Consider the following 55,755-nt stretch of genomic DNA (forward strand, 5'->3'; position numbering starts at 1 on the left):
AGGTACACGGCCTGGTTGTCCTTGATCGCCTCGATGGCGATGGGGCCGCGTTCGGACTTGCCGATCATGCCGAGCAGGCCGGTGCTTTCGAGGATCTGCCGGGTGAACTTGTCCATCCGCGTGGCGGTGGTGGGGCCCGCCGGGCCGACCACTTCGTCGCCGACCGGATCGACCGGGCCGACGTAATAGATGAAGCGGCCCTTGAGGTCGACCGGCAGGGTTTCACCCTTGTTGAGCATCTCGACCATGCGCTTGTGCGCGGCGTCGCGGCCGGTGAGCATCTTGCCGTTGAGCAGCACGGTTTCGCCCGGCTTCCAGCTCTGCACGTCTTCCGGGGTGAGGGTGTCGAGGTCGACGCGGCGCGCACTCGGGCCGGCTTCCCAGACGATTTCCGGGTAGGCGCCCAGCGGCGGCGGGGTCAGCTCGGCCGGGCCAGTGCCGTCCAGCACGAAGTGGGCGTGGCGGGTGGCGGCGCAGTTGGGGATCATGCACACCGGCAGGCTGGCGGCGTGGGTCGGGTAGTCCATGATCTTGACGTCGAGCACCGTGGTCAGGCCGCCCAGGCCCTGGGCGCCGATGCCCAGTTGGTTGACCTTGTCGAACAGCTCCAGGCGCAGTTCCTCGATGCGGTTCTGTGGGCCGCGGGCCTTGAGTTCGTGGATGTCGATGGACTCCATCAGCACTTCCTTGGCCATCAGCGCGGCCTTCTCGGCGGTGCCGCCGATGCCGATGCCGAGCATGCCCGGCGGGCACCAGCCAGCGCCCATTTCCGGCACGGTCTTGAGCACCCAGTCGACGATCGAGTCGGAGGGGTTGAGCATGGCCATCTTCGATTTGTTCTCCGAGCCGCCGCCCTTGGCCGCCACGTCCACTTCGACCTTGTCGCCGGGGACGATGCTGTAGTGGATCACCGCCGGGGTGTTGTCCTTGGTGTTCTTCCTGCTACCTGCCGGGTCGGCCAGGATCGAGGCGCGCAGGACGTTTTCCGGCAGGTTGTAGGCGCGCCGTACGCCTTCGTTGATCATGTCGTCGACGCTCATGCTGGCGCCGTCCCAGCGCACGTTCATGCCGACGCGAACGAACGCGGTGACGATGCCGGTGTCCTGGCAAATCGGCCGGTGGCCGGTGGCGCACATGCGCGAGTTGATCAGGATCTGCGCCATGGAGTCGCGCGCGGCCGGGGACTCTTCCTTGAGGTAGGCCTCATGCATGGCCTGGATGAAGTCCACGGGGTGGTAGTAGGAGATGAACTGCAGGGCGTCGGCGACGCTCTGGATCAGGTCGTCTTGCTTGATCACGGTCATGCTGGGCGCTCCTTTTGTGAAGGTAGGAGTTGTAAAGCTAGGAGTAGGGCAAAAACTTCGAGGGCGACGAACCACGAGTCGACGCGCGCGTGCAGTAAAAAAGGCGCGGCAGTATAACGCGCGGCCGCTCGGGCGGACAGCCGCCGAAGGTCGACCTTGGTCGCTGATCGCCCGTTGAACGCGCTAGGCATTTGTGAACCACGGGCGTAGAGTGGCGGCTGAATGCCAGTATGGGATGGAGCCCATAACCCCCATGAGCCTAAGCCGTCAGCGGGTCACTCAGCGTACTCTGCAACGCCTGCTGCTGAAGCGCTTCGGCATGGCGGCGGTGACTTACGGCCTGACGGGGCTGCTGTGCTGGGTCGCGATATTCAACGACCTGTGGCGTGCCTCTATAGCGACTGCGCTGATACTCACCGGGTTGGCGCTGCTCACCCAGTCGGTGTTCCTCGGCCTGTTTCTCTCGGGGCAGAATCTGCGTTTTCGTGACCCCAGCCTGACCTTGGCCCAGGTGCTGGTGGCCCTGGCCTGGTTGACGGTTTTGCTGGCCATGTTTGCCAATGGGCGCGGCGCCTTGTTGGTGGTCTACGTGCTGATCCTGTTGTTCGGGGTGTTCCAGTTGCCACCAAAAGTCTTTGCGCGTTGCGCGGCAGGGGCTTTTTTCGGCTTCGCCGGGCTCAACCTGTACGAGGCCTATCGGTACCCGCTGGCCGATCCCGGCCCGGCCATCTTGCAGGTCAGCGTGCTGGGCGGCGTGATGTTCTGGATGAGCCTGTTTGCCAGCTATGTGCAGGCTATGCGTCAGCGCATGCGCCAACGCCGCTTCGCTTTGCAGGCGCACCGGGACACCTTGCGCGGGATGATGCGCCAGCTCGAAGACCTGGCTGCGACGGATGAGTTGACCGGGTTGTTCAACCGCCGCCATTTTCTGCGTTTTGCCAATCGCGAGCTAGAAAGCCTGGGCGCCGACTGTCAGCACGGCCTGGCGCTAATCGATCTGGATCACTTCAAGCGGATTAACGATGTCCACGGCCACGCCGCGGGTGACCGTGTGCTGCAGACCTTTGCCAGCGTGGCACAAGCCTGTCTGCGCGATGGCGATATCATTGCCCGATACGGCGGTGAGGAGTTCGTGCTGTTGCTGCCCAACACCCAGCCCGATCGGTTCACGGCCTGTTGCGAGCGCTTGCGCGAGGCCTTCAATCAGGCTGAACCCTTGGGCATTAAGGTGGATACTCTGAGTTTGTCCATCGGAATGACCTTGTTGACCATGCACGACGATCTGGATGAGGCGCTGCAGCGCGCCGATCAGGCACTCTACCGGGCCAAACGCAGCGGGCGTAACCGTTGTGCGGCGGCCTGGGAGGATGTCGATGCCTGAACTCCGGGTGGGTGAGCAGCGGTTTACCGTTGCCCCTGCCAGCAACCTGCTCGATGCCCTGCTGCAGGGCGGAGTTGCCGTGCCTTATAGTTGCCGCTCGGGCAGTTGCCATACCTGCCTGGTGCGTTGCCTGCGCGGTGAGCCGCTGGATGGCAAACCCGAGGCGCTCGACCCGCAGCGTCGCGAGCAGGGCTGGCGGTTGGCCTGCCAGTGCCGGGTCGTCGATGACCTGCAGGTCGAGCTGTTCGACCCCGTGCGCGATGGCCGCCCCGCGCATATCGATGCCTGCGACTGGCTCGGCCCGGATGTGTTGCGCCTGCGCCTGACGCCTCAACAACCGCTGCGTTACCGGGCCGGCCAGCATCTGGTGCTCTGGGCCGACAGCGCGATTGCCCGGCCTTATTCGTTGGCCAGCCTGCCCGGCGAAGACCCCTGGCTGGAGTTCCATCTGGACTGTCGTCGCTGCGGCGCCTTCAGCGATGCGGCGCGGACGTTCAAACCGGGCGATGCCCTGCGTCTGGGTGAGCTGCGCGGCGGTGCCTTGCACTACGACCCGGATTGGCAGACGCGCCCGCTCTGGCTGCTGGCCGCCGGCACCGGGCTGGCACCGCTGTACGGGGTGCTACGCGAGGCGCTGCGCCAGGATCACCAGGGCAGCATCCGGCTCATTCACCTGGCCCATGATCGAAGCGGGCACTATCTGGCCGAGCCCCTGGCGCAACTGGCGGCGGAGCATCCGCAGCTGCAGGTCGAGCTGCTCAGTGCGGCCGAGTTGCCAGCGGCTTTGGCCGAACTGCGCCTTGTCTCGCGGCAAACCCTCGCCTTACTCTGCGGCCACCCCGACAGTGTCGAAGCCTTTGCCCGGCGCCTGTATTTGGCAGGCGTGCCGCGTAATCAGATGTTTGCCGACCTGTTCTTGCCGCACGCCCGCTAGCAGCCTTTACGGCGATCCCGGAGTATGAGTGATGAGCGAACACCTGCTGGTTGAGCGCGAAGAAGGTCTGCTGACCCTGCGCCTGAATCGTTTGCCCAAGAAAAATGCCCTGACCCGGGCGATGTACAGCGGCCTGGCCGAAGCACTCAACCAGGCCGGTCAGGACAGCAGCGTGCGTGCCGTGCTGATCACCGGTGGCGAGACGTGCTTCACCAGCGGCAACGATGTGGCCGATTTCATCCAGGCGCCGCCCGTAGGTCTGCACAGTGAAGTGTTCCAGTTCATGCAGGCCTTGTTCGAGTTCGGCAAGCCGGTGGTGGCGGCGGTCAGCGGCCCGGCGGTGGGCATCGGCACGACCCTGTTGTTGCATTGCGACCTGGTCTACGTCAGCCGTGAGGCGACCCTGAGAATGCCCTTCGTCAACCTGGGCCTGTGCCCCGAATACGGCTCCAGCCTGATCCTGCCGCGCCTGCTCGGCCATGCGCGGGCGGCCGAGTTGTTGCTGCTGGGGCAAAGCTTCACGGGCGAGCAGGCGGCCGCCTGGGGTATCGCCAATCAGGCGCTAGCCGATGGTGCTGCGACCCTGGCCAAGGCCCGCGAGATGGCCCTGCGCTTCCAGCAATTGCCGCCCGCGGCGGTGGCCGACAGCAAACGCCTGATGCGTGCGCCGGGGCGTGCGGAGTTGCGCCGGGTGATCGAGGAGGAGGGGGCGCTGTTCGGCCAGCGCCTGCGTTCGGCGGAGGCCATCGAAGCGCTGACGGCCTTTATGCAACGGCGCACGCCGGACTTCTCCAAGTTCGGCTGACTGCGAATTGGTAGGCAGCAGCCAGTAGCCCGGATTGCATCCGGGCTACTGTAAGGCCATGTGCTACACCAGCGCTTCACCGACATGCAGGATTTTCATGCCGTTGGTGCCGCCGATAGTGTGATAGCTGTCGCCCTTGGTCAGGATCACCCAGTCGCCCGGCTGGACCACGCCGCGCCCCAGCAGTTCGTCCACCGCCGCCTGGCTGACCTGCTCCGGTGGCAGGGCGGCCGGGTCGAACGGCACGGTGTAGACGCCACGGAACAGGGCGGCGCGCGCCTGGGTGGCGCGGTGCGGGGAGAAGGCGTAGATCGGCACCGAGGAGCGGATGCGCGACATGATCAGCGGGGTGTACCCGCTTTCGGTCAGGGCGATGATGGCTTTGACGCCCGGGAAGTGGTTGGCGGTGTACATGGCGGCCAAGGCGATGCTTTCGTCGCAGCGTTCGAAGGTCGTGCCCATGCGATGGCTGGAGGCTTTGCTGGTGGGGTGTTTTTCCGCACCGACGCAGATGCGCGCCATGGCCTGCACCGCTTCCAGCGGGTAGGCGCCGGCGGCGCTTTCCGCCGAGAGCATCACCGCGTCCGTGTAGTCGAGTACGGCGTTGGCGACGTCGGAGACTTCGGCGCGGGTCGGCATCGGGTTGTGGATCATCGACTCCATCATCTGGGTCGCGGTGATCACCGCCTTGTTATGCCGGCGCGCGTGCAGAATGATCTTCTTCTGAATGCCGCACAGCTCGGCGTCGCCGATTTCCACGCCGAGGTCGCCACGGGCGACCATCACCGCGTCGCTGGCGCGGATCAGGCCGTCGAGGGTTTCGTCGTCGGCCACGGCCTCGGCCCGTTCGATCTTGGCCACCAGCCAGGCGCTGCCGCCGGCCTCGTCGCGCAGTTGGCGGGCGTAGTGCATATCCGAGGCGTCGCGCGGGAAGGACACGGCCAGGTAATCCAGATCCATCTCGGCGGCGAGCTTGATATCGGCCTTGTCTTTTTCGGTCAGCGCCGGCGCGGTCAGGCCGCCACCGCGACGGTTGATGCCTTTATGATCGGACAGCGGGCCGCCGATCAGTACCGAGCAGTGCAGGGCGTCGGCAGTCGCCGTGTCCACGCGCATCACCACCCGGCCGTCGTCGAGCAGCAGTTCGTCGCCGACGCCGCAGTCCTTGACCAGATCCGGGTAGTCGATGCCGACGATGTCCTGGGTGCCTTCGGTCAGCGGATGGCTGGTGGAAAAGCTGAAGTGGTCGCCGACTTTCAGCTCGATGCGCTTGCCGGCGAACTTGGCGATACGGATCTTCGGTCCTTGCAGGTCGCCGAGCAGGGCGACATGCCGGCCATGCTTGGCGGCCAGTTCGCGCACCAGCTTGGCGCGGGCCTTGTGCTCGTCCGGGCTGCCGTGGGAGAAGTTCAGGCGGGCCACATCCAGGCCCGCGATGATCAGTTGTTCGAGAACTTCGGGCGAGTTGCTGGAAGGGCCAAGGGTGGCGACGATTTTAGTGCGACGAAAGGTCATGCACAGGCTCCTGAGTTGCGATTGAGCGCGAGGCTACTACGCCGCAACCCTGTAGTCATTGTTGCGCTGCACTACCTTTCTGCTCGGGTTTGAGAACCAATAAATCGCAGTCCGCGCTCTGCAGAATGCGTTCGGCGGTATGCCCGATCAGGGCCGTATCCAGGTGGCCGCGAGCGATGGCGCCCATCAGCAGCAGGTCGATATGCTGTTCGCCAACAAAACGAGGCAGCACTTCTTCGGCAAAGCCTTCGATCAAGTGGGTGTCGGGCAGGGCGATCGGGTATTGCCCGAGCAACTGCTCGAAGGCTTCCCGGTGCTGGGTGGCGCAGCGAACGACATAGTCCTCGTAATTGGCCACCAGTTCGGCATCGAACACGAGGGTGCGCGGCAAGGGCGCATAACTGTGCAGGTAGTGAGCCTGCATGCCCAGTTGACGGCTCAGTTCGCTGGCGGCACGTATCAGTTGATGATCGAGCGCCGCCGGTTTGTCGGCACTGTGCAGTGGATCGAGCGCCGCACACAGGCGGTGGCCCTGCCACTCGGCACGGTGCACCAGCCATAGCGGCGCTGGGCAGTGGCGGATCAACTGCCAGCAACTGTTGGTCAGCAGCAGGCGGCGCAGCAGGCTGTCATGCACGGTGGATTTGAGCACCAGATCCGGGGCCAGTTCGGCCGTTTTCTCCAGTACCAACTTGTGCAGCGGCTTGCCCCAGCGCACGTCCAGATGCACCTCCAGCCCCTCGGCCTGTAGCGGTGCAGCCAACTCCTCCAGCCATGCCATGCCACGTTCGAGCAGGGCGGCCCGTCCCCGGCTTTGCATGGCCGTATCGAACAGGTGACCGGCTTCGAGGGTGGCGTTGTATTCGACCAGCAACAGGTGCAGGTGCGCACGGGTCTTGCGCGCCAGCCATAGCGCCCGCTCGAGTGCCGGCTGGCATGCCTGTTGAGGATCGATGACAACCAGTAGCTGTTGCAAATTCATGGCCCTAGACCTCGCTGTGGGTTACCCGCGCATTGCAGCGCATCGGGGCGGTATTGGGCTTGATCTGTATCAGCTTAGTGGATTCTGCGGGCGGTCAGTGGGCTAGCCCGCAGCGAGGCGCGCGCGTGTCGGCAGGATCCTGCAGGTTTTCGCTTGTCAGTCGATACACTGTGCAGTGGAGGAGAGACCCATGCGAACCCTGTCGATTCTGATCCTGGCGCTGAGCGCCGTCGGTTGTACCCGTTGGTCGCTCGACCACCATTTGAACAGCGCCTATCGTGCTTATGAGCGGGGCGATTGCCAGCAAGTCATGCTGGAGTTGTCCCAGGCCGAACGTAAAAGCCGTTCGCGCGGCTATCTGCAGCCGGAAATCTCTCTGCTGCGTGGCCAGTGCCTGGAGCGGCAAAATCTGTTCGTCGACGCCGCGCAGACCTATGAGTTCATCATCAGCCGTTACCCCGTCAGCGAATACGCGTTCCGCGCTCGTGCACGCCTGGAAACCTTGCAGCAGCTGGGGCATTACCCTCCGGCAAAAGCGGCCAAGGCGGCTTCCATGGCGCTCTGATAGCGGGTCACGGTGTTTGGCGACTTGGCGTGGTAGGGGTAAGCTGATGGATCATTCAGGGAGGGAAAATCATGCGCTTGTTGCTCTGTCTGCTGTTGCTGCCGGGATTGGCGGCAGCAGAGGTTTATCGCTGGGTCGATGCCAATGGCCAGGTACATTTCGCACAGCGTCCTGTTGCGCCCGGAGCCGAACAGGTCGAGGTCAAGCCCCAGGTGATCGAGCGCGACGAGGCGACGCGCGCGCGCGAGGAGCGTACCGCGCGCTTCTATGAGGCGCGCCGCGCCGAGCAGGCGCAGGCTTCGGTTGCCTCGGCCGGGCGTAAAGCCCAGCGTGTGAAGGAGTGCAGCGAGCTGCGCAGCAGGTTGGCGCAGATCGCGGAAGGGCGGCGCTATTTCCACGCCGAGGCGAACGGCGAACGAACCTATTACAGCGATGAACAGCTTGATACCGCCCGTCGCCAGCTACGTGAACGCGTGTCCCAACACTGTTCCTGAAACTGGTTAAAGCGCAGTAGTGCGGCCATACTTAAACGGCCATTCGTAGCGACTTGCCATTATGCCTATGCAGCGCCGAATAGAACGTCAGCAGTTGCCGTGCTACCTGAAGGTGTTCAACCGCATTACCGATAAGCCAATGGGTTCTATCGGCAATGTGTCGTTGGACGGCCTGATGCTGATCAGTCAACTGCCGTTGCTGGTGGGGGCGCGGTTCGACATGCGCTTGAAGATTCCGGGACAGAATACGCAACGCTTTATCGATTTCTCGGCCACCTGCCAGTGGTGTCGCGAGGATGTCACGCCCGGCAGTTTCGACTCGGGTTTCGCGCTGCTGGCGCCACCCGCCGAGTTCGTCGAGATGGTCGATGCGCTACGTCAATACTTCAGCTTCTATCCCCTGGCCGCCTCCGCCTAGCTTCTGTATTGCAAGCATAAAAAAACCGCCTCGCAAGGCGGTTTTTTCAGCATTGCAGTCGACTCAAGCCATTACCGGCTCGTTCAGTTGCAGCAGCTCGTCGGAGCGTGCCTGCACCTCGCGGTAGCGTTCGGCGTCGCTGGCAAGCACCTTGGCCATGGCGGGGAAGATCTCGTTCAGTTTGCTGCGCCATTGTTCGGATTCAACCTGCTTGGGGAAGCAACGCCGAATCAGGTCGAGCATGATCGACACGGTTACCGAAGCGCCCGGTGAGGCGCCGAGCAGGGCGGCGATGGTGCCATCCTGAGCCGCGACCAGTTCGGTGCCGAACTGCAGGATGCCACCGTGCTTGGCGTCTTTCTTGATGATCTGCACGCGCTGACCGGCCATTTCCAGGCGCCAGTCCTCGGCTTTCACCTGCGGGTAGAAACCGCGCAGGGTGTTCAGGCGCTTCTCGTCGGATTGCATCACTTCCTTGATCAGGTAGCGGGTCAGATCGAAGTTGTCGCGTGCCACTGCGAGCATCGGGCCGATATTGCCGGGGCGTATCGACAGCGGTAGATCGAGCACGGAGCCGTGGCGCAGGAATTTGGTCGAGAAGCCGGCGTAGGGTCCGAACAGCAAGGATTTCTTGCCGTCGACCACGCGGGTGTCCAGGTGCGGCACCGACATCGGCGGCGAACCCACTTCGGCCTGACTGTAGACCTTGGCCTCGTGCTGTTTGACCACGTCGGGGTTGTCGCAGCGCAACCACTGGCCGCTCACCGGGAATCCGCCGAAACCTTTGCCTTCGGGAATGCCGGACATCTGCAGCAGTGGCAGGGCGGCGCCGCCGGCACCGAGGAAGACGAACTTGGCCTGGATCGTGCGATTACCGCCGCTCTGCAGATCCTTGATGTTGACGCGCCAGCCTTGCTCGTTGCGCTTGAGGCCGGTGACCTTCTGGCTGCATTTGACCTTTGCGTTGGACTGTGTGCCCAGGTGGTCGAGCAGATGCTTGGTTAGGGTGCCGAAGTTGACGTCGGTGCCTGCCATGACCCGGGTCGCGGCGATCGCTTCCTTGGGATCGCGCCCCGGCAACATCAGTGGCATCCACTTGGCCATGGTGGCGCGGTCTTCGGTGTACTCCATGTCGGCGAAGGCGTGGTGCCTGGTGAGCGCCTTGAAGCGGGTCTTGAGGAAGTCGATGCCCTCCTGGCCGCGCACAAAGCTCAGGTGCGGTACCGGGGTGATAAAGGACTTGGGTGAGCCGAAGGTGCCTTTCTCGACTAAATAGGCCCAGAACTGCTTGGATTCTTCGAACTGGGTGTTGATGGTCACCGATTTTTCGATATCGATCGAGCCATCCGCCGCCTGCGGCGTGTAGTTCAGCTCGCACAGCCCGGCATGACCGGTACCGGCATTGTTCCAGGGATTGGAGCTTTCGATCGCCCCGGACTCCATCAGTTCGATGACTTCCAGTTTGAGGGTCGGATCAAGTTCTTTCAGTAGCACGGCCAAGGTCGCGCTCATGATGCCGGCGCCAACCAGCACCGCATCTACCGTTTCGTAATCGTTTTGCGCCATTACCACGTCTCCTAAAAATGCAGCACCCAATTGACGGCCGGAGGCCTAAGCGTGAAACAACGCCTATCAGCGGTCGCTGAGATGTCCTGGGATGAGGCGGGAGGGGGGAGCGGAGCATTTGTCAGCCGCAAGATCGTTCATTTTCGCCACACTCTTGTGAAGTTGTTGAAACCGTTTTTTTCACGCTCTTTTGGAGCCGTGAACCTCAAAAAAGCTCGTTTGCCCAGGCCTGCCTTTTTGCCCGCGCAGAGCTCCCCTTGCATGACTGCAAGACGTTCTGCGCTCTGGGTAAAAGGCGAGCCGCAAGGGCTGCACGAAGTGGGCGACTCTCTGGGGCGTGGCCGATGGCTAATGCATCAGCGGTACGGCGAGGCCCGATCAGGAGGCGTCCTTATAATCGGGGCGCGATTATAAGGCGAATGGAGAAAAATTGATCGCATCAAGTGACTTTTCTTCTTGTCTGCGCTCAGGCCGCCGAATGAGCCGCGGTTGGGGCGATGCGTGCGTTGTCGGGAAGCGTTTGATGCAGCCAGTCGAGCCGTTGCTGATTCACCTCGATCCACTCCAGGCCTTGTGGCGCCTGGGCTGACTGGCGAAAGGCGCGACACCGGCCGTGGCCGTCGAGCAAGGCAAATGTGCGGATGTGGCGGCGTGGGGCGAGCCAGGAGCGAAGCGAAAACATGACATGGACTCAGGCGGTTGACGACTAAAGTCTTATGCCAGCCAGGCATGACAAGGCCGTGACAATAGCCTGACAAGGCTCGGGTATTGAGCGTGCTCTGTTAGACCCCGATGCGGCTGGTTATACTGCAGGGCGATTTCGCACCCCCCCCCATGGAGAGATGAGCATGCTGCACCGCCTGTTGTTTGGTCTGATCGCTGTCGTCAGCCTTTCCTTGGTCGGCTGTGCCCACAGCCCGCAACAACTCAGCCCGCAACCCAAGGTCAACGCCCCGCTGGCCGCCGTTGGCCAAGGCCAGCCGGTGGTGGTAAGGGTTGCCGACGGTCGTCCGTCGCCGGTGCTCGGCACGCGTGGCGGCTTGTACCCGGAAACCAGCGCGATCGTCGTCACCGGCCAGGACATCCTGCCAAAACTGCAAGCGCAGGCAGAAGCGGCAGTGCGACTGCTGGGTTTCACCCCGACCCCGAATGCCTACAACGCGCCGCAACTGACCCTGACCCTGGCCGAGCTGAAGTACCAGTCGCCGAAAGAAGGGCTGTACGTCACCGAGTCCGATATCACCGCGACCTTCCGTGTCGACGTGCAGAACAGCTCGCGCCGTTACAACGGTCGCTATGGCGCCTCGTTGAACCAGCGCTTCGGCATGGCGCCGAACCAGGAAACCAATACCAAACTGGTCAGCGACGTGTTGAGCGATGCACTGACCCGTGCGTTCAAGGATCCGACTATTGGGCAAATGCTTAGCCAATAATCGCTAGCAGGCCGTTAGCGTAATGCTGTTCGGCCAAGACTCGAACCCTCGGGTCTTGGCTGCCAGCGATAAAACGGATAAGTCGGATAACTTGAGAGTCAGAGAAAATACCGCTTTGCCCGCAAGGGATAGGCGGTATTTTTCCTTGCCTGAACAACAGCCATGCGACTCATGACCGAGGATGGCTGCAGCCTATCAATCAGAAACGCTGGGCTGGCCGCATTCTGCGGTTTGCACCGCAAGCAAAAACGGCATCGCAATCGTGGCCGGTTTTTTTCGGGGGAGGTTCAGGCCGCCTCGACGTAAAACTCCGGCAGGCTGAATCCGGTGTGTTGGTCAACGTCTGGCAGGTCATAGTGTTCGTGACCGCCGAGGGCGCAATAGACCAGCCAGTGGCGATCCTGAACGTTGAAGGACAGCTCGTTGACTACAGCGTCCACCTCGTCGTAGGAGTCGATCGAGTAGTCACGGTCAAGCGGTTGTGGAATGAGCATGGCAATTCCTCTGCGGGCAGGTTGGCTACGCTCCCGTGCAGCGATGACGGTGACGTAACAGAAGAGGATTCAAAGCTTAGGCCAGGAATATGACGTTTTTTAGACGGCTTTGAGATAGACCCTGCGTTCGTCGGAAACGAAATTTCTAAAAGGATCGCTCCAGTAAACTGCGCCCGGTATTTCGGATCGTCCGGTGGGTCGCGACGGTGTGAGGTGCGACTGCTGGAAGTGCTTGAGGGCGGAGAGTCGGCGGCTGCCCTTGAAAAGTCGAGTGTTGCCTTCTCCTAACGATCAGTGCAGTCGCTGCATGTTGCCCGCGAACTCCGACGTTTCCCTTTTTTCGGCGCCTCGGTTGGGGTTGTGCGCCAATTCGATGTGGAGGTTGTTGATGTCGTCGCAGGCACTCTGGTCTGTTTGTCTTGCCCATCCCGCGCAGTCGTTGAATGCCCTTGCCCTGTTCTTCGGGCTGGCCGGGGGCTGGTTGCTGCTGGCCACCCGAGTGCGCGAGCAGCGTGCCGTGGCACGTTTGGTCGCTGGTAGTGACGCGCAGGATATGGCCGAGGAGCTGTGCGCGGTCGACGAACCGGCCCAGCGGCTGAACCGGTTTTTCTATCGTTTCGGCTTCGCCAGCCTGGGGGCGGCACTCGCGCTGTCCTGGATCAGCACCCGGCTCTGAGTTGCCGCTGACAATTGGTTTAAATGCAAGCGGCCTGCTAGGGGCTGGCGCTTGCATTTACGCCGGGCACGCTTACAGCGGCAAGCCGGCTTTTACTCGGTATTGATTGCGCACCGGATTGGCGTATTGCAGCACCAGATAAGGCTGCTGCTCGACCGGGCAGCGAGCCAGGCGTTTTTTCCACTCGGCTTCGGCGCGCGCCAGTTCCTCGGCGGGGAACAGCTGTGCGGCGCTTGGCACTTCGAGTGCCGGATCGCGCTCGTTCCACATGGCATACGCCAGGTAATGCACGGGGAATAGCCGGTAACCGCTGAGAATCTGTCTGTCCATCTCGGCGGCCAACTGCTTGCTGTCTTCCAGGCCGCTGCTTACCGGCGCGCTGAAGTGCACGTGCACGCGACCTTTATAGCCGGTAATGCCGAGGGCGATGCTCTGGTCGTCTTCGCCCGGGGCTTTGCTGTAGCTGCCGCTGTTGGCGCGAGTGAACAGCTCGCGGGCCTTGGCCTGGTCGCAGGGGTCGTATTCATAGCTGATCGACACCGGGGTCAGCTTCAGCGCCGCAATCACCTCGGCAAAGGGCTCGCTCTTGCGGCTCATGTGGAACATCTTGAGGATCGCCGAGTCGGTGCGGTCGTTGCCATCCTTGGCGCGACCCTCGGCCTGGGCGATCCAGATCGACTCGCAATCGTTGCGGATCGAGTGATTGATATAGGCCGACAGCAGTTGGTAGGCCGCGAGTTTCTCGCGCCGCCCGCTCAGTGAGCGATGCACGATAAAGCTCTTGTTCAGGCGCATCAGGTCGCTAACGAAAGGCTTTTGCAGCAGGTTGTCGCCGATCGCGATGCGCGGGGTCGGCAGGCCTGCGTGGTACACCGCGTAATTGACGAAGGCCGGATCCATGACGATGTCGCGGTGGTTGGCGAGCAGCAGGTAAGCGCTGCCAGCCTTGAGTTGCTCGACGCCGGAATAGGTCACGCCGTCGGTGGCGCGCTCGATGCTTTGGTCGACATAGGTCTCCACTTTGTCTTGCAGCGCCGCCACCGAGGCAACCGTGCGAAACTCAAGACGCAGTCGATAGGCTATAAGTGGTTTAAGCAGCCAACCCAGTGCGCCGGCCAAGCGGGGGAAGCGGTATTGGGTGAGGATGTCGAGAAACTCGTCGTCTGCCAGCAGGCGCGCCAGAACAGCGGGTACTTCGGAGTCGGCGTAAGGTCGGATGGCATCGAATTCGCCCATCATGCTCTCTTGTCGTGGTTAGCTGTGGTTCACAGAAGGTGGAGGAAGGTGATCCCGTGTCCGGGGCCAGCGATAGACCGGCGATTATACCTACAAGTCACATGGAGGCTGCGATGCTGGAAAACCAGGGGTATCAATGCCCGTACTGTGGCGAGTCGGTCGAAGCCCTGCTCGACCTCTCGGCCGGCGATCAACGGTACATCGAGGATTGCCCGGTGTGTTGCCGGCCCATTGTCTTCGATCTGCACACCGACGGCATTGACTGGACGCTCGATGTGCGTGGAGAAAACGACTGATGCAGCGCATCTATGAGCCGCAGGACTTGCTGGAAGGCGAGTTGCTGCTGGGTATGCTGGCCAGCGAGGGCATCGAGGCCCACCTGACTGGCCAGCACCTGCTCGGCGGGGTCGGCGAGCTACCGGTCAGTGGCCTGCTCGGCCTGATGGTCGACGATGTTCAGGCCGGGCGCGCGCAGCAGCTGATCGCCACGTACAATGCCGCGCAACCGCTGGCCAATGATGAGCCGGAGAATTTTCAGGGCGTGCTGCTCTGCTAGCAGGCGCAACTTGCCCAGGCCAAGCGCCGGCGGGGCAGGGAAGCCCGCCGAACGCTCGAGCCTGCGTGTGGCCCATTGAATAACCTGCGCGACCGGGCTCACCGCCTAGCCGCTATCGAGTTGCCCCATGTGTGGACGTTATGCCTTGTTTCGTTGGTCGCCAGTGTTCGCGGCCTTGCCCGGTTTTCCTGCGGATCAGCAGCCGCAATGGAATATTGCGCCCGGCGCCCAGATCCTGCTGCTGCGTGCTGTCGCGGGTGAGCGTCAGTTGGCTCGTGCCCGCTGGGGGCTGACGCCGCCATGGTTGACCGACCTGTCGAAAACCCCGGCCCAGGCACGGGCGGAAACTCTGGCCGAGCAGCCGATGTTCCGCGATGCCTTGCGTCTGCGTCGCGGCTTGTTGCCGGCCAATGGGTTTTACGAGTGGCGCGGCTCGGCGCGCAAACGGCCGTATTGGCTGACCAGCGAAGACAGTCCGCTGTACTTCGCGGCGTTGTGGGAGGCTTATCCGGTCGAAGGCCATGTCTATCTCAGCGCGGCGGTGGTGACCCAGCCTGCCGCCAATCAGCGTCGCCCGCTGATTCTCGATGCCGCCGCCCAGGCGCTCTGGCTGGCGGCAGACACGCCGCTGGACGAGCTTCGCGCGCTATTGACCAAGCCTCAGCCGCTGTTGCGCGAGCGGGTTCTGGCCAATCTGGTCAACGACCCCAAACTGAATGCCCCCGAGTGCCTGACGCCGGCGTAGCTGGCGTCAGTGGCGCGCGGGGATAAGCGGATGGCTACCCGGCGGCTCAAATCCTGAACTGATTGATTAGCCGGCGCTGTTGCTCGGCCAATTGAGTCAGTTCGGCGCTGGCCTGGCTGGCTTCGTCGGCACCGCTGGCTACTTCGTTGGCGACCTGGCCGATGTTGCTGACGTTGCGATTGATGTCTTCGGCCACTGCGCTCTGCTGTTCGGCGGCACTGGCGATCTGGCTGTTCATGTCGTTGATCACCGCTACCGCCTGAGTGATCGATTCCAGCGCCTTGGCCGCTTCGCTGGCCTGCTGCACGCTGACATCGGTCTTGTTCTGGCTGTCTTCCATGACCTGCACGGCTTCACGGGTTCTGCTCTGTAGCTGCTGAATCATTTTCTGAATTTCTTCGGTGGCCTGCTGGGTTTTTTGCGCCAGGTTGCGTACTTCGTCGGCCACCACGGCAAACCCGCGGCCTTGTTCGCCGGCCCGTGCCGCTTCGATGGCGGCATTCAGCGCGAGCAGGTTGGTCTGCTCGGCGATCCCGCGAATCGCCACCAGAATCGCGTTGATGTTCTCGCTGTCCTCGGCCAGGGATTGCACCACCGTGACCGCTCGGCCGATCTCGCCGGCCAGCGCGGTAATCGCATCGGTGCTGTGTTGCACGATCTGCTTGCCCTGGTTGGCCGCCTGGTCGGCATGCCTGGCCGCTTGTGCCGCGTGGGTGGCATTGCGTGCCACGTCCTGGGCGGTCGCCGTCATCTGGTGCACCGCGGTGGCCACCTGCTCGATCTCCGCTTGTTGCCGCTGCATGCCCTGATGGGTGCGGATGGCGATGTCGGCGGAGTGTTCCGAGGAGTCGCTGACTTTTTCTACCGAACCCACCACCTGGCTGATCATCGCCTGCAGCTTGCCGAGGAAGGTGTTGAAGCCCTTGGCGATCAAGCCGAGTTCGTCGGCCCGCTCGCTCGTCAGGCGGCGGGTCAGGTCGCCTTCGCCCTGGGCGATGTCGTCGAGCATGGCCACCATTTGCTTCAGTGGCCGGGCGATGCCGAAACCGACGAACCACACCACCAGCAGGCCGATGGCGGCAACCAGTAGGCCGACCAGCGCCATGCCCAGGGTGTCGGCATCGCGTTGCGCGGCCAGATCGCTCTGCAGCGCATGCAGCTCGGCCATCACCGTATTCACCGGCAGCGCCAGCATGAGCGTCCAGTGGGTATCGGTGTTGCCGATGTTGAAGCTCAGGAACAGCTCGATACGACTGTCCGCAGGGTTGGCCTGGGTATCGATCGCGTATTTCACCTGGCCGGCCTGGAGGTTTTGCAAGTTGTTCAGTTCATTGGCATCGAGCAGTGCGCTGGCCGGGCTGCCGAGCTTGTCCGGCAGTTGGGTCGAGGCCACCAGGCTGCCATTGTTGGCGATCAGGGCCAGTTCGCCGGCGCCGTCGTAGAGTTGCTGGTCGGCCTTGAGCAATAGTTCCTGGATGAAGTTCATCGACAGGTCGGCCCCGGCGATGCCGCGAAATGCCCCATCGACCAGGATCGGCGTGGTGAAGGACGCCAGCATGACCATCTTGCCGCCGACCTCGTAGGGCGCAGGATCGATCACGCAGGGCCGTTTGCGCTCTTTCGGGCACAGGTAATACTCGCCTTCGCGCACGCCGGTGGGCAGCAGGGTTTGGCTTTCCATGGTGCCGATGGCATCGACCGCGATGCTGCCGTCGCTGTTGCGGTACCACCAGGGTAGAAAACGGCCACTGCCGTCGTAGCCGTTGTCTTTCGGCCCGGCATAGAGGTCGTCATTGCCATCGAAGGCATTGGCTTCCCAGCCGATGTAACTGCCGAGCAGCTTGGGGTTTTCCTCGGTGGTCGTACGCACCAGGCTGGACAGTTCTTCACGGCTACTCGAGAGCAGTGGGTTGCCATCCGCATCCTGTTTGCCGAGCTGGGCATTGACGCGGGCCAGGTCTGCGGTGATCTGCAGCGGTACTTCCAGTTCCCGCTGGATTTGCAGCACCTGGGTTTGGGCAAGCGCCGTCAGGCGTTGCTCGATGACCCGTTCGAGCAGGGCCTGGGTACGCTCCTGCACCAGCGCCTGGCTTCTGCCGCTGACGAAGACCGTATAGAGCACCAGGGCAACGACCACCGCGAGCACGCTCGCTCCGGCCAGGGTCGCAACGGAAAACTGGATGGACTTGAGTTTCATGGTGACTCCGGCGAACGGTGAGTGCCTGTCCCGGTTTATCGGCCGGTTGCAGGGAGAACCTTAGCGAGCAATGGAAAAACTGCTGCGCACTATGCCGCGTTGCGCCTGAATTCGCCAAAGCCTGACGCTGCGGCGCACCTGCAGGTCGTTTCAGCGGGCCGGGCCGGGCAGAAACGTCCCTGTCTCTGCTCTCGGGTTTTGAGCGCTGCGCGGGATCTGTAAACCGGCCTTGCGCATTTCGCCCTGATGAGCTTTTCAACAGGCCGGCGGGGCCGGCGCCGATAACGGACGACGGGCTGTCCTCCCGCGCTATTGCCGGTTGCTCGCGCGGGGTGCCGGGCCTAGCATACGGTGCTTATTCGAATGGAGACTCAGCATGAACCAGAAGTTGTCCTTTACGGCGCTGGCCGCGGCCTTGCTGTTGGCAGGATGCCAAGCCGTGAACACCACCAGCGGTGGTGCGGTGGGCGTTGAGCGCAAGCAGTACATGTTCAGCATGCTCTCGAGCCAAGAGGTCAATCAGATGTATGCGCAGTCCTATCAGCAGACTCTGGGCGAGGCGTCGAGCAAGGGGGTGCTCGACAAGAGCAGTGCCAATGCCAGGCGTTTGCAGCTGATCGCCGATCGCTTGATCAGGCAGGCGCCGATTTTCCGCCCGGATGCCGCGCAGTGGCAGTGGGAGGTCAACCTGATCAAGAGCCCTGAGCTGAACGCCAACTGCGGCCCTGGCGGTAAGATCATCTTCTACACCGGGCTGATTGAAAAACTGCAACTGAGTGACGATGAAATCGCCGCGATCATGGGCCATGAAATGGCTCACGCCTTGCGCGAGCATAGCCGCGAGGCCATGTCCAAAGCCTATGGCGTGGCGCTGGCCAAGCAGGGGGCCGGTGCGTTGCTCGGTTTGGGCGAGGCGGGTATGGCCATGGCCGACACCGTGGTGCAGTACAGCCTGACCTTGCCCAACAGTCGGGGTAACGAGAACGAGGCCGACCTGCTCGGGCTGGAGTTGGCCGCCCGTGGCGGCTACAACCCGAACGCCGCGGTCAGCCTGTGGCAGAAGATGGCCCAGGCCAGCAATGGCGCGCCGCCGGAGTTCATGAGCACCCACCCGTCGTCGAGCAGCCGTATCGCTGCCTTGCAGGCGGCCATCCCGAAGGTCATGCCGCTCTACGAACAGGCCAAGGCTTCGCGCTGAGCGCGCGGCCGGAGCTATTGGCCGGCATACGTGTGAGGCTGTGCGGCTAACCAGCCGTTGAGGCCTGTGGCGAGCGCTGCTCGCCTAAGTTGTCCGGCCACGCGCAGCGCTCCCGTGGGGCGCTGCCTGGTCTCAAGGCAGCGCTATTTCGGCAAAAGGGCGGGTTCCCAAGCCCAGTTGGGCGCGAAAGCTTTCCATGTCGAACATGGTGCAGATCTCCTGGATCTCGTTGCTCGGCGTCAACGTCCAGAAGGCCATCGCCGCGATGCTCAATACCTTGTCGCTCGGCGGGTAACCCATGGCCGGTTTCTCGATGGTGCCGATCAGGGTGCTCCAGGTGACTACTTTGTTGCCTTCGGCAATGCACTCCTCGACCACCACCTGCAGGTCTGGCATGGCATGGCGGATGTCCTCGATCAGCTTGGCGAAGGCCGCGCTGCCCAGGTGGCGGCCGACAAACGAGCTTTTGTAGAGAAAATCCTTGCTGTGCAGCTGTTCGGCCAGGGCCAGATGGCCCTTGTTCCACGACAGCTCGATATGTTTGCAGACCAGCTTTTTCCGATCATCCACTGACATGCTCAATTCCAAAACGTGCTGGGCGAAGTGCGCAAGATGTTGCGCAGGTTATCGGCCGTCAGGGTAGCCAAAACATCGTGTCGAGCGCCAGGGGCATGGCGTCAAATCAATACCATAAGTGCCCGCCGAGCTGCAGGGCTTGATAGCAGGCATAAGTCGCCAGCGCAGCGAAGGCGCAGGCAGCCAGGCGCCGAATCAAGGTTAGCGGCAAGCGCTCGGCGGCAAAATTGCCGGCCAGCACTACGGGGACATTGGCGAGCAGCATGCCCAGGGTCGTGCCGATTACCACGAGGACGAAGTGGGGGTACTGCGCGGCCAGCATCACCGTGGCGACCTGGGTCTTGTCGCCCATCTCGGCGATAAAGAAGGCAACCAGGGTGGTCAGGAACGGGCCGTGGCGCTTGAAATTCGAGCTTTCGTCGTCATCCAGCTGGTCGGGAACCAGAGTCCACAGCGCCACCGCGACGAAGGAGGCCGCTAGCGCCCAGCGCAGGGCCACTGGGGAAAACAGCCCGGCCACCCAGTTGCCGGCAGCGCCGGCGAGAAAATGGTTGGCCAGGGTGGCGACCACTATGCCGAGGATAATCGGCCCGGGCCTACGAAAGCGCGCGGCCAGCAGCAAGGCGAGTAGTTGGGTCTTGTCGCCGATCTCGGCCAGGGCAACGATCAGGGTGGGAACGAACAGGGATTCCAGCATCGGGCTTCCTAACGGGGCGGGTCGACATGGCTATGACACGTACAGCCTTCCCGCCCCGGGTAAGGTGTGCGTGTCATAGGTCTGGTCAAACCCTGTGCGCCTCGTCGTCAGGCCGTGCTGACTTGTTGCGACAATGCGCCAGCCCGTTTCACTGGGCTGTTGGATCGCACGCGCCATGGTCGGCGGACCAAGTATGTTGACGCGTGCCGGGCGAGCTGGTGCTCGCGGGAGACTACTCCCCTAGGACGGGCGCATTCTGCCCAACCGCAGCCGTTCGGGCAAGTCGGCGTGGGGCGCAGATGGTTACGGCTTGCTCGCGCTATAGATGCGAAAGCCCTTGGCCTCGGCCAGGGTGTGGCAGGGGCCGAGGTATTGCTCGATCAGCGGCGGATACTTGAGGAAGCTGTTGGCCACCAGGCGCAGCTGGCCATGCCGCTCGAGGTGCTCAGCCGCATGGCGCAACAGATCTTCCGTGGCCTGGTAGTGGGTATGCACGCCCTGATGGAAGGGTGGGTTGCTGAGGATCGCGACCAGCCCCCTGGGCGCGGCGGCAATCCCGTCGCCGCTGATCACCTCGGCCTGCAGGCCGTTCGCCGCCAGAGTCAGGCGACTGCTGGCCACGGCGAAGGCGTCGACATCCAGCAGGGTCACCTGGTTCTCGGGGTAGCGGCGTTTCAGCGCCGCGCCGAGCACCCCGGCGCCGCAGCCGAAGTCGAGCAAGTGCCCTGCGGGCAGCTTGTCCAGATGCTCCAGGAGCAGGGCGCTGCCGATATCCAGGCGGCCGTGACAAAAGACCCCGGGCAGGCTGATCACGTGCAGCGGGCCATCGCTCAGCGGCAGGCTGTAACGCCGCGCCAGGGCTTCGAGATCCGGGGTTGCGGGGGCATGCTCGACCTGCACTTGCCAGAGTTGGCAATGGCGTGCGCTGTCGAGCTTGCGCGCTCTGCCGAAAGCCGCCAACTGCTTGGCCGCGCGTTCGATGCCGGCACGCTTCTCGCCGACCAGAAACAGTTCGCGCCCGGCCAGTTGGGCGGCCAGGGCATTCAGTAGGTAGTCGGTCAGTTCGCGGGATTTCGGCAGGAACAGCACCGCGGCGGCGAATTCGCCAGCAGGGGGGGTAACGCCCAAGTGGCTGCGCCCGGCAAAGCGGCTGTCCAGTAGCGCCTGCTCGCCGGCATGCCAGCTCCAGCCCTGGGCCTCGGGCAAGCGGCCGAGCAAGTCGTCGGCGGGCAAACCGGCCAGCAGCAGCGGGCCGCCGAACAGTTCGGCCTGGCGTAGCAGCACTTCACCGCGCGGATCCATAAGCGCTCCTCGAAAAAAGGCGCGCAGCTTAGCTGACTACGCGACGCGGCGCACCGCCGAAAAATGCCTGAGCATTCTCCATCATCTGGATGACGATACGCTGCCGCGCTTCGCGACTGCCCCAGGCGCTGTGCGGGGTGACGATCAGGCGCGGGATGTCGCTGGCGAGCAAGGGGTTGCCGTCTTTCGGCGGCTCCTGGGTCAGGACGTCGGTGGCCGCGCCACCCAGATGGCCGCGGCGCAGGGCATCGGCCAGGGCCTGTTCGTTGACCAAGCCGCCGCGTGCGGTATTGATCAGGAAGGCGCCCGGTTTCATCAGGCTCAGTTGGTACTCGCCGATCAGATTCTGGGTGGCGGCGTTGAGTGGGCAATGCAGGGTCAGGGCATCGACCTGCGGCAGCAGTTCGTCCAGTGGCAGGCGATCCTGGCGGGGTGGGCGCCCCGGCAATTGGCCCAGCAGCACGCGCATGCCGAAGGCTTCGGCCAATCGGGCCACCGCGCCGCCCAGTTCGCCATGGCCGAGCAGGCCGAGGGTCTTGCCTTCCAGTTCGACGATGGGGAAGTCCAGCAGGCAGAATTGCGACGCCTGCTGCCAGCGGCCGTCACGTACCGCATTCTGGTAATCGGCCAGGCGCGTGGCCAGGGCGAGCAGCAGCATCAGGGTGTGCTGCGCCACCGAAGGCGTGCCATAACCCTGGCAGTTGCATACGACCACGCCATGCTCGCGGGCGGCGGCCAGGTCGATGTTATTGGTGCCGGTGGCGGCGACCAACAGCAGTTGCAACTCGGGGCAGGCGGCAAAGGTCGCGGCATCCAGGGGGACTTTGTTGCTGATCGCCACCTGCACGCCCTGCAGGCGCTCGATCACTTGCTGCGGGCTGCTCTGCGGGTATAACCGCAGTTCGCCAAATAGTTGCTGCAGGGGCGTCAAGTCGAGATCGCCAAGGTCGAGAGAGCTGTGGTCAAGAAAGGCCGCGCGGCTATTGTTACTCATCAGCTGTACCTTTTCTGCTGTTATGGTGGGGCGTAAGGTGAACAGCCTATCAGACCCCTATGCCTGTTGCGGAGCCGCTATGTACTGGACGGAGTTCTTCACCGTTGCCCTGATTCACTTGCTGGCCGTAGCCAGTCCCGGGCCGGATTTTGCCATCGTGGTGCGCGAAAGCGTGGCCTTCGGCCGACGCGCCGGCATTTTCACCGCGCTGGGTGTCGGGAGCGGGATTTTCGTGCATGTGGCCTATTCGCTGCTCGGCATCGGCCTGATCGTGTCGCAGTCGATTGTCTTGTTCAATGCCTTGAAGTGGCTGGCCGCCGCCTACCTGCTCTACATTGGGATCAAGGCGTTGCGCGCCAAACCGGCCGACCCGGGCAGTGCCGAGCTGAGCCTGGAGCAGGGCGCACGTTCGCCACGGGCAGCCTTTGTCGCCGGATTCGTCACCAATGGCCTGAACCCCAAGGCAACCCTGTTCTTCCTGTCGTTGTTTACCGTGGTGATCAATCCGCATACCCCACTCAGTGTGCAGGCCGGTTATGGCATCTACCTGGCACTGGCGACGGCGCTGTGGTTCTGTCTGGTGGCGGTGCTGTTCAGCCAGCGCCGCGTGCGTGCCGGCTTTGCCCGCTTGGGGCACTGGTTCGATCGGCTGATGGGCGCGGTGTTGGTGGGCTTGGGCGTCAAGTTGGCCTTTAGCGAATTGCGCTGATACTGGCCGGGAAAAGCGCCCCGCAGATGCGGGGCGCCTTGTTTCGCTCGCCCGGCGGCGCTCTCGCGACGGCCTTCGGTTTTTCACAACCACTGATCGATCGTGCCCAGGCTTCGCATGGCAACCCACGACTACTCCTGCCGTATCGGCGGCCGCAGCCGCAGCCGCAGCCGCAGCCGCGTCCGCTTCAGCAGCGCAGGCGCCTCTGACGGTATCGGCCATCAGCGTTATCGCTATAAACGCATGCTTCCAGTGAATGGCGTCTTTCGACCGCGCTTGCTTGTCGGCTTTATCGTGTGACCAGTGGCGGCTTAAGAGTCATGCGGCAAATCATTCTTTTGACTGATTTGCCTGTCTGGCAAGCGCTCTAGAGTCCAGTCACCGTAGAAAAATAATATTCCGTAGACAGGTACTCCTCATGTTGCAAACCCGCATCATCCCGCCCGCGGCCAATGCCTACCAATATCCGCTGCTGATCAAGCGTTTATTGCTGTCCGGGGTGCGCTACGAAAAAACCCGCGAAATCGTCTATCGCGACACCCTGCGCTACAGTTATGCGACCTTCAACGAGCGGGTTGCGCGCTTGGCCAATGTGCTGACAGCGGCAGGGGTCAAGGCCGGCGATACCGTGGCAGTGATGGATTGGGACAGCCACCGCTACCTCGAATGCATGTTCGCCATTCCCATGCTCGGTGCGGTGCTGCACACCATCAATATCCGCCTGTCGCCTGATCAGATTCTCTACACCATGAACCACGCCGAGGATAAGTTCGTCCTGGTCAACAGTGAGTTCGTGCCCCTTTACAACGGTATCGCCGCGCAACTGAGCACGGTCGAGAAGACCCTGCTGCTGACCGATGCCGAGGAGAAAACCGCCGAGCTGCCGGGCCTGGTCGGCGAGTACGAGCAGCTGCTGGCAGCCGCCGGTGCGAGCTACGACTTCGCCGATTTCGATGAAAACTCGGTGGCCACCACCTTCTACACCACCGGCACCACCGGCAACCCCAAGGGCGTCTATTTCACCCATCGGCAACTGGTGCTGCACACCATGGCCGCGGCCAGTGTGCTGGGCAGTCTCGACAGCGTGCGCCTGCTGGGCAGCAATGATGTCTACATGCCGATTACCCCGATGTTCCATGTACATGCCTGGGGTATGCCTTATGCCGCCACCATGCTGGGCGTCAAGCAGGTGTATCCGGGGCGCTACGAGCCGGAGCTGCTGTGCAAGTTGATCAAGGAGGAGAATGTCAGCTTCTCCCACTGCGTGCCGACCATCCTGCAGATGCTGCTCAACACCCCGAGTGCCCAGGGCCACGATTTCGCCGGGATGAAGATGATCATCGGCGGCAGCGCGCTGAACCGTGCCCTCTACGATGCCGCCAAGGCGCGCGGCATTCAGCTGACGGCCGCCTATGGCATGTCGGAAACCTGCCCGCTGATCTCCTGCGCGCACATCAATGATGAGCTGCAGGCCGGCAGCGAGGATGAACAGATCACCTATCGGATCAAAGCCGGGGTGCCGGTGCCCCTGGTCGAAGCGGCGATCATGGGCGTCGATGGCTCCATGCTGCCGGCGGACGGCGAGTCCCAGGGCGAGCTGGTGCTGCGCTCGCCGTGGCTGAGCCAGGGCTATTTCCGCGAACCGGAGAAAGGCCAGGAGCTCTGGGAACACGGCTGGCTGCACACTGGCGACGTGGCGACCATCGACGGCATGGGCTTCATCGAGATTCGTGACCGCATCAAGGACGTGATCAAGACCGGTGGCGAGTGGATCTCCTCATTGGCGCTGGAAGACCTGATCAGTCGTCATCCGGCCGTGCGTGAGGTGGCGGTGGTGGGGGTGGCGGATCCGCAGTGGGGCGAGCGGCCTTTTGCCTTGCTGGTGCTGCGTAACGATCAGGCGCTGGATGCCAAGGGGCTCAAGGATCACCTCAAGCCTTATATCGAACAGGGGCATATCAACAAGTGGGCCATCCCCACGCAGATCGCACTTGTTACTGAAATTCCCAAGACCAGTGTCGGCAAGCTGGATAAGAAACGTATTCGCTTGGATATCGCCCAGTGGCAGGCGGCCGGCTGCGCGTTTCTTTCCACCTTGTAAAGTGCGGCGGTGCTACCTCGCGAAAATGACTGATCAGTCAAACAAGCGTTTGGCTTGCTAAATATTCTTTTCCAGCCATTCTAGGCCTGCGGCGGGTCGGGCCGACCCGCTGAAACCTGCGAGCCAGAGTGCCTGGGGGGGCTGCAAATCACACTTTCGAGGGATCAAGCGGTCACACCCTCTGGCTATAGTCCGCATCATCCATAACAAAAAAGTACATGGAGTAGCGTCGATGACAAAAGCAAAGCAAACCTGGCGCCTGGCAAAACTGCCGCTGGCCGTCAGCCTCGCATCCACCCTCGCCACACCGGCATTCGGCGTGAATTTCAATATTGGCGAAATCGAAGGTCAGTTTGATTCCTCCATCTCAGTGGGGGCCAGTTGGTCGGTGCGCGGTGCTGACAAAGACCTGATAGGTAAGAACAATGGTGGTGACGGTCTGTCGCAGACCTCCGATGACTCCCACCTGAATTTCAAGAAGGGCGAAACCTTCTCGAAAATCTTCAAGGGCGTACACGACCTCGAATTGAAGTACGGCGATACCGGCGTGTTCGTCCGCGGTAAGTACTGGTACGACTTCGAGCTGAAGGACGAGCACCGCCTGTTCAAGGACATCGACGACAGCAACCGTAAGCAGGCCGCCCAGGCCTCAGGCGCGGAAATTCTCGACGCCTTCGTCTATCACAACTACGCCGTTGCCGATCAGCCGGGCTCGGTGCGTCTGGGCAAGCAGGTGGTCAGCTGGGGCGAGAGCACCTTTATCCAGAACAGCATCAACGCGATCAACCCGGTCGATGCCGCTGCCTTCCGTCGCCCCGGCGCCGAGGTCAAGGAAGGCCTGATTCCGGTCAATATGTTCTATGTGTCGCAAAGCCTGACCGACAACCTGTCGATGGAGACTTTCTACCAGTTGGAGTGGGATCAGACGGTAGCCGACAACTGCGGTACCTTCTTTGCTCAGCCGGATATCGTGGCTGATGGTTGTGACCAGAACCTCGCAGTGCTTAGAACAACTGCTCAGGTGAACCGGGCTGTGGCGGGCGGTCTGACTGCGGCTGGAGTGCCTGGGGTCGCGCTGCCTCCTTCCTTAGCCGCTGTTAATGGGGTTTTAGCAGCGCGTGGTGTTAATCACGGCAGTCCAGATGAGGGAGTTGTGGTAGCACGTGGTGGCGATAGAGATGCGCGCGATGATGGTCAGTTTGGCGTAGCTTTCCGCTATTTCGCCGAGCAGCTGGACACTGAGTTCGGTGCCTACTTTATGAACTATCACAGCCGGACGCCGGTCTTCAGTGCCACGGGTGGGCCGGCTGGTGCGTACAGCGGCGCTGCCCTTGGCGGGCAGTTGGCAACTGCACTGACGCCAATACTTGGCGGGGCTGGTGCTGGTGCGGCTGCGGGCGCACTGACACCTTCATTGCTACCGCTAGTGGTGGCGGGCAACTCTCAATACTTCATGGAGTATCCGGAAGATATTCGCCTCTATGGCCTGAGCTTCTCCACCACCTTGCCTACCGGCACCGCCTGGAGTGGTGAAGTCAGCTACCGGCCGAATGCGCCGGTGCAGCTCAATACCACCGACATCCTGTTTGCTGGCCTGACCCCGCTGAATCCGAACCTTTCTCTGTTGAAGGGCTCGCCGGGTACTGATCTGCATGGCTATCGCCGCAAGGAGATCACTCAGTTCCAGACCACCTTCACCCACTTCTTCGATCAGGTCATGGGCGCCAGCCGTCTGACCCTGGTCGGCGAGATCGGCGTGAGTCATGTTGGCGGACTGGAGAGCACCAGCGAAGTGCGCTACGGCCGTGACCCAGTCTTCGGCCCGGGCCCGTTGCCAGGTAATGCGTGTGTGACTACGAACGCCGGCACTCTGGGTAGCGCCACCGCCGAAAACGTCAGCAAGTACTGCGAAGACGACGGCTTCGTCACCAGCACTTCCTGGGGCTACCGCGCCAAGGCCGTCTGGGACTACAACGATGCCATTGCCGGTATCAACCTGAAGCCCAGCGTGTCCTGGTCCCATGACGTCGACGGCTACGGTGCCAACGGCGTGTTCAACGAAGGCAACAAGGCCATCAGCTTGGGTCTGAATGCCGAGTACCAGAACACCTACACGGCCGATCTGTCTTACACCGATTTCTTCGGCGGCAAGTACAACACCTCGATCGACCGTGACTTCGTAGCACTCAGCTTCGGTATGAACTTCTAAGCGCCCAGGAATTTTGAGGAAGACTCTGTATATGAAAACAACAAAAGGTCTGTTGCAAACCGGCGCGCTGACTCTGTCGCTGCTAGCCTGCAGCGTTATGGCAGCGGTATCGCCGGAAGAAGCGGCCAAGCTGGGCACTACCCTGACTCCGGTCGGGGCAGAGATGGCCGGCAACGCCGATGGCTCGATTCCGGCCTGGACCGGCGGCCTGCCGACCAACGCCGGCACTCCCGATAGCGCCGGGTTCCTCCCGGATCCGTTCGCCAGCGAGCAGCCGCAGTTCACCATCACCGCGCAGAACGTGGATCAGTACAAGGACAAGCTGACTCCCGGTCAGCTGGCCATGTTCAAGCGCTATCCAGACAGCTACAAGATCCCGGTGTATCCGACCCACCGTTCGGCCACTCTGCCGGATAATGTTTTGGCGTCGACCAAGAACAACGCGGTCAACACCAGGCTGGTCGAGGGCGGCAATGGTCTGGAAAACTTCGACCAAGCCAACCCTTTCCCGATCCCGAAGGATGGTCTGGAAGCGATCTGGAACCATATCACCCGCTATCGCGGCGGCAGCGTGCGGCGCCTGGTGACCCAGGCCACGCCGCAGGCCAATGGTTCCTACAGCATGGTCTACTTCCAGGACGAGTTCACCTTCCGCGCCAACCTGAGCGACTTCGCGCCGGGCAAGGAAAACAACGTACTGTTCTACTTCAAGCAGCGTGTTACCGCGCCGTCGCGTCTGGCCGGCAACGTGTTGCTGGTGCACGAGACGTTGAACCAGGTGAAGGAGCCGCGTCTGGCCTGGCTGTACAACGCCGGTCAGCGCCGCGTGCGTCGCGCACCGCAGGTGTCCTATGACGGTCCGGGTACCGCATCCGATGGTCTGCGCACCTCCGACAACTTCGACCTGTACAACGGCTCGCCGGATCGTTACGAGTGGAAGCTGAACGGCAAGAAGGAGATCTACATCCCCTACAACGCCTATAAGCTGGATTCGCCGAAGCTGAAGTACGCCGAGGTGATCAAGGCCGGTCACATCAACCAGGACCTGACTCGTTACGAGCTGCACCGGGTATGGCACGTGACCGGAACCCTGAAGTCCGGCGAGCGCCACATCTATGCCAAACGTGACTTCTACCTCGACGAGGACACCTGGCAGGCAGCCGAGGTCGATCACTACGACGGCCGCGGCACCCTGTGGCGCGTAGCCGAGGCGCATTCCCAGTACTACTACGACAAGCAAGTGCCTTGGTACACCGTGGAAACCCTGTATGACTTGCTGTCCGGGCGCTACCTGGCCCTGGGCATGAAGAACGAAGAGAAGCAGGCCTACGACTTCACCTACAAGGCTTCTGCCTCCGACTACACCCCTGCAGCACTGCGTCAGGCTGGCGTTCGTTAACAGCCGTTGATGCGACAGCGAAAGCCGGCCCTTTGGGCCGGCTTTCTTGTTTAGCTAATAGCCAATCGCTGACTGCGCTGGCCAGCGGAGCATTACCGTGAGCCTGCCTGCCGCCTCGGCTCTGCGCAGCGGATGACAGCGGCATGGCCTTTCCTTCCCGGCCACACACACCCAGCGGTTGCCCACGTCGTCAGCCACTGCACGGGCCTGTAGGAGGCGCGACCTCGCGGCGATGCGGGCCGCAGGGCCGCTAGAATCAAAACATCGTCCCGGATCGGGCCGCCTACAAAAACTGCGATCACCCATGCCGCCTGATACCGCCCGACCGAACTCGCTTAGCCCGAAGTCGGGTGGCCGCCAGGGCAATGATTTGTTGAAGTGCACACATCCAGGCTTCAATTTCTGCGGTTAAGTCGATAGTCTGCAGAGAGTTCGCGCCTGAACTGGCAACGACCTAACAAGAGCTGGGTGATGACCGATCTGACGCCTATAGCGCCTGTAGTCAGCGACACTGTGCCCCTGGGCGACAGTCGCTTTTTTCGTCCACCACTGCCATCCAGCCATGTATCGCGGCCGCGTTTGTGTGAGCGGCTGGCCGAGGGCTTGGCAGGGCGCTTGCTGTTGGTCAGCGCCCCTGCGGGTTTCGGCAAAAGCTCCCTGGCCAATGAGTTCTGTCAGGTGCTGCCCGGGCACTGGCACAGCCTATGGCTGGGGCTGAGCCCGCGCGATAGCGACCCTGGGCGTTTCCTCGAACGTTTACTGGGCGGCCTGCAACAGTTCTACCCGGGGCTGGGCGAGGACGCTGAGGCGATGCTGCGCATGCGCCAGCGTCATCAACCCTTCGCCTTCGAAGAGTGGCTCGATGGCCTGCTTGATGAACTGGGCGAGCGCCTGACGCCGACGGCGCCCTTGCTGCTGGTGCTGGACGACTACCACCTGGCTCAGGGGGCCGTGCTCGACCGCTGCCTGCAGTTTTTGCTCAATCATTTGCCCGATGGCCTGGTCATTCTGTTGACCAGCCGTCAACGCCCCGACTGGCACCTGGCCCGCTTGCGCCTGTCACGCCAGTTGCTGGAGTTGCAAGAGCAGGACTTGCGTTTGACCGAGGACGAGGCGCGCGCACTGCTCGGCAGCCAAGGGGCTCAGCTCAGTGATCCGGTACTGGAGGAGTGGCGTCAGCGCAGTGAAGGCTGGGTGGCTGGCTTGCGTCTGTGGTTGTTGAGCCGTCAGCAGGCGGATGACGACAGCCCGGAACGGGTGCCCCAGGGCGACGAGGGCTTGATCCGCGAGTACTTGCTGGAGGAGGTGATCGAGCAACAGTCGGCCGAGGTGCAGAGCTTTTTGTTCGACACCGCTTGCCTGGAGCGCTTCTGTGTCGAGCTGTGCGATGCTTTGCGCGAGCAGCATGACAGTGCGGAGATTATCCAGCACCTGCAGACCCACCAGGTCTTTTTGGTGCCCCTGGATGAGCAAGGGCACTGGTTTCGCTACCACCATCTGTTCTCCGATCTACTGCGCTCGCGGCCCGCAGCCCAGCGCAGCCAGTCCCAGGCGGCCTTACACCTGCGTGCTTGTCGCTGGTTCAGCGGCCAGGGTCTGCATGAGGAGGCGGTCGATCAGGCACTGCGCGCCGGCCAGCCGGAAGTGGCGGCCAATCTGGTGCAAAACCTGTCCGAGGAGCAACTGCTCGGCGAGCAGAGCGTCGCTCGCCTGCTGCGCTGGAAGATGGATCTGCCCGACAGCCTGCTGGCCAGCACGCCGCGTTTGTTGGTGTTGTATGGCTGGGCGTTGGCTCTGGCTTGCCAACTGGATGCTGCCGACGAGTTGATCCAACAATTGGGGCGGTTTTTGCCAGCCCCCGACGCGCAGGAGCAGGAGGATCTATTGGCCCAGTGGCTGGCCTTGTCCGGGGTGATCGCCCGCGGCCGCGGCCAGGTTCTCGATTCCGAGCGCTATTGCAGCGATGCCCTGGCGCTGCTCAGCGCCAAACGCTGCGGGCCGCGCCTGATGTGTTTGTTCACCCTGGCCAACCTGGCCATGATCAAGGGCGATCTGTGGCGCGCCCGGGGTCTCAATCGCGAGGCTCTGGAGTTGGCGCAGCGGGCCGATAACCCCTTGTTCGAGGGCTTGGCGCATGCCGAGCGGGCGCGGGTGTTGCATGCGCGTGGCGAAGTCCAGCGGGCCCTGGCCGAGGTGCGTCTGGGCTTGCAGCGGCTGCAGGGGCTTCCGGCCCAGCGCGTGTATTCGGTGCGGGCGCGGCTGAATCTGTACGAGGGCTATCTGCTCAGTGTGTCGCTGCAAACCCATGACGCGCGTACCAAATTGCTGGCAGGGATCGGCGAGGCGCGCGGTTGTCGCGACATCAGCCTGCTGGTGGGGTATTGCATGTTGGCCGGGATCGAGGGGCGTGAGGGACGTCTCAGCGAGGCCTTTGCCCAACTGGCCGAGGCCGAGCGCCTGATGCATGCCTGGGATGTACCGTCGATCTACTACCTGGCGATGATCACAGTGGTCAAATGCGAACTGTGGCTGTCTCAGGGGCAGCTCGAATTGGCCGAGGTCTGGCTGCAGCGGCTGGCCGAAACCTATTGCGGCGAAACGCTCGGCGCGGCCCCCGAATTCCACCCGCAGCTGGCCTTGCATATCGAGTTGCAGCAAGCCGCGCTGGAGCGCTTGCAGGGGCGCCTGGAGGGTGCCGAGCGGCGGTTGCGCGCACTCAGTCAGCGCGCCCAATCCGCATCGGGGCAATTGTTCGTGGTGGCCGCTCAGGTGCAATTGGCCCTGCTGCACAAGGCCTGCGGGCGCGACCAGGAGGCCGTCAGCTGGCTGGCAAGTAGTCTGGAGGCCGCGCAGGGCGGTGCTTTGTGGCCCTACCTGGAGTTGTTCGCACACCAGCCGCAATGGCTGCGCGAACAGCTGATGGCGCGCCCCGATTGCGCCGCCGCCGCCGAGTTGCTCAAGCATCTGCCCCAGTCTGCGGGCGGGGCGCTGACCTGGCGCGATAGCCAGCTGACCGAGGCCTTGAGTTCGCGTGAACTGGCGGTATTGCAGCTGATCGCCCAGGGCTGCTCGAATCAGGAAATCAGCGAGCAGCTGTTTATTTCGCTGCATACGGTGAAAACCCATGCTCGCCATATCAACAGCAAACTGGGCGTGGAGCGGCGTACCCAGGCCGTGGCGCGGGCCAAGGACTTGGGGCTATTGCACTGAGCGGCGGCGAAAAAACTTCCGCCGCCCGCGAGCGCCTGGAGATAGCCTCGCGGCGGAGCCCGATATTTTCACAACCTTTCAGTGCAAACCGGGAGCGGTCTGTAGGCGTTGCCCCGGGTTGCCCCGGGTTCGTTCTTGAACCATCGTGCGCGCAGGCCGCCGCCCCGCTTATGGCGGCGCGTGAATCGACTATGCGGCTGCGCAGAGACTTCAGTGGTTGGTGCTGTCCTGCTGCGTGCTCAGCTCATGCAGGTATTTGCGTGACAGCGCGAGAAAGCGCGGCGTTGGACCGATGTCTTCATAGAGCGGGTTGCCTTCCTCGTCGGTGGCGACGACCTGACTGCCTTTGACATAGGGCAGGCTGGTTTCCAGTTCTTCCAGCGCGGCGCCGATCAGCTCGCCGAGTAACGCTTCCGGGCTGCGCTTGGGGTACATCTCGGCCAGCGCGGCCAGGCGTGCGGCCGCCTCCATGTCGAGGTGGATCTGATACAGATTGCGGGTTATACGACCCTTGGCGTTTTGTTCCCAATGGTGGACAAGCTCGCGAATTTTCATGACTGCCTCGTCCTTTACCTACGCGTGGTAGGCGGTTATGCGATTACGCTCGGCCCCGCCCTTTGGTGACGGGCCTGCTTAAAGCCTAGACCGGCCCAGCGCACTTGTCGGTTCGGCGTCGCACCCTTGTAAGATGTTGCCGTGCTGGGCACTCTTGGCTTTCACGCTTCAGGGAGAGTCAGTCATGGCAGAAATCGACGCGCGTCTGCGCGAGGACGTTCATCAGCTCGGCGAGCTTTTGGGTAACACCATCAGTGCCCAGCGTGGAACGGTGTTTCTCGACAAGATCGAGCGCATTCGCAAGGGCGCCAAGGCCGCGCGGCAGGGATCTGCCGCCGGTGCCGAGCAGCTCAGCGCTGGCCTCGAGCAGCTTGCCGACGACGAACTGCTGCCGGTGGCGCGCGCGTTCAACCAGTTTCTCAACCTGGCCAATATCGCCGAGCAATACCACCGCATCCGTCGCCGTGGCCCTGACGAGCCGGAACCTTTCGAGTCGCGGGTACTGGCCGAATTGCTGCAGCGCCTGTTGGCCAGTGGCCACGACGCCGATGCTTTGGTTCGCCAGTTCGCTGGCCTGGACATCGAGCTGGTGCTGACCGCCCACCCGACCGAAGTGGCGCGGCGCACCCTGATCCAGAAATACGATGCCATCGCCGCGCAACTGGCTGCCGGGGATCACAGCGACCTGTCCGCCACCGAACGTGAGCAGGTTGCCGAGCATTTGCAGCGTCTGATCGCCGAAGCCTGGCATACCGAAGAGATCCGCCGCAGCCGCCCCAGCCCGGTGGACGAGGCCAAGTGGGGCTTCGCCGTGATCGAGCATTCGCTGTGGCAGGCGGTGCCGGATTTCCTGCGCAAGGCTGATCAGGCCTTGCACGCGGCCACCGGCATGCACCTGGCATTGGACGCCGCGCCGATTCGCTTCGCCTCCTGGATGGGCGGCGACCGCGACGGCAATCCCAATGTCACCGCGGCGGTGACCCGCGAGGTGTTGTTGCTGGCACGCTGGATGGCGGCCGACCTGTATCTGCGCGATATCGATCAGCTGGCCGCCGGGCTGTCCATGCAGCAGGCCAGCGCCGAGCTGCTGGCGCGGGTTGGCGAGAGTTCCGAGCCCTATCGCAGCCTGCTCAAGCAACTGCGCGAACGCCTGCGCACCACCCGCAGTTGGGCCCAGGAGGCGCTGCACGGCCCGCTCGCGGCACCGGCGGCGGTGTTGCAGGACAACCGCGAACTGCTCGAACCGCTGGAGTGCTGCTTCCAGTCGCTGCACGCCTGCGGTATGGGGGAGATCGCCAATGGTCCGTTGCTCGACTGCCTGCGTCGCGCCGCCACCTTCGGCTTGTTTCTGGTGCGTCTCGATGTGCGCCAGGACTCCAGTCGCCACGCCGCGGCGCTCGACGAAATCACCGACTACCTGGGCCTGGGGCGCTACGCCGAGTGGGACGAGGCGGCGCGCCAGCAGTTCCTCCTGGCCGAGCTGGACAACCGGCGGCCGTTGCTGCCGAGCCATTTCAACCCCAGCGCCGACACCGCCGAAGTACTCGCCACCTGCCGCGAGGTGGCCGCCGCGCCGGCGGCCTCGCTGGGTTCCTATGTGATCTCCATGGCCGGCGCACCTTCCGACGTGTTGGCCGTGCAACTGCTGTTGAAGGAGTCGGGGTTGTTGCGGCCGATCCGCGTGGTGCCCTTGTTTGAAACCCTTGCCGACCTGGACAACGCCGGCCCGGTGATCGAGCGCCTGCTGGGTCTGCAGGGCTACCGCGCACGCCTGCAGGGCCCGCAGGAAGTGATGATCGGTTACTCCGATTCGGCCAAGGATGCCGGCACTACCGCGGCGGCCTGGGCGCAGTACCGGGCCCAGGAAAGCCTGGTGCGGGTGTGTGCCGCGCAGCAGGTCGAATTACTGCTGTTCCACGGCCGTGGCGGCACCGTCGGCCGCGGCGGCGGCCCGGCTCATGCGGCGATTCTGTCGCAGCCGCCGGGCTCGGTGGCGGGGCGTTTTCGCACCACCGAACAGGGTGAAATGATCCGCTTCAAATTCGGTCTGCCAGACATCGCCGTGCAGAATCTCAACCTCTACCTGGCCGCGGTGCTGGAAGCCACCCTGTTGCCACCGCCGACGCCCGAGCCGGCCTGGTGCGAACTGATGGATAAGCTAGCCGCCGATGGCGTGAACGCCTATCGCAGCGTGGTGCGCGAACACCCGCAGTTCGTCGAGTATTTCCGCCAGGCCACGCCGGAGCAGGAGCTCGGTCGCCTGCCCCTGGGCAGCCGCCCAGCCAAGCGTCGCGAGGGCGGGGTGGAGAGCCTGCGGGCGATTCCCTGGATTTTCGCCTGGACCCAGACCCGCCTGATGCTGCCGGCCTGGCTCGGCTGGGAATACGCCCTGAGTAGCGCGCTGAAACGCGGCGAAGGTGAACTGCTGGCGCAGATGCGCGAGCATTGGCCGTTCTTCCGCACCCGTATCGATATGCTGGAAATGGTTCTGGCCAAAGCCGATGGCGCTATCGCCCGGCTCTACGACGAGCGCCTGGTCGAGCCGTCGCTGCAGCCTTTGGGTGAGCATCTGCGCGACCTATTGTCGCAGGCGGCGGCTGCGGTCTTGCATCTGACCGGCCAGTCGCAGCTATTGGCGCACAGTCCCGAGACCCTGGAGTTCATCAGCGTGCGCAACACCTACCTTGACCCCTTGCACCTGCTTCAGGCCGAGCTGCTGGCACGTTCCAGACGGCGTGATAATCAGGCCGACAGCCCCCTGGAACAGGCCTTGCTGGTCAGCGTTGCGGGTATCGCCGCCGGTTTGCGCAACACCGGTTAGAGAGGGGTGTGGCGGGCGTTGCCCAGGTGCCCTGAACGTGCACCGGAGGCGCCCGCTCGCGCTCTGATGGCGCCTGAAAGGCCCTGGTTTATTCGACTTTCGGTGGCTTGTGCGGTGGGGGGGCGCTGTGTATCGTGATCAACCTTTTAGTCCCTTGGACACTTGGGCACAGGCCATTCGGCAGCTTGCCAGTGTTGCCTGAACCATTCTGAGATTGGCCCCGTGAGGCGAGTCCGACGCTTTTTTCTTAAATCTTGAGGAACACATCGATGCGCGTGATTTTGCTAGGAGCGCCCGGTGCCGGCAAAGGTACACAGGCCGGTTTCATCACCAAGAAGTTTGCTATTCCGCAAATCTCCACCGGCGACATGCTGCGTGCCGCGGTCAAGGCCGGCACCGAGCTGGGCCTGATGGCCAAAAGCATCATGGACAGTGGCGGCCTGGTTTCCGATGACTTGATCATCAATCTGGTCAAGGAACGCATTGCCCAGCCCGATTGTGCCAATGGCTTCCTCTTCGATGGCTTCCCACGCACCATTCCCCAGGCCGAAGCCTTGAAGGAAGCGGGCGTGAACATCGATCACGTGGTGGAAATCGCCGTCGAAGACGAGGAAATCGTCAGCCGCATCGCTGGCCGTCGCGTACACCCGGCTTCCGGGCGCGTCTACCACACCGAACACAACCCGCCCAAAGTCGCCGGTATTGACGACGAAACCGGCGATGAGCTGATCCAGCGCGACGACGACAAGGAAGAAACCGTACGTCATCGCCTGTCGGTCTATCACTCGCAGACCAAGCCGCTGGTGGATTTCTACCAGCAGCTCGCCGCAGTCAATGGCACGCCCAAATACAGCGCCATCGCCGGGGTTGGCTCGGTGGACGAAATTACGACCAAGGTGCTGGCTGCACTTAGCTGAGCCCCCGGTACTGAAACGACGGCCCGCTTGCGGGCCGTTGTCGTTTCTGCGATAGGCGTGGTGGTGGCGGTTAAATCGGGGTCGTTCTCAGAACAGTAACCTTGTTCACGCAAGCTAGCATCGAGCGTCTGGTCTATACCAGGTGGCTTATTTCTTCATCAAACGGACGTCGGAGAAAACATGAGAGCTATGCAGGCGTGGATGATCGGTTTGGCCCTGAGCGTTGCCTCCCTGGGCGCCTCGGCCGCTACCGAGCTGCAACATTGGCCCAGAGAAGCGGCCGCCCAACTCGACAGCATGATCGCCGCCAACGCCAACAAAGGCGCCTATGCGGTGTTCGATATGGATAACACCACCTACCAATTCGACATCGAAGAGTCGTTGCTGCCCTATCTGGAAATGAAGGGCGTGCTGACCCGCGAGAGTATGGATCCCTCGCTCAAGTTGATTCCGTTCAAGGACACGCCGCAGTTCAAGGAGAGCCTCAACAGCTACTACTACCGCCTGTGCGAAGTCGACAACCTGGTCTGCTATCCCTGGGTGGCGCAGATATTTTCCGGCTTCACCCTGCGCGAGCTCAAGGGCTATGTCGATGAGGTGATGGCCTATGGCAAGCCGATCCCGCTCAAGTACTACGACGGCGACCAGGTGGTCGAAGGCAGCGTCAACCCGCCCAAGCCGTTCGCCGGCATGCAGGAGCTGTACAACCGCCTGCAGGAGAACGGCATCGAGGTCTATGTGATCAGCGCCGCCAGCGAGGAGCTGGTGCGGATGATCGCCAGCGATCCGAAGTACGGCTACAACGTCAAGCCGGCCAATGTCATCGGCGTCAACATGCTGCTCAAAGACCGCCAGAGCGGCGCCCTGACCACCTCGCGCCTGCAGGTGCAGAAGGGCAACTACGACCCGGCGCACAACCTCGACCTGGAGCTGACGCCTTACCTGATGAACCCGATGACCTGGTACGAAGGCAAGCTCGGCAGCATCTTCGGCTGGATCGATCAGTGGAAGATGCCGGTGCTGGTAGCCGGCGACACGCCGTTGTCCGATGGCTACATGCTGTTCAATGCCACCGACACCAGCAAGGGCGGCCTGCGGGTCTGGGTCGACCGCAAGGCCAAGTACACCCAGCAGGTCAAGGACTGGCAGGCCAGTGCGGCCAAGCGCCAGGGCGAACTGGGCTTGCCGGTGAATGCCGACAAGAACTGGATCGTGGTCACGCCCGACCAGTTGCACTAAGGAGCTGAGGGACTGGCCTGCGGGCCGGTTCCGTTGTCCGGCCGCCGCAATGGCGGCCCGGACAGCTGGCAAAAATGCCGCTAAACCGTTTTAATGCCCGCCCACTCGTCAACCTGTTCTAATCACGATGACCACTCTGCTGGCCCTGGATACCGCAACCGAAGCCTGCTCCGTCGCCTTGCTGCATGACGGCCAGGTGATCAGCCACTACGAGGTGATTCCGCGCCTGCATGCGCAACGCCTGCTGCCGATGATCAAGGATCTGCTGGCCCAGGCCGGTGTGCCGTTGTCGGCGCTGGATGCGCTTGCCTTCGGCCGTGGCCCGGGTGCCTTTACCGGGGTGCGCATCGCCGTCGGCGTGGTGCAAGGCCTGGCCTTTGCCCTGGATCGTCCGGTGCTGCCGGTGTCCAACCTGGCCGTGCTGGCCCAGCGCGCGCAGCGCGAGTACGGCGCCGGCCAGGTGGCTGCGGCCATCGACGCCCGCATGGATGAGATCTACTGGGGCTGCTATCGCAGCGAAAACGGCGAAATGCGCCTGGCCGGCGGCGAGGCGGTGTTGCCGCCCGAACAGGTCGGCGTGCCGCGCGATGCGACGGGTGACTGGTTCGGCGCCGGCACCGGCTGGGGCACGTTCGCCGCGCGTATCCCGCTGACCCCGAGCGGACAGGACGGCACGCTGCTGCCGCATGCCGAAGACCTGCTCAGCCTGGCGCGTTTCGCCTGGGCGCGGGGCGAGGCGGTGGTGGCCGACGAGGCGCTGCCGGTGTATCTGCGTGACCGGGTCGCCACGCCGAAGGCGCCGCTTTGATTGCCAAGCCGAACGGGTGGGGCTAAATTGCAAACACTCCACCCGACTGGTTAACCACTGCCGAGCAGTAATAGATGCGCATCTACGGCTCCATACCTTCCTACTCGCCAGATCGCGGGCCTCGTTCGGGCACCGCGGTCACGCCGTTTCGCGAAGCCCAACGCGAGATAGAGCAGCGTCGGGAGCTACCGGCAGCCCCGGCGAGCAGTCAGGGTTTCGAGCAAACAGCGCAAACCCGTCGGGTACAGGCTGCCGGCGCCAGCACCGACAGCCTGCCGGTACGGGCGCAGAACCTGAGTTACCCGTCGGCCGTCAGCAATCGCGCGGCCCAGGCGATTGCCAGTTACAGCGCCACTGCCACCTATGCCAGCGAGCCTGGTGCCCAGGAAATACTGGGCCTTGATCTCTACGCCTGATAACGCCCCCTGATGCGCCCCGACTTTCTTGGCTGCCCATCCTGGAGCGAGCCGGCCTGGCGGGGATCGTTGTATCCGACTAGCGTCCGGCGGACTTTTTGCCGCGCTACGCCGAGGTCTTCAATGCGCTCGGTCGATGGGCTTATCCGTTGGCGACGCTGATGCCCATGCACTTTCGTTTCTGCGCCAAGCTGCCGCGCGGCATCAGCCATGCGGGGGATCTGCGCGAGCCACTGGAGCGGCTCTGGGCGGCGCCGCCCCGTTGTTCTCGTTGCTCCCAATTGCCGCGACACGCGCTGGGCCCGGTTGATCTGGGTTCGGCCTCCTATGGTTTACTGCTGCGTAGACGTTTCACTACCTGAGGGTTACGACATGCGATCCTCCTTCGAGAGTTTGTTGAAGAACAAGAATATGGCGCACCTCGCCAAGGGGCTGGGCGGCGAGCCGGCGCTGCCGCTGCGCCGGGTTGCCTTCGTGCTGCTGGATCATTTTTCGATGATGGCCTTCACCGGGGCGGTAGACGCCCTGGTCACCGCCAATTTGATGAGCCCGACGCCGCTCTATGAGGTGCTGGTGGTCGGTGGCGCCAGCGAGGTGGTGGTCAGCGACCTGGGCATCGCCATCTCGGCGGGCTGCCGTCTGGCCGAGATGGCAGAGAAACGGCAGGACATCCTGGTGGTCTGCGGCGGTTTCCGGGTGCGCTTGCAGGCGGAGCCGCTGCTCAGGGCCAAGCTCAAGTCGGCCGACGCCGCTGGCGCCATGCTCGGCGGGCTGTGGAACGGCGCCTACTTTCTCGCCGAAGCGGGGCTGCTGGATGGCTACGAGTGCGCCTTTCATCCGGATGGACGGGCGATGATGAGCGAGCTGTTCCCCAAGGTGAAGCTGGCCAGCCATGCCTATGTGCTGGATCGCGGGCGCATCAGCTGTGCCGGGGCCAACAGCTCGTTGGGCATGATGCTGGAGGTGGTTAGGCGTGGCGGCGGGGAACAGTTGGTCAGCGCGGTAGAAGAGGTGCTGAGCTGCGACAAGATGCAGGAGGTCATGGACGTGTCGGTGGTGGCCGTCGATTACGATCCGACCCTGCCGCAGGCGTTGAAATCGGCGCTGGAGCTGATGCACAACAACATCGACGAACCGCTGAGCGTGGACGAGATTGCCAGCTGCGTCGGCATTTCCAAGCGTCAGCTCGAGCGCCTGTTCTGTCGCCATGTCAATGCCACGCCTTCGCGCTATAACCTGGAGCTGCGCCTGACCCGCGCCCGTCAGTTGCTGCAGCAGAGCAACAAGTCGCTGGCCGATATCGCCGTGGCCAGCGGCTTTGTCAGCATCTCGCACTTTCAGCGCTGCTTTCGTGAGTTCTTCAACATTGCCCCGGGGCGTTTTCGTGAAGCTTCGCACCAGCGGCGTTGAACGGAATCCGCTCTTGAACCGCGCTTATGCCAGGGTCAGTGGGTACTTGGCACCCTCGGACTCTGCCGGCGCGCTTTGGCTGCCAGCGCTGAGAGCGTCGGCGAGCAGCATCAGGGTCAAGTGATCGACTTTCTCCGGGGCGGCATTGAGTCTGACGCTCAGCTCGAACTGGCGTTGTGCGATGAATTGCTGGAAACCGCTGTCGTGCTCGATACAGGCGGGCGCCACTGCTGCGCTCGTCTGCGGTTCGACTGCCGTCTCGGCGCTCGCCAACGGCTGCTGGCCGGCGGTCACCCGGCTCAACAGGAGCTGGAAGTCCAGGTAGGCACGAATGTCCGCCGGGCCGTTGCCGCTCGGCTGGCGGCTAGGGGTCGGCAGTGCGGTGCTGGAAGCGGAAACGCCATTAACCATAAGTCACTCGGTGCGGTCGTCACGGGCCAAGTCTGGCAGAATGCCGCGCACTTGGTTATCGGCCGCCTATCGGCCGGGTTGAACGTTTTTTGAGCATATTTCGATGAGTAGCCCACGGCCCAGCGCCACAATTCGTATGCAAGCCCTGGCCCCGCATCTGGCCGAGAGCGCTGCGGCATGGGCCACGCGCCTGGCGTTGCCGCTAGACGGCGAGGCGCAATTTGCCCTGCAGCTGGGCGAGCAGGGCCTGCAGCTGGTCGAGCTGGGGCCGCAGGCGCCGGGGCCGGTGCGGGTGGATTTCGTCGAGGGCGCGGTGGCCCATCGCCGTCTGTTCGGCGGCGGCAGCGGGCAGATGATTGCCAAGGCGGTGGGCGTGCAGCCGGGCGTGCGTCCGCGGGTGCTGGATGCCACCGCCGGGCTCGGCCGCGATGGCTTCGTCCTCGCCAGCCTGGGCTGTAGCGTGACCCTGATCGAGCGGCAGCCGCTGATCGCGGCGCTGCTGGAAGATGGCCTGGCGCGTGCCGGCACCGACCGGGATGTGGGGCCGATCGTGGCGCAGATGCGCCTGCTGACCGGCAACGCCATCGAGTTGATGAGCGATTGGCAGGGCGAGCCGCCGCAGGTGATCTACCTCGACCCGATGTTCCCCCACCGCGACAAGAGTGCGCTGGTGAAAAAGGAAATGCGCCTGTTCCGCCCCTTCGTCGGCGACGACCTGGATGCCCCGGCCCTGCTCCAGGCCGCTCTGGCCCTGGCCAGTCACCGGGTGGTGGTCAAGCGCCCGCGCAAGGCGCCGCTTATCGAGGGAGCCAAGCCCGGTTATGCGCTGGAGGGGAAATCCAGCCGCTATGACATCTATCCGTTGAAGAAGCTGCAAGCGTGAGTCAGCGGCGAGGCGCATGCGCGCTACGCCACTGGCCGCATCCTGCACAGCCCCAGGTTCATCCTCAGTCCGGCCGATAGGCGCGCACGAAGACACTCACCGCATCTTGCACATGCTGTTCGGCGGCTTCGCCTTGCTGCGGATCTGCGCAGCCGATCAGCAGGCGGAAGTTGGCGCCGCCCTTGATCAGGCAGAAGAACTGGTCGGCGGCGCTGGGCAGGTCGGCGATACGCAGCTGACCGGCCTGGTCGGCCTTGTGCAGCAGGCGTTCCATCTCGTTGAGCAGTCGTTGCGGGCCGGCTTCGTAGAACATCTGCGACAGCTTCGGGTTCTGGGTGGCCAGAGTCACCATCATCCGGTGCAGCTCCACCGATTCGCGGCTGTTGATCAGGGTGTTGAAGCCGCGCCCGATATTCAGCAGCAGGGTTTCGATCGGCATACCCGGCGCTAGCTCGAACAGCAGTTCGGGCAGCTGCTCTTCGCATTTGGCCTTCACCGCTGCGGAGAACAGGGTCTCCTTGTCGGTGAAGTGGCTGTACACCGTCAGTTTGGACACCCCGGCTTCGGCGGCGATGGCGTCCATGCTGCTGCCGTCGTAACCCTGACTGAGGAACAGGCTTTTCGCCGCGTCCAGAATGGCTTGGCGCTTGACGAGGTCTTTGGGGCGACCCGGGCCGCTGGGCGGTAACAACTTGTTGGGCATTGGCTGCTTTTAATACTGGACTGGCGGGTTTGCTATTTTTACTATACCCGGCAGTACAAATATTCCAAACCTTCGTGAAAGGTCATCCATCATGTTTCGCCATGCCTTGTCCGTCGCTGTGCCTGCCAGCCTCATCGTTCTGCTTGCTGCCTGTGGTAATGGTGAGCCGGTCGCGCAGTCTATCCGCCCCGCCATGGTGGTGCAGCCGCAACCGGCCACCGAAATGATGGACGCCTATGCCGGCGAGGTGCGCGCGCGTCTGGAGCCTGAACTGGCCTTTCGCATCGGCGGCAAGGTCGCCAAGCGCTTGGTCGAGGTGGGCGACCAGGTGCGCAAGGAGCAGTCGCTGGCCGAGCTGGATCCGCGGGATGTGCGCTTGCAGCTCGAAGCCATTCGCGCGCAAGTGGCCGCGGCCGCGGCCAATCTGCAACTGGTGCGGGCCGAGCGTGACCGCTACAAGACCCTGTTGGGGCGCAATCTGGTCAGCCGTTCGCAATACGACAACGCGGAAAACCTCTACCGCTCGGGCGAAGCCCGCCTCAAGCAGGTCAAGGCCGAGTTCGATGTGGCCAGCAATCAGGCCGGTTACGCGGTGCTTCGTGCCTCCCAGGACGGCGTGATCGCCCGCCGCATGGTCGAGGTTGGCCAAGTGGTGGCGGCGGGGCAGACCGTGTTCACCTTGGCCGCCGATGGCGAGCGTGAAGTCTCGATCAACCTGCCCGAGCAAGCCTTCGAACGCTTCAAGGTCGGCCAGCCCGTGGCGGTCGAACTCTGGTCGCAGCCGGATCGGCGTTTTCCCGGGCGGATTCGCGAGATAGCCCCGGCGGCCGACGCGCAGTCGCGCACCTTTGCCGCCCGCGTGGCCTTCAGCGCCGGCGAGGTGCCGGCCGAGCTGGGCCAGAGTGCGCGGGTGTTCATCTCCCACAACGGCGAAGTCCCGCTGTCGGTGCCGCTGTCGGCGCTGACCGCGGAGAAGGGTCAGCCCTACGTCTGGGTGGTCGACCCCAAGGACTCCACGCTCAAGCGCACGCTGGTGCGTGTCGGCGCTTATGCCGAGAATAGCGTGCCGGTGCTGGAAGGCCTGCAAGAGCACGACTGGGTGGTCGCCGCCGGGGTGCAGGTGCTGCGCGAAGGCCAGCAGGTACGCCCGGTCGACCGCGATAACCGCACGGTCAAGCTGGCAGCCAAGGAGTAGCCCCGATGGATTTCAACCTGTCCGCCTGGGCGCTGCGCAATCGTCAGATCGTGCTCTACATCATGTTGTTGCTGGCCGTGGTCGGCGGTATCTCCTATACCAAGCTGGGCCAGAGCGAAGACCCGCCGTTCACCTTCAAGGCCATGGTGGTGCGCACCAACTGGCCGGGGGCCAGCGCCGAGGAAGTCGCCCGCCAGGTCACCGAGCGCATCGAAAAGAAGCTGATGGAGACCGGCGAGTACGACAAGATCGTGTCCTTCTCGCGACCCGGTGAATCCCAGGTGACCTTCATCGCTCGCGACTCGATGCATTCTGAGGAGATTCCCGAGCTCTGGTACCAGGTGCGCAAGAAGGTCGGCGACATTCGCCACACCTTGCCCCAGGGGATTCAGGGGCCGTTCTACAACGACGAATTCGGCACCACCTTCGGCAATATCTATGCACTGACCGGCGCAGGCTTCGACTACGCGGTGCTCAAGGACTATGCCGACCGCGTGCAGCTGCAATTGCAGCGGGTCAAGGACGTCGGCAAGGTCGACCTGCTCGGCCTGCAGGACGAGAAGATCTGGATCGAACTGTCCAACACCAAGCTGGCCACCCTCGGCCTGCCGCTGGCCGTGGTACAGCAGGCGCTGGAAGAACAGAACGCCGTGGCCGCGACCGGCTTCTTCGAAACCGTCTCGGATCGCGTGCAACTGCGCGTGACCGGGCGCTTCGAGTCGGTCGAGGAAATCCGCAACTTCCCGATCCGGGTGGCCGAACGCACCTTCCGCATCGGCGATGTGGCCGAGGTCAAGCGCGGCTTCAACGACCCGCCGGCGCCACGCATGCGCTTCATGGGCGAAGACGCCATCGGCCTGGCGGTATCGATGAAGGCCGGCGGCGACATCCTGGTGCTGGGCAAGGCCCTGGAAATCGACTTCGCCCGCCTGCAGGAAACCCTGCCGGCCGGCATGCAGTTGCGCAAGGTGTCGGATCAACCGGCGGCGGTGAAGACCGGCGTCGGCGAGTTCATTCGCGTGCTCACCGAAGCGGTGATCATCGTCCTGCTGGTGAGCTTCTTCTCCCTCGGCCTGCGCACCGGCCTGGTGGTGGCGCTGTCGATCCCGCTGGTGCTGGCGATGACCTTCGCCGCCATGTACTACTTAGGGATAGGCCTGCACAAGATCTCCCTCGGCGCGCTGGTGCTGGCGCTGGGGCTGATGGTCGACGACGCGATCATCGCCGTGGAGATGATGGCGATCAAGATGGAGCAGGGCTTTGATCGCATCAAGGCGGCCAGCTATGCCTGGACCAGCACCGCCTTCCCGATGCTGACCGGCACCCTGATCACCGCCGCCGGCTTCCTGCCGATTGCCACCGCGCAGTCCGGCACCGGCGAGTACACCCGTTCGATCTTTCAGGTGGTGACCATCGCCCTGCTGGTGTCCTGGATTGCCGCCGTGGTGTTCGTGCCCTACCTGGGCGCCAAGCTGCTGCCGGATCTGGCCAAGCTGCATGCGGCCAAGCATGGCGGCAGCGCCGCGGGGCATGACCCCTACTCGACGCCGTTCTATCAGCGCGTACGGGCCACCGTGCAGTGGTGCGTGCGGCGGCGCAAGACGGTGATCGTGCTGACCCTCGCGCTGTTCGTCGCCTCCATCGTGCTGTTCCGCTTCGTGCCGCAGCAGTTCTTCCCGGCTTCCGGGCGGCTGGAGCTGATGGTCGACCTCAAGCTCGGCGAAGGCGCCTCCTTGAGCGCCACGGCCGAGCAGGTCGAGCGTCTCGAGCAACTGCTCAATGGCCACGAGGGCATCGACAATTACGTGGCCTATGTCGGCACCGGCTCGCCGCGCTTCTACCTGCCGCTCGACCAGCAACTGCCGGCCGCCAGCTTCGCCCAGTTCGTGGTGCTGGCGAAAAGCATCGAGGAGCGGGAAAAGATCCGCAGCTGGCTGATCGCTACCCTGAGTGAAGAATTCCCGACCCTGCGCACGCGCATCTCGCGTCTGGAGAACGGCCCGCCGGTCGGCTACCCGGTGCAGCTGCGTGTTTCCGGCGAGCATATCGACGAGGTTCGCGCCCTGGCCCGCCAGGTGGCGGACAAGGTGCGCGACAACCCGCATGTGGCCAACGTGCACCTGGACTGGGAAGAACCGAGCAAGGTGGTGCGCCTGAACATCGATCAGGAGCGTGCCCGTGCCCTGGGCATCAGCACCGCCGACCTGTCGCGCTTCCTGCAGAGTTCGCTGACCGGTTCACCGGTCAGCCACTACCGCGAAGGCAACGAACTGATCGAAATCCTCTTGCGCGGCACCTTGAGCGAGCGCCAGGAGCTGGGTCTGTTGCCGAGCCTGGCGGTGCCCACCGCCAGCGGCACCAGCGTACCGCTGGCGCAGATCGCCATCCTCGAATACGGTTTCGAGGACGGGGTGATCTGGCACCGCAACCGCTTGCCGACCGTCACCGTGCGCGCCGACATCTACGGCAAGGAGCAACCGGCCAGCCTGGTCAAGCAGATCCTGCCGACCCTGGAACCGATCCGCGCCGCGCTGCCCGACGGCTACCTGCTGGACGTCGGCGGCACCGTGGAAGACTCGGCGCGCGGGCAGAAATCGGTGAACGCCGGGGTGCCGCTGTTCATCGTGGTGGTGCTGACCCTGCTGATGCTGCAGCTGAAAAGCTTCTCGCGCTCGGCCATGGTGTTCCTCACCGCGCCGCTGGGGCTGATCGGCGTGACCCTGTTCCTGCTGATCTTCCGCCAGCCGTTCGGCTTCGTCGCCATGCTCGGCACCATCGCCCTGTCCGGCATGATCATGCGCAACTCGGTGATCCTGGTCGACCAGATCGAGCAGGACATCGCTGCCGGCCTGGACAGCTGGAACGCCATCGTCGAAGCCACGGTGCGCCGCTTCCGGCCCATCGTGCTGACCGCCCTGGCCGCGGTGCTGGCGATGATCCCGCTGTCGCGCAGCGTGTTCTTCGGGCCGATGGCGGTGGCGATCATGGGCGGCCTGGTGGTCGCCACGGCGCTGACCCTGCTGTTCCTGCCGGCGCTCTATGCCGCCTGGTTCCGGGTCAAGCAAACGCCTGCTCCGGGGGTTTAGCCGCGTCCGTAGGAGCGGCTTCAGCCGCGAATGCTTTGCCACATGGCAGCGCTTCGCGGCTGCCGCGACGCTTTATCCATCCACCAATCGCGAAGGTGGATGAAAAAGGCGTTATCCATCCGACCCAGCTCCGGTAGCCCGGATGCAATCCGGGGCAACGCTAGCGGCCCTGTGACGGATCCGCGGCTGCGCTGGCGCTGACTCGGGCTAGAAATACCGCTGTTTGTCCCCTTCTGCGAGGTGCCGAACCGATTCCGGTGGGCGCTGTCCGCCCATGTGTCGGCCTCAAGCTGTTAGGGTTGTGGCGGACAGTTGCCGGCAGGGCGCGGGTTTTCGCGCGTCGATCTGCAGGATTCCTGCGCGGGCTGTCCTGGGCTGTTGGTTGTAGCAGGCAGCTGAAATTCCATGAATTCAGGGAGGCCGCGCATGCCGCTGAAAAATACCGTCCACTTGATCGCCTACCCCAACCGTATCGGCGCGGGCCTGGCCGACCTGGCCAATTTCGTCGAACACCAGCTCGCTCGCGCGGTGGGCGGGGTGCATATTCTGCCGCCCTTTCCGTCGAATGCCGACAGCGGTTTCTCGCCGCTGACGCACAAGCGCATCGACCCGGCTCTGGGCGATTGGGCAGACATCGAGCGCCTGAGCGCGCACTACGATGTCTGTCTGGATCTGGTACTCAATCACCTGGCCGATGACTCGCCGGAGTTCCAGGACTACCTGCAAAAGGGCCAGGCCTCGGAGTGGGCCGAGCTGTTCGTCGATGTCGACAGCCTGGGCGAGATCGGCCCGGACGATCTGGCCAAGATCCACATCCGCAAGGAAAAGGAACCGTTCCGCGAAATCAGCTTCGCCGACGGCAGCAGCGGGCGGGTCTGGTGCACCTTCACCGAACGGCAGATCGACCTCAACTACGACTCGCCGCTGACCTACCGGATGATGGCCGACACCATCGCCTATCTCGCCGCGCGCGGGGTGAAACTGCTACGCCTGGATGCCTTCGGCTACACCACCAAGAAGATCGGCACCAGCTGCTTTCTGGTCGAACCGCAGGTGTGGCAGATCCTCGACTGGTTCAAGACCACCGCGGCGGCCAGCGGCATAGAGATACTGCCCGAGGTGCACGACCACCCGAGTTGGCAGTACGCCATCTCGGCGCGCGGCATGTGGTCGTATGCCTTCGCGCTGCCGCCACTGCTGCTGTACACGCTGCTCGACGGCAACAGCCAGTACCTCAAGTCCTGGCTGCGCATGTGCCCGCACAAGCAGATCACCGTGCTCGATACCCACGATGGCATCTGCATTCCCGATGTGGAGGAGATCCTGCCGCGCGAGCATATCGAGGCGCTGATCCAGAACGTATCGGAGCGCAGCGCCGACCCCATCCTGCGCCGCTCGGCCGCCAACGTGCACAGCGTCGGCGCGATCTACCAGCTCACCTGCACCTTCTTCGACGCCCTGCAGGGCAACGAGGACGCCTACATAGTCGCGCGGGCGATCCAGTTCTTCACCCCCGGCATTCCGCAGGTCTACTACGTCGGCCTGCTGGCCGGCCACAACGACAGCGAGCTGTTGGAGGAAACCGGCGAGGCGCGGGAAATCAACCGCCACTACTACTCACTGGACGAGGCCGAGCAGGCCTTGCAGGCCCCGGTGGTGCAGCGTCTGCTGAGCCTGATGGAGCTGCGCTCGAGCCACCCGGCCTTCGCCGGCGAGTTCGAGCTGCACCAGTCGAACATGTCCAGCGTGTCCATGGGCTGGCGCGCCGGGGCGCATAGCTGCCACCTGTTCGTCGACCTGAACTTCCGCACCGCCACGATTACCTGCACCGGCCCCGAGGGGGAAGAGGAGACGTCCTGCAGGTGTTGAACCGGCTGTTGTTGCGTTCAGGCTTGACGGTCGTGCGCGGCATTCGCCTGCAGCGCCTTCTCGGGCGTCGTCTGGGCTATCGCGGATGACAAACAACCAATCACCACCGGGTAGGATGGGTTGAGCAGCGCGATACCCATGCTGCTTGGTTTTTGCGATTGATGTGCATACGCCGCTTTCGTGGTGTTTTTACTATTGGTTCCGCCCTTACGGCGGCTCACTTTTGGCAAACGCCCCAAAAGTAAGCAAAAGGTCTTACCCCTTGCATCCGGCCCGCCTGCGGCGGGTACCCTCGCTCCATCATTGCTCCAGGGGCACGCCGCGAAGGGCCATCCCTGGCCCATCGCGGCTCTCGCGGCATCCATGCCGCTCAACCCCTTACGCAACGATTCCACTCGGCCTTCTGATGGGGCGGTTGGCGTCGTCTGTGAGATCGATGTTCTAAAAGCAAAGCAAACCGTAGGAGCGACCTTGGTCGCGAACTTTTGCTTTTCGTTTTTGACGTCCATAAATCGTCCAGGCAACGCGATCCCCGACTCCCGTCAGGAGGCCGAGCGGAGGTGCTGTGAAGAGGGGCGTTTGGCATGGATGCCAAACGAGGAACGATGGGCCAGGGATGGCCCACCGTGACGACCCTCGGAACAGCACCGGAGCGAGGGAAGTTGAGCGCAGCGAAACCCGGATGCCGGGCGCGCTTTCTCTTTGGTTACTTTCTCTTTGCGCGCGCAAAGAGAAAGTAACTCGGCGTAAAGCCGAAACCCGTAGTGCGGTCAGCATCAAAGCGGCGAGGTCAGAAGAATTATGGTTTTCCTGCTCATACCTTTGAGGCATGATCCGGTATAGCTGATGGCTTTATGCCACGCACAGCAGGAGTCACGGATGGCCCGTCGCAACAAAACCTCGCCCTTCGAAGACCTTATCTTTATCGCTTCGCGCCTGCCTTGGTGGCTTAGCCTGCTGATCGCCCTGGCCGCCTGGCTGTACTTGCACTCCGTCGCCATCAGCCCACCGCCTACTGTCACCGATCCCAAGCAATTTGCCTCGGCCATGACCGGGCAGATGTGGCGAACCTTCGCCCTGTTTCTGCAATACATCGTGCCCGTGGCGTTTATCTTCGGTGCGATTGGTTCGCTGTTCGCTCGCGGCAAACGGCGCAAGTTGCTGGAAGACGTCGCCAGCGCCATCCGCCCCGGCAAGACCGTCGAGGGCATCGACTGGCAGCAGTTCGAACAGCTGGTTGGCGAAGCCTTTCGCCGCCAAGGTTTTATCGTGACGGAAACCGGCGGCAATGGCCCGGATGGCGGCATCGAGCTGATTCTGCACAAGGGCCGCGAAAAGCATCTGGTGCAATGCAAACAGTGGAAGGCCACCAAGGTCGGCGTGGCCGTGGTTCGCGAGTTCTTCGGCCTGATCGCCGCAGAAGGCGCCGCCGGCGGCTTTGTCGTGACCTCCGGCAGCTTTACCGCAGATGCCGAGGCCTTTGCTAGTAGTCGCAATATTCGTCTGGTGGAAGGTGCTGAACTCAAGCGCTGGATCGCGGCTTCGCGCACGGTTCAGGCCCATCCCTCAGCTGCCACCCCGGTGCAAACCAGATTTGTACCTGTTCAGCCGAGTGTGCCGAGTTGCCCTGTTTGCAATTCGGCTATGCAGAAGCGGGTGGCGAAGCGTGGAGCGAATATTGGCAATGAGTTTTGGGGGTGTTCGCAGTATCCGAAGTGTCGTGGGGCGTTTTAGTTGTGATCTCTGCTTTAAATGAAGTCTCCGCATATTAATTGATAGTTGGTGGGTGTATGCCTGTTAAGGTAACAATAAGCAACCTTAAATCAATAAAGCAGTTAGAGTTTGATGTCCCGATGCAAGGGGCGTATATTTTAACTGGTGCTAATGGTTGTGGTAAAACTTCTCTGTTGGTGGCGCTGCATCGTATGGGGGCGTCTAATGCGTTTCAGACTGGATTTCCTGGTGCTAGACAGGCAAATGGTATTGATGGTTTAGAAGATGCAATAATTTCATATGCAGTTCATGGGAAGGATGTGTCCTATAGATATAATGACATACGCTGGTCTGCTACTCCTAAGTCGAATAGCAAGCTAATTTCTGGTGCATTTAGTGAAGTGCAATTTTTAAAGGCTGATTCTTCCCGCGTAGAACCTACTCCAAATGAGTTGAAAGGTGCGAGGAAATATCCAGTAGATGTGGACTTAAAGAATTTCCTTAACTCTGTTTTCGATACCGAAAAATTTAACCACATGTACAAGGTTAAGTTGAGAGGGAGAAATGCTGAAGCGCACTTGATTGAGCTGGGTGGGGTTCAGGGGCGGCGTAAAACATATTATTCTGAAAAGAGTTTTAGTTTGGGTGAGTTGTGTGTTATGAAGCTGGCTCAGAGATTATTGTCTGCAAAAAATGGAGCGCTTTATATTGTAGATGAATTTGAGATGGCTCTGCATCCTGCTGCTCAGATTAGGCTTTTTGAACAGCTGCAGTTGCTCTCTAAAAAGTATAATTGTTCAGTCTTGGTTTCTACACACTCATCTAGTCTTATTAAGAGTGCAAGCAGGTCTAGTATTATATATTTAGAAAATAATGCTGGGAATGTTACGGTTCATCGAAATGTGTATCCTACGTATGCTTTGCAGCATATTACAGTTGATGATGATGTTTCGGTAGATAGGCTGGTATTTGTCGAGGATATTTCTGCTAAGTATTGTGTTGAAAATATGTGGCGCCAGTATATTGCGATAAGTAATAATTTGCAGAGCTTGCCCACGATAAGGGTTGTTGTTATTGGTGGATATAAAGAAGTTTTGCGGTTTCTTGATAGAAGTTCTTCTTTTATTCCGAAGCACACTAAGTCAATTGCAGCTCTTGATGCGGATGCTGAGGTGCCTTGTCTTCCGCCTACTGTTCAGGTTGGCATGCCTTTGCCAGAGTTGACAGTGCCCCAATCTCTGTACAAGAGTCTTCAAGGGCAAGTTGTTTTTTTACCATGGACACCTGAGGTAGGGTTTTGCGAATTATTTGCTCAGGATTTGAAGAAGCATCTTGCTGGGATTAATCAGTATTGTGGTGTAATGAACCTTAAGGTAAGTGCTGCTGTGGCTAGAAAATATATTGGTTTGCAAGGGAAGCCCTTGCGTGATGAGTGCAAGAGAATTGTTGACATGATTTCTAGTGATATAGCCAATAAAAAAAGCTGCTCTATAGAACGGGCGGGGGAAGACCTGTTTGCTTATTTGATTAAAGAATATTGGCCTACAGATAAGCAGACGATGGATAGGCTTGCAGGTAAGCTGTTTTCCTAGGTGAGGGAGAAGCGATAGGCTATTACCTCGGTTTCAAAAAGCCAGACCCCCATCGGTCTGGCTTTTCCACATCTACCCAACCCCTCCCTACAACGCCCCAAACACCTTCTTGGCCAAACTGGTCGCCGCCCCGGCCGGGTTCTGGCGGATGTTGGCTTCCTGCTTGGCGATCATTTCGAACAACCCGTCCAGCGCCTGTTCGGTGACGTAATTCTCGATAGTGGCGCTCTTCGCGTCGACCACGCCGAAGCTCGCGGCCTGGCCGGCGAAGGCGTTGTATTGCTGGGCCAGGCCGACCTGGTCGGTGGCTTGTTTGACGATGGGCAGGAACTTGGCGCGGAGCTGTTCGCGGCTGCTGTTGTTCAGGTATTGGGTGGCGGAATCCTGCGGGCCGCTGAGGATGCTCTTGGCGTCCTGTACGGTCATTTTCTTCACCGCCTCCACCAGCAAGGCCTGGGCCTGGGGTACGGCGGCTTCGGCGGCCTGGTTCATGCTGGTTTCCAACTGGGTCACCTGGGCGCCCATGCCCATCATCTTCATGGTGCGCGCCGCCTTGCCGAGGTTGCCCGGTAGCTCGATGCGTACATCCGGATTGTTGCTGAAGCCGCCGGGCGCGCCCAGTTGCTTGACCGCCACCTGGGCGCCCTGGATCAAGGCGTCCTTGAGTCCGCCGCTGGCGTCTTGCTGGGTCAGGTCGGCCAGCGACAGGGCAAATGCGCTGGCAGACAAGGCCAGGCCGGCAACGAGGGCGGTGATGCGAAACATGGGGGCGATCCTTCTGGCGCTGAGGTATGCAACGAGGGTAGCGGAGCGGGGCGCCACTGCAAACCCTGGCGCGGCGGTTATGCCCGCCCGGCGTCGGCGGCGACGCATTCGCGCAGCCAGTCGATAAAGACTTGCAGCCGGCTGGGCATGGGCTCAAGGGCTGGGTGTACCAGTTGGTATTGGCAGCGACTGGCCAGGGCGAAGCCGCCGAATGGCAGGATCAGTTCGCCGCACTCAAGCCGCTGTTGCACCAGTTGCTGGCGGCCGATGGCGATCCCCGCGTGGTTGATCGCCGCCAGCGCGCAGAGGTCGGAACGGTCGAAGGTGAGGCTGCGCTGGGGCAGTTTGGCCGCAACCCCCGAGTGGCTGGCCCACAGTTGCCACTCTGCATCGTAGGCGGCGTTGTCCCAGGCCAGGGAGTCATGCAGCAGGGTGCAGTGTGGCAGGTTGTCCGGGTTATCCAGCAGGCCATGGCGCTGGGCATACTGCGGGCTGCACACCGGGGCGATCCGTTCGTCCATCAGTTGGCTGGCGATCAGTCCGGGAAACGCATCGCGGGTGAAATACAGCGCCAAATCGATGTTCTGGGTGCGGAAGTCGACCGTGTCGTTGCCCACCCGGATATCCAGGGCAATCGCCGGGTAGCGGGCGGTAAAGTCGGCCAGCCTCGGCACCAGCCAGCATTCGGCGAGCGAGGGGCGGACATAGATCGCCAGCGGCCCGGCGACTTCGGCGCCTGGGGCCTGCTGCAAGGCTTCGAGCAACTGGCCCATGGCACCTTGCAGGATGGTGAAGATGCGTTCGCCATCGGCGGTCAGGCGGATCTGCCGGGTCAGGCGCTGGAACAGTTTCAGCCCCAGCCCGCGTTCCAGGCGAGCGATACGGTGGCTGACGGCGCTCGGCGTCAGGCATAGCTCTGCTGCCGCGCGGGCAAAGCTCAGATGGCGCGCCGCCGCATGGAAGGTATGCAGGTTGGCGAACTGGCTACTGTCGAGCCCGGCGCCAAGCCGAGGGGGAAGGTTGTGCATGGCGTCATTCTAGCAGCGAGCGGTGGCGGATCAGCAGCCACCGCTATCAGGTTGTCAGGCCTGTTGCGTCTGCAACAGTTGCCGGCCCTTGGCGAGATAGCCGGCCATTTCCGCCTCGGGCACCATGCTGCCGCCGGTGGCCCAGATCAGATGAGTGGCCTGGGCCATCCGCGCCGGGCTCAGGTGCATGCGCGCACGATAACCTTGCTCCTCGCTGAGCACCCGGGCCATGCCCGGTACGCCGGCCAGCGCCGAGGGTTCGAGGCGCAGGCCTTCGCTGCTGTCCAGCAGCGCCAGCAGGCGATACAGCTCTTCATCGCTGACCGTGTAATAACCGTCGATCGAACGCTGCATGGCGCGGCCGACGAAGCCGGACGGCCGACCGACCGCCAGGCCATCGGCGGCGGTGAGGTTGTCGATGCCGAAGTCCTGCACCGAGACCTCGTCGTGGCGGCCGGTGTGCACCCCGATCAGCATGCAGGGCGAGTGAGTGGGCTCGGCAAACAGGCAATGCACCGCATCGCCAAACGCCAGCTTGAGGCCGAAAGCCACTCCGCCCGGACCGCCGCCGACGCCGCAGGGCAGGTAGACGAACAGCGGGTGCTCGGCATCGACGCGGAGCGCGGCGGCTGCGAACTGTTGCTGCAGACGTTCTGCGGCGACGGCATAGCCGAGGAACAGGCTGGTCGAGTTTTCATCGTCGACGAAGTGGCAGTAAGGGTCGGCGCTGGCCTGTTTGCGCCCCTCGGCTACCGCGACGCTGTAGTCGCAGGCGTACTCGACCACAGTCACGCCGTGGGCGCGCAGCTTGTCTTTCTTCCACTGCCGCGCATCGGCCGACATGTGCACGGTGGCCTGAAAGCCCAGGCGGGCGCTGATGATGCCAATCGACAGGCCGAGATTGCCGGTCGAGCCGACCGCGATCTTGTAGCGGCCGAAGAAGGCTCGGGCCGCGTCGCTGTCGAGCACGGCGTAGTCGTCGCTTATCTGCAGCAAGCCTGCGGCCAGCGCCAGTTCCTCGGCATGCTTGAGCACTTCATAGATGCCGCCACGCGCCTTGATCGAACCGGAGATGGGTAGGTGGCTGTCCTGCTTGAGCCATAGCGCGCCGCTGTCGCTCAGCCCATAGCGTTGGGCTAACCGCGCCTGCAGCTGCGGCACCGCGCGGATGCCCGACTCGATGATTCCGCCGCTGCTCGCGGTCTCCGGGAATGCCCGGGTGATATAGGGCGCGAAGCGTGCCAGGCGCGCGCTGGCGTCGGCGACATCGGCCCGGCTCAGCCCGACATCGGCCAAGGCCTCGGCCGCGCTGGCGACCCCCGGGTTGAACCAGCTGGTTTCCCGCAGCGCGATCAACTGATTGAGCAGCGGGTATTCGTTGCACCAGGTGCTGAGGGGCTTGCCAAGCAGCATGGGGTAGGTTCCTCGGGTCGGATGTTCGGCTGCGCGCGGAGAGATGAACTGGCCGCGTTGCGCTGCCATTAGACGGCGCAACGGTGTGGCTGACAAAGGATGCTTGTTCAGCGGATAGATGACGCAGGATCGTCTGTGCCCAGCGCTAACGTGCTGTTCTGGGAGAACCATGCACGCTGGATGTTGGACGCTCGAATCCAGGCTCGGCAGCGTGCAATGGTTCGCCTGCCATCAACGGCTGACGGCAGCAATCACGGAGATTTCTACCAGCAGTTCGGGGCTGGCCATCGCGGCTTCTACACAGGCCCGTGCAGGGGCGAAGCCCGACGGCACCCAGTTGTCCCACACGCTGTTCATCTCGGCGAACAGGCTCATGTCCTTCAGGTAGATGGTGGCGGACAGAATCTGTTGGCGATTGCTGCCGACCGACGCCAGTAGTGTGTCGACCTTGGCCAGCATGGTGCGTGTTTGTTCCTCGATCCCGGCGCTGCGGTCTTCTGCCACCTGCCCGCATAGATAGGCGGTCTGGTTGTGCACCACGACTCGGCTCATGCGTGCGCTGGTTTCATATCGGCTAATGCTCATAACGGCTCCTGGGTGAATTCGATAGTGGGATGACCCGCTACTGTAGCGAGCTGCGCGGGGCAGGGCGTATAAACCTACCCTGAAACCGAAGAGAAGCTAACCGTATGTTGCGCATGCTTTCGTTCCTGGCAGTGCTTGCCGCCTTGTACCTGGCGATCTGCGTCGCCTTGTTCGTGGCCCAGCGCAGCCTCATCTATTTCCCGCAACCGCTTGCCATCAGCCACCCCGGCACGCTGCTCAGGCTGCCGGCGGACGAGGGTGAGGTGTTGGTGTCGATCCGGCCCCGCGCCGGCCCGAATGCCTTGATCTACTTCGGCGGCAACGCCGAGGACGTCTCCCTGAACCTGGCCGACTTTGCCCGGGCCTTTCCCGAGCATGCGCTCTACTTGCTGCACTACCGGGGCTACGGCGGCAGTTCCGGGTCGCCCTCCGAGGAGGCCATCCAGCGCGATGCCCTGGCCTTGTTCGACCGGGTGCATGGCGCCCACCCGCGTACCGTGGTGGTGGGGCGTAGCCTGGGTTCGGGGGTCGCCGTGCGCCTCGCCAGCCAACGTCCGGCAGCACGCCTGGTGCTGATCACTCCTTTCGACAGCCTGCAGGCGTTCGCCGCCCGTCAGTTCCCCTACCTGCCGATAAAGTGGCTGCTCAAG

The 55,755-nt window shown here is 62.7% G+C and carries 50 protein-coding genes, 2 pseudogenes and 1 riboswitch (2 of these 53 cut by a window edge); of the genes and pseudogenes, 31 read left to right on the forward strand and 21 right to left on the reverse strand.

The genetic code is table 11. The features are described 5' to 3' along the window. On the reverse strand, positions 1-1,304 hold the 5' portion of the coding sequence (locus P8H27_RS16410; protein WP_289638694.1) for a fumarate hydratase. It extends 220 nt beyond the left edge of the window; 1,304 of the gene's 1,524 nt are visible here — the first part of the coding sequence; its start codon is at positions 1,302-1,304; the stop codon falls past the left edge of the window. 253 nt (positions 1,305-1,557) lie between these two features. On the opposite strand from P8H27_RS16410, the gene P8H27_RS16415 reads away from it, so the two are divergent. From P8H27_RS16415 to P8H27_RS16425, 3 genes are read left to right on the forward strand one after another with little or no spacing between them, the layout of a single operon-like run. Next, positions 1,558-2,685, forward strand: coding sequence for a diguanylate cyclase (locus tag P8H27_RS16415; protein ID WP_289638696.1), 1,128 nt, complete (start codon positions 1,558-1,560; stop codon positions 2,683-2,685). Continuing rightward, on the forward strand, positions 2,678-3,619 hold the full coding sequence (locus P8H27_RS16420) for an iron-sulfur-binding ferredoxin reductase (RefSeq protein WP_289638697.1): 942 nt from the start codon (positions 2,678-2,680) through the stop codon (positions 3,617-3,619). The genes P8H27_RS16415 and P8H27_RS16420 overlap by 8 nt, the downstream gene beginning before the upstream one ends. A 31-nt stretch (positions 3,620-3,650) precedes the next feature. After that, entirely contained in the window at positions 3,651-4,424 is a 774-nt protein-coding gene (locus tag P8H27_RS16425) for an enoyl-CoA hydratase (RefSeq protein WP_289638698.1), read from the forward strand. Between the two features lie 63 nt (positions 4,425-4,487). Here P8H27_RS16425 and pyk read toward each other — a convergent pair whose 3' ends face one another. Together pyk and P8H27_RS16435 are read right to left on the reverse strand one after the other, a co-directional pair. Continuing rightward, on the reverse strand, positions 4,488-5,939 hold the full coding sequence (gene pyk, locus P8H27_RS16430; RefSeq protein WP_289638699.1) for a pyruvate kinase: 1,452 nt from the start codon (positions 5,937-5,939) through the stop codon (positions 4,488-4,490). A 55-nt stretch (positions 5,940-5,994) separates the two neighbouring features. Continuing rightward, positions 5,995-6,921, reverse strand: coding sequence for a universal stress protein (locus tag P8H27_RS16435; protein ID WP_289638700.1), 927 nt, complete (start codon positions 6,919-6,921; stop codon positions 5,995-5,997). Positions 6,922-7,111: 190 nt separating this feature from the next. Between P8H27_RS16435 and P8H27_RS16440 the strand changes: the two genes are divergently transcribed. The 3 genes from P8H27_RS16440 to P8H27_RS16450 all read left to right on the forward strand — a co-directional run bounded on the left by P8H27_RS16440 (position 7,112) and on the right by P8H27_RS16450 (position 8,398). Continuing rightward, positions 7,112-7,486 (forward strand): tol-pal system YbgF family protein, encoded by a 375-nt coding sequence (locus P8H27_RS16440; protein WP_289638701.1) that lies wholly within the window; start codon positions 7,112-7,114, stop codon positions 7,484-7,486. A gap of 71 nt (positions 7,487-7,557) precedes the next feature. Next, on the forward strand, positions 7,558-7,980 hold the full coding sequence (locus P8H27_RS16445; protein WP_289638702.1) for a DUF4124 domain-containing protein: 423 nt from the start codon (positions 7,558-7,560) through the stop codon (positions 7,978-7,980). A gap of 61 nt (positions 7,981-8,041) precedes the next feature. Then, positions 8,042-8,398: a PilZ domain-containing protein gene (locus P8H27_RS16450; protein ID WP_289638703.1), complete on the forward strand. Its 357-nt coding sequence runs from the start codon at positions 8,042-8,044 to the stop codon at positions 8,396-8,398. A gap of 63 nt (positions 8,399-8,461) precedes the next feature. On the opposite strand, the gene mqo is transcribed toward P8H27_RS16450, so the two are convergent. Next, positions 8,462-9,964 (reverse strand): malate dehydrogenase (quinone), encoded by a 1,503-nt coding sequence (gene mqo / locus P8H27_RS16455; protein WP_289638704.1) that lies wholly within the window; start codon positions 9,962-9,964, stop codon positions 8,462-8,464. Positions 9,965-10,430: 466 nt separating this feature from the next. Further along, entirely contained in the window at positions 10,431-10,646 is a 216-nt protein-coding gene (locus tag P8H27_RS16460; protein WP_289638706.1) for a hypothetical protein, read from the reverse strand. 166 nt (positions 10,647-10,812) lie between these two features. Here P8H27_RS16460 and P8H27_RS16465 point away from each other — a divergent pair, with 166 nt between their 5' ends. Next, on the forward strand, positions 10,813-11,397 hold the full coding sequence (locus P8H27_RS16465) for a YajG family lipoprotein (RefSeq protein WP_289638707.1): 585 nt from the start codon (positions 10,813-10,815) through the stop codon (positions 11,395-11,397). Positions 11,398-11,684: 287 nt separating this feature from the next. On the opposite strand, the gene P8H27_RS16470 is transcribed toward P8H27_RS16465, so the two are convergent. Further along, the gene (locus P8H27_RS16470) at positions 11,685-11,891 is read right to left on the reverse strand and encodes a hypothetical protein (RefSeq protein ID WP_289638709.1); all 207 of its coding nucleotides are present in this window, start codon (positions 11,889-11,891) and stop codon (positions 11,685-11,687) included. 388 nt (positions 11,892-12,279) lie between these two features. On the opposite strand from P8H27_RS16470, the gene P8H27_RS16475 reads away from it, so the two are divergent. Next, positions 12,280-12,567 (forward strand): hypothetical protein, encoded by a 288-nt coding sequence (locus tag P8H27_RS16475; RefSeq protein WP_289638710.1) that lies wholly within the window; start codon positions 12,280-12,282, stop codon positions 12,565-12,567. Between the two features lie 72 nt (positions 12,568-12,639). Here the strand turns inward: P8H27_RS16475 and P8H27_RS16480 are convergent, their stop codons facing one another. Continuing rightward, positions 12,640-13,806 carry a 1-acyl-sn-glycerol-3-phosphate acyltransferase gene (locus P8H27_RS16480; protein ID WP_289638712.1) on the reverse strand — a complete coding sequence of 389 codons (1,167 nt, stop codon included), beginning with the start codon at positions 13,804-13,806 and terminating at the stop codon, positions 12,640-12,642. 110 nt (positions 13,807-13,916) lie between these two features. Here P8H27_RS16480 and P8H27_RS16485 point away from each other — a divergent pair, with 110 nt between their 5' ends. From P8H27_RS16485 to P8H27_RS16495, 3 genes are all read left to right on the forward strand, one after another. Beyond that, positions 13,917-14,099 carry a CPXCG motif-containing cysteine-rich protein gene (locus P8H27_RS16485; RefSeq protein WP_289638713.1) on the forward strand — a complete coding sequence of 61 codons (183 nt, stop codon included), beginning with the start codon at positions 13,917-13,919 and terminating at the stop codon, positions 14,097-14,099. Next, entirely contained in the window at positions 14,099-14,359 is a 261-nt protein-coding gene (locus tag P8H27_RS16490) for a putative signal transducing protein (RefSeq protein WP_289638714.1), read from the forward strand. The genes P8H27_RS16485 and P8H27_RS16490 overlap by 1 nt, the downstream gene beginning before the upstream one ends. A 127-nt stretch (positions 14,360-14,486) precedes the next feature. Further along, the gene (locus tag P8H27_RS16495) at positions 14,487-15,104 is read left to right on the forward strand and encodes an SOS response-associated peptidase (protein WP_289638715.1); all 618 of its coding nucleotides are present in this window, start codon (positions 14,487-14,489) and stop codon (positions 15,102-15,104) included. Between the two features lie 46 nt (positions 15,105-15,150). Here the strand turns inward: P8H27_RS16495 and P8H27_RS20750 are convergent, their stop codons facing one another. Further along, a complete protein-coding gene (locus tag P8H27_RS20750; RefSeq protein WP_374761362.1) occupies positions 15,151-15,993 on the reverse strand; it encodes a methyl-accepting chemotaxis protein in 843 nt (280 codons plus the stop codon). A 12-nt stretch (positions 15,994-16,005) separates the two neighbouring features. Beyond that, positions 16,006-17,301: pseudogene (locus P8H27_RS20755) on the reverse strand (HAMP domain-containing protein); the annotation flags it as partial. A 376-nt stretch (positions 17,302-17,677) separates the two neighbouring features. Between P8H27_RS20755 and P8H27_RS16505 the strand changes: the two are divergent. Further along, complete coding sequence (locus P8H27_RS16505) at positions 17,678-18,499, forward strand: M48 family metallopeptidase (protein ID WP_289638717.1); 822 nt, start codon at positions 17,678-17,680, stop codon at positions 18,497-18,499. A gap of 132 nt (positions 18,500-18,631) precedes the next feature. Here the strand turns inward: P8H27_RS16505 and P8H27_RS16510 are convergent, their stop codons facing one another. The 4 genes from P8H27_RS16510 to P8H27_RS16525 all read right to left on the reverse strand — a co-directional run bounded on the left by P8H27_RS16510 (position 18,632) and on the right by P8H27_RS16525 (position 22,068). Next, entirely contained in the window at positions 18,632-19,075 is a 444-nt protein-coding gene (locus tag P8H27_RS16510; RefSeq protein ID WP_289638718.1) for a ketosteroid isomerase-related protein, read from the reverse strand. A gap of 106 nt (positions 19,076-19,181) precedes the next feature. After that, complete coding sequence (locus P8H27_RS16515; RefSeq protein ID WP_289638753.1) at positions 19,182-19,769, reverse strand: TMEM165/GDT1 family protein; 588 nt, start codon at positions 19,767-19,769, stop codon at positions 19,182-19,184. 91 nt (positions 19,770-19,860) lie between these two features. After that, positions 19,861-20,025: riboswitch (yybP-ykoY riboswitch) on the reverse strand. A gap of 50 nt (positions 20,026-20,075) precedes the next feature. Further along, positions 20,076-21,074: a class I SAM-dependent methyltransferase gene (locus P8H27_RS16520; protein ID WP_289638719.1), complete on the reverse strand. Its 999-nt coding sequence runs from the start codon at positions 21,072-21,074 to the stop codon at positions 20,076-20,078. Between the two features lie 28 nt (positions 21,075-21,102). After that, the gene (locus P8H27_RS16525; protein ID WP_289638720.1) at positions 21,103-22,068 is read right to left on the reverse strand and encodes a 2-hydroxyacid dehydrogenase; all 966 of its coding nucleotides are present in this window, start codon (positions 22,066-22,068) and stop codon (positions 21,103-21,105) included. A gap of 79 nt (positions 22,069-22,147) precedes the next feature. Between P8H27_RS16525 and P8H27_RS16530 the strand changes: the two genes are divergently transcribed. The 5 genes from P8H27_RS16530 to P8H27_RS16550 all read left to right on the forward strand — a co-directional run bounded on the left by P8H27_RS16530 (position 22,148) and on the right by P8H27_RS16550 (position 31,696). Then, entirely contained in the window at positions 22,148-22,777 is a 630-nt protein-coding gene (locus tag P8H27_RS16530; protein ID WP_289638721.1) for a LysE family translocator, read from the forward strand. A gap of 418 nt (positions 22,778-23,195) precedes the next feature. Further along, positions 23,196-24,878 carry a fatty acid--CoA ligase gene (locus P8H27_RS16535; RefSeq protein WP_289638722.1) on the forward strand — a complete coding sequence of 561 codons (1,683 nt, stop codon included), beginning with the start codon at positions 23,196-23,198 and terminating at the stop codon, positions 24,876-24,878. A 232-nt stretch (positions 24,879-25,110) separates the two neighbouring features. Beyond that, complete coding sequence (locus P8H27_RS16540) at positions 25,111-27,087, forward strand: DUF1302 domain-containing protein (RefSeq protein WP_289638723.1); 1,977 nt, start codon at positions 25,111-25,113, stop codon at positions 27,085-27,087. A 31-nt stretch (positions 27,088-27,118) separates the two neighbouring features. Then, positions 27,119-28,486 (forward strand): DUF1329 domain-containing protein, encoded by a 1,368-nt coding sequence (locus tag P8H27_RS16545; RefSeq protein ID WP_289638724.1) that lies wholly within the window; start codon positions 27,119-27,121, stop codon positions 28,484-28,486. 471 nt (positions 28,487-28,957) lie between these two features. Beyond that, on the forward strand, positions 28,958-31,696 hold the full coding sequence (locus P8H27_RS16550) for a LuxR C-terminal-related transcriptional regulator (protein ID WP_289638725.1): 2,739 nt from the start codon (positions 28,958-28,960) through the stop codon (positions 31,694-31,696). A gap of 210 nt (positions 31,697-31,906) precedes the next feature. On the opposite strand, the gene P8H27_RS16555 is transcribed toward P8H27_RS16550, so the two are convergent. Next, entirely contained in the window at positions 31,907-32,251 is a 345-nt protein-coding gene (locus P8H27_RS16555; RefSeq protein WP_289638726.1) for a pilin assembly protein, read from the reverse strand. Positions 32,252-32,435: 184 nt separating this feature from the next. Between P8H27_RS16555 and ppc the strand changes: the two genes are divergently transcribed. From ppc to P8H27_RS16590, 7 genes and pseudogenes are all read left to right on the forward strand, one after another. Beyond that, positions 32,436-35,072 (forward strand): phosphoenolpyruvate carboxylase, encoded by a 2,637-nt coding sequence (gene ppc, locus P8H27_RS16560; protein ID WP_289638727.1) that lies wholly within the window; start codon positions 32,436-32,438, stop codon positions 35,070-35,072. Between the two features lie 269 nt (positions 35,073-35,341). Beyond that, positions 35,342-35,989 (forward strand): adenylate kinase, encoded by a 648-nt coding sequence (gene adk, locus P8H27_RS16565; RefSeq protein WP_289638728.1) that lies wholly within the window; start codon positions 35,342-35,344, stop codon positions 35,987-35,989. Positions 35,990-36,169: 180 nt separating this feature from the next. Then, entirely contained in the window at positions 36,170-37,228 is a 1,059-nt protein-coding gene (locus tag P8H27_RS16570) for a haloacid dehalogenase-like hydrolase (protein ID WP_289638729.1), read from the forward strand. Between the two features lie 127 nt (positions 37,229-37,355). Then, complete coding sequence (gene tsaB / locus P8H27_RS16575; RefSeq protein ID WP_289638730.1) at positions 37,356-38,036, forward strand: tRNA (adenosine(37)-N6)-threonylcarbamoyltransferase complex dimerization subunit type 1 TsaB; 681 nt, start codon at positions 37,356-37,358, stop codon at positions 38,034-38,036. A gap of 74 nt (positions 38,037-38,110) precedes the next feature. Then, complete coding sequence (locus P8H27_RS16580; protein ID WP_289638731.1) at positions 38,111-38,452, forward strand: hypothetical protein; 342 nt, start codon at positions 38,111-38,113, stop codon at positions 38,450-38,452. 12 nt (positions 38,453-38,464) lie between these two features. Further along, a pseudogene (locus P8H27_RS16585) lies at positions 38,465-38,688 on the forward strand (hypothetical protein); the annotation flags it as partial. Between the two features lie 136 nt (positions 38,689-38,824). Beyond that, the gene (locus P8H27_RS16590) at positions 38,825-39,862 is read left to right on the forward strand and encodes a GlxA family transcriptional regulator (protein ID WP_289638733.1); all 1,038 of its coding nucleotides are present in this window, start codon (positions 38,825-38,827) and stop codon (positions 39,860-39,862) included. 24 nt (positions 39,863-39,886) lie between these two features. On the opposite strand, the gene P8H27_RS16595 is transcribed toward P8H27_RS16590, so the two are convergent. After that, entirely contained in the window at positions 39,887-40,273 is a 387-nt protein-coding gene (locus P8H27_RS16595) for a hypothetical protein (protein ID WP_289638735.1), read from the reverse strand. Positions 40,274-40,376: 103 nt separating this feature from the next. Here P8H27_RS16595 and P8H27_RS16600 point away from each other — a divergent pair, with 103 nt between their 5' ends. Further along, on the forward strand, positions 40,377-41,156 hold the full coding sequence (locus tag P8H27_RS16600; protein ID WP_289638736.1) for a class I SAM-dependent methyltransferase: 780 nt from the start codon (positions 40,377-40,379) through the stop codon (positions 41,154-41,156). Between the two features lie 64 nt (positions 41,157-41,220). Here P8H27_RS16600 and P8H27_RS16605 read toward each other — a convergent pair whose 3' ends face one another. Continuing rightward, the gene (locus P8H27_RS16605) at positions 41,221-41,859 is read right to left on the reverse strand and encodes a TetR/AcrR family transcriptional regulator (RefSeq protein WP_289638737.1); all 639 of its coding nucleotides are present in this window, start codon (positions 41,857-41,859) and stop codon (positions 41,221-41,223) included. A 91-nt stretch (positions 41,860-41,950) separates the two neighbouring features. Between P8H27_RS16605 and P8H27_RS16610 the strand changes: the two genes are divergently transcribed. From P8H27_RS16610 to gtfA, 3 genes are all read left to right on the forward strand, one after another. Continuing rightward, entirely contained in the window at positions 41,951-43,054 is a 1,104-nt protein-coding gene (locus tag P8H27_RS16610; RefSeq protein ID WP_289638739.1) for an efflux RND transporter periplasmic adaptor subunit, read from the forward strand. Between the two features lie 5 nt (positions 43,055-43,059). Then, entirely contained in the window at positions 43,060-46,140 is a 3,081-nt protein-coding gene (locus P8H27_RS16615; RefSeq protein WP_289638740.1) for an efflux RND transporter permease subunit, read from the forward strand. Positions 46,141-46,566: 426 nt separating this feature from the next. Next, positions 46,567-48,009, forward strand: coding sequence for a sucrose phosphorylase (gene gtfA, locus P8H27_RS16620; RefSeq protein WP_289638741.1), 1,443 nt, complete (start codon positions 46,567-46,569; stop codon positions 48,007-48,009). A 17-nt stretch (positions 48,010-48,026) separates the two neighbouring features. On the opposite strand, the gene P8H27_RS16625 is transcribed toward gtfA, so the two are convergent. Further along, the gene (locus tag P8H27_RS16625) at positions 48,027-48,518 is read right to left on the reverse strand and encodes a hypothetical protein (protein ID WP_289638742.1); all 492 of its coding nucleotides are present in this window, start codon (positions 48,516-48,518) and stop codon (positions 48,027-48,029) included. 370 nt (positions 48,519-48,888) lie between these two features. On the opposite strand from P8H27_RS16625, the gene P8H27_RS16630 reads away from it, so the two are divergent. Together P8H27_RS16630 and P8H27_RS16635 are read left to right on the forward strand one after the other, a co-directional pair. Next, complete coding sequence (locus P8H27_RS16630) at positions 48,889-49,743, forward strand: restriction endonuclease (protein ID WP_289638743.1); 855 nt, start codon at positions 48,889-48,891, stop codon at positions 49,741-49,743. 56 nt (positions 49,744-49,799) lie between these two features. After that, positions 49,800-51,314: an ATP-dependent endonuclease gene (locus P8H27_RS16635; RefSeq protein WP_289638744.1), complete on the forward strand. Its 1,515-nt coding sequence runs from the start codon at positions 49,800-49,802 to the stop codon at positions 51,312-51,314. Between the two features lie 87 nt (positions 51,315-51,401). Here the strand turns inward: P8H27_RS16635 and P8H27_RS16640 are convergent, their stop codons facing one another. From P8H27_RS16640 to P8H27_RS16655, 4 genes are all read right to left on the reverse strand, one after another. Beyond that, complete coding sequence (locus tag P8H27_RS16640) at positions 51,402-52,079, reverse strand: DUF4197 domain-containing protein (protein ID WP_289638745.1); 678 nt, start codon at positions 52,077-52,079, stop codon at positions 51,402-51,404. Positions 52,080-52,156: 77 nt separating this feature from the next. Beyond that, positions 52,157-53,107 carry a DNA-binding transcriptional regulator DsdC gene (dsdC, locus tag P8H27_RS16645; RefSeq protein WP_289638746.1) on the reverse strand — a complete coding sequence of 317 codons (951 nt, stop codon included), beginning with the start codon at positions 53,105-53,107 and terminating at the stop codon, positions 52,157-52,159. A 54-nt stretch (positions 53,108-53,161) separates the two neighbouring features. After that, positions 53,162-54,520 carry a D-serine ammonia-lyase gene (gene dsdA, locus P8H27_RS16650; protein WP_289638747.1) on the reverse strand — a complete coding sequence of 453 codons (1,359 nt, stop codon included), beginning with the start codon at positions 54,518-54,520 and terminating at the stop codon, positions 53,162-53,164. A 231-nt stretch (positions 54,521-54,751) separates the two neighbouring features. Beyond that, on the reverse strand, positions 54,752-55,105 hold the full coding sequence (locus tag P8H27_RS16655) for a RidA family protein (RefSeq protein WP_289638748.1): 354 nt from the start codon (positions 55,103-55,105) through the stop codon (positions 54,752-54,754). Positions 55,106-55,209: 104 nt separating this feature from the next. Here P8H27_RS16655 and P8H27_RS16660 point away from each other — a divergent pair. Continuing rightward, the coding region annotated (locus P8H27_RS16660; protein WP_289638749.1) for an alpha/beta hydrolase crosses the window boundary (this coding region is incomplete at its 3' end): on the forward strand, positions 55,210-55,755 show 546 of its 745 nt. Its footprint extends 199 nt past the window's final position.

The sequence above is a fragment of the Pseudomonas sp. sp1636 genome, from assembly GCF_030376615.1.
Taxonomy (GTDB): Bacteria; Pseudomonadota; Gammaproteobacteria; order Pseudomonadales; family Pseudomonadaceae; genus Aquipseudomonas.

Bases quoted from the DNA above. Each gene is read 5' to 3' on its own strand.
- P8H27_RS16415 (WP_289638696.1), top strand. From the start codon at position 1,558: ATGAGCCTAAGCCGTCAGCGGGTCACTCAGCGTACTCTGCAACGCCTG.
- P8H27_RS16420 (WP_289638697.1), top strand. From the start codon at position 2,678: ATGCCTGAACTCCGGGTGGGTGAGCAGCGGTTTACCGTTGCCCCTGCC.
- P8H27_RS16425 (WP_289638698.1), top strand. From the start codon at position 3,651: ATGAGCGAACACCTGCTGGTTGAGCGCGAAGAAGGTCTGCTGACCCTG.
- pyk (WP_289638699.1), bottom strand. From the start codon at position 5,939: ATGACCTTTCGTCGCACTAAAATCGTCGCCACCCTTGGCCCTTCCAGC.
- P8H27_RS16435 (WP_289638700.1), bottom strand. From the start codon at position 6,921: ATGAATTTGCAACAGCTACTGGTTGTCATCGATCCTCAACAGGCATGC.
- P8H27_RS16440 (WP_289638701.1), top strand. From the start codon at position 7,112: ATGCGAACCCTGTCGATTCTGATCCTGGCGCTGAGCGCCGTCGGTTGT.
- P8H27_RS16445 (WP_289638702.1), top strand. From the start codon at position 7,558: ATGCGCTTGTTGCTCTGTCTGCTGTTGCTGCCGGGATTGGCGGCAGCA.
- P8H27_RS16450 (WP_289638703.1), top strand. From the start codon at position 8,042: ATGCCTATGCAGCGCCGAATAGAACGTCAGCAGTTGCCGTGCTACCTG.
- mqo (WP_289638704.1), bottom strand. From the start codon at position 9,964: ATGGCGCAAAACGATTACGAAACGGTAGATGCGGTGCTGGTTGGCGCC.
- P8H27_RS16460 (WP_289638706.1), bottom strand. From the start codon at position 10,646: ATGTTTTCGCTTCGCTCCTGGCTCGCCCCACGCCGCCACATCCGCACA.
- P8H27_RS16465 (WP_289638707.1), top strand. From the start codon at position 10,813: ATGCTGCACCGCCTGTTGTTTGGTCTGATCGCTGTCGTCAGCCTTTCC.
- P8H27_RS16470 (WP_289638709.1), bottom strand. From the start codon at position 11,891: ATGCTCATTCCACAACCGCTTGACCGTGACTACTCGATCGACTCCTAC.
- P8H27_RS16475 (WP_289638710.1), top strand. From the start codon at position 12,280: ATGTCGTCGCAGGCACTCTGGTCTGTTTGTCTTGCCCATCCCGCGCAG.
- P8H27_RS16480 (WP_289638712.1), bottom strand. From the start codon at position 13,806: ATGATGGGCGAATTCGATGCCATCCGACCTTACGCCGACTCCGAAGTA.
- P8H27_RS16485 (WP_289638713.1), top strand. From the start codon at position 13,917: ATGCTGGAAAACCAGGGGTATCAATGCCCGTACTGTGGCGAGTCGGTC.
- P8H27_RS16490 (WP_289638714.1), top strand. From the start codon at position 14,099: ATGCAGCGCATCTATGAGCCGCAGGACTTGCTGGAAGGCGAGTTGCTG.
- P8H27_RS16495 (WP_289638715.1), top strand. From the start codon at position 14,487: ATGTGTGGACGTTATGCCTTGTTTCGTTGGTCGCCAGTGTTCGCGGCC.
- P8H27_RS20750 (WP_374761362.1), bottom strand. From the start codon at position 15,993: ATGATCAGCCAGGTGGTGGGTTCGGTAGAAAAAGTCAGCGACTCCTCG.
- P8H27_RS16505 (WP_289638717.1), top strand. From the start codon at position 17,678: ATGAACCAGAAGTTGTCCTTTACGGCGCTGGCCGCGGCCTTGCTGTTG.
- P8H27_RS16510 (WP_289638718.1), bottom strand. From the start codon at position 19,075: ATGTCAGTGGATGATCGGAAAAAGCTGGTCTGCAAACATATCGAGCTG.
- P8H27_RS16520 (WP_289638719.1), bottom strand. From the start codon at position 21,074: ATGGATCCGCGCGGTGAAGTGCTGCTACGCCAGGCCGAACTGTTCGGC.
- P8H27_RS16525 (WP_289638720.1), bottom strand. From the start codon at position 22,068: ATGAGTAACAATAGCCGCGCGGCCTTTCTTGACCACAGCTCTCTCGAC.
- P8H27_RS16530 (WP_289638721.1), top strand. From the start codon at position 22,148: ATGTACTGGACGGAGTTCTTCACCGTTGCCCTGATTCACTTGCTGGCC.
- P8H27_RS16535 (WP_289638722.1), top strand. From the start codon at position 23,196: ATGTTGCAAACCCGCATCATCCCGCCCGCGGCCAATGCCTACCAATAT.
- P8H27_RS16540 (WP_289638723.1), top strand. From the start codon at position 25,111: ATGACAAAAGCAAAGCAAACCTGGCGCCTGGCAAAACTGCCGCTGGCC.
- P8H27_RS16545 (WP_289638724.1), top strand. From the start codon at position 27,119: ATGAAAACAACAAAAGGTCTGTTGCAAACCGGCGCGCTGACTCTGTCG.
- P8H27_RS16550 (WP_289638725.1), top strand. From the start codon at position 28,958: ATGACCGATCTGACGCCTATAGCGCCTGTAGTCAGCGACACTGTGCCC.
- P8H27_RS16555 (WP_289638726.1), bottom strand. From the start codon at position 32,251: ATGAAAATTCGCGAGCTTGTCCACCATTGGGAACAAAACGCCAAGGGT.
- ppc (WP_289638727.1), top strand. From the start codon at position 32,436: ATGGCAGAAATCGACGCGCGTCTGCGCGAGGACGTTCATCAGCTCGGC.
- adk (WP_289638728.1), top strand. From the start codon at position 35,342: ATGCGCGTGATTTTGCTAGGAGCGCCCGGTGCCGGCAAAGGTACACAG.
- P8H27_RS16570 (WP_289638729.1), top strand. From the start codon at position 36,170: ATGAGAGCTATGCAGGCGTGGATGATCGGTTTGGCCCTGAGCGTTGCC.
- tsaB (WP_289638730.1), top strand. From the start codon at position 37,356: ATGACCACTCTGCTGGCCCTGGATACCGCAACCGAAGCCTGCTCCGTC.
- P8H27_RS16580 (WP_289638731.1), top strand. From the start codon at position 38,111: ATGCGCATCTACGGCTCCATACCTTCCTACTCGCCAGATCGCGGGCCT.
- P8H27_RS16590 (WP_289638733.1), top strand. From the start codon at position 38,825: ATGCGATCCTCCTTCGAGAGTTTGTTGAAGAACAAGAATATGGCGCAC.
- P8H27_RS16595 (WP_289638735.1), bottom strand. From the start codon at position 40,273: ATGGTTAATGGCGTTTCCGCTTCCAGCACCGCACTGCCGACCCCTAGC.
- P8H27_RS16600 (WP_289638736.1), top strand. From the start codon at position 40,377: ATGAGTAGCCCACGGCCCAGCGCCACAATTCGTATGCAAGCCCTGGCC.
- P8H27_RS16605 (WP_289638737.1), bottom strand. From the start codon at position 41,859: ATGCCCAACAAGTTGTTACCGCCCAGCGGCCCGGGTCGCCCCAAAGAC.
- P8H27_RS16610 (WP_289638739.1), top strand. From the start codon at position 41,951: ATGTTTCGCCATGCCTTGTCCGTCGCTGTGCCTGCCAGCCTCATCGTT.
- P8H27_RS16615 (WP_289638740.1), top strand. From the start codon at position 43,060: ATGGATTTCAACCTGTCCGCCTGGGCGCTGCGCAATCGTCAGATCGTG.
- gtfA (WP_289638741.1), top strand. From the start codon at position 46,567: ATGCCGCTGAAAAATACCGTCCACTTGATCGCCTACCCCAACCGTATC.
- P8H27_RS16625 (WP_289638742.1), bottom strand. From the start codon at position 48,518: ATGGACGTCAAAAACGAAAAGCAAAAGTTCGCGACCAAGGTCGCTCCT.
- P8H27_RS16630 (WP_289638743.1), top strand. From the start codon at position 48,889: ATGGCCCGTCGCAACAAAACCTCGCCCTTCGAAGACCTTATCTTTATC.
- P8H27_RS16635 (WP_289638744.1), top strand. From the start codon at position 49,800: ATGCCTGTTAAGGTAACAATAAGCAACCTTAAATCAATAAAGCAGTTA.
- P8H27_RS16640 (WP_289638745.1), bottom strand. From the start codon at position 52,079: ATGTTTCGCATCACCGCCCTCGTTGCCGGCCTGGCCTTGTCTGCCAGC.
- dsdC (WP_289638746.1), bottom strand. From the start codon at position 53,107: ATGCACAACCTTCCCCCTCGGCTTGGCGCCGGGCTCGACAGTAGCCAG.
- dsdA (WP_289638747.1), bottom strand. From the start codon at position 54,520: ATGCTGCTTGGCAAGCCCCTCAGCACCTGGTGCAACGAATACCCGCTG.
- P8H27_RS16655 (WP_289638748.1), bottom strand. From the start codon at position 55,105: ATGAGCATTAGCCGATATGAAACCAGCGCACGCATGAGCCGAGTCGTG.